The organism is Halobiforma nitratireducens JCM 10879 (assembly GCF_000337895.1).
Classification (GTDB): Archaea; Halobacteriota; Halobacteria; order Halobacteriales; family Natrialbaceae; genus Natronobacterium; species Natronobacterium nitratireducens.
The window spans coordinates 1-46,453 of the sequence record NZ_AOMA01000012.1 but is presented as its reverse complement, the minus strand read 5'-3'; the positions used below and the strand labels follow the sequence as shown (position 1 = coordinate 46,453).

30 protein-coding genes, 1 tRNA gene and 1 pseudogene are annotated in these 46,453 nt (G+C 63.2%); 15 read left to right on the top strand and 17 right to left on the bottom strand.

What is annotated here, in order from left to right:
- Positions 1-266 (top strand): annotated as a pseudogene (locus tag C446_RS01840) (tRNA(Ile2) 2-agmatinylcytidine synthetase); the annotation flags it as partial.
- A 73-nt stretch (positions 267-339) separates the two neighbouring features.
- On the opposite strand, the gene C446_RS01835 reads toward C446_RS01840, so the two are convergent.
- Positions 340-2,313 (bottom strand): hypothetical protein, encoded by a 1,974-nt coding sequence (locus C446_RS01835; RefSeq protein WP_006671346.1) that lies wholly within the window; start codon positions 2,311-2,313, stop codon positions 340-342.
- A gap of 189 nt (positions 2,314-2,502) precedes the next feature.
- On the bottom strand, positions 2,503-2,712 hold the full coding sequence (locus tag C446_RS01830; RefSeq protein WP_006671345.1) for a VNG_1110C family protein: 210 nt from the start codon (positions 2,710-2,712) through the stop codon (positions 2,503-2,505).
- Positions 2,713-2,964: 252 nt separating this feature from the next.
- Here C446_RS01830 and C446_RS01825 point away from each other — a divergent pair, with 252 nt between their 5' ends.
- The 4 genes from C446_RS01825 (at position 2,965) to C446_RS01810 (ending at position 9,895) form a co-directional block, all read left to right on the top strand.
- Positions 2,965-5,877, top strand: coding sequence for a M14 family zinc carboxypeptidase (locus C446_RS01825; protein ID WP_006671344.1), 2,913 nt, complete (start codon positions 2,965-2,967; stop codon positions 5,875-5,877).
- A gap of 209 nt (positions 5,878-6,086) precedes the next feature.
- Positions 6,087-7,199: an OBG GTPase family GTP-binding protein gene (locus tag C446_RS01820; protein ID WP_006671343.1), complete on the top strand. Its 1,113-nt coding sequence runs from the start codon at positions 6,087-6,089 to the stop codon at positions 7,197-7,199.
- A 114-nt stretch (positions 7,200-7,313) separates the two neighbouring features.
- Positions 7,314-9,029 carry a Na+/H+ antiporter NhaC family protein gene (locus tag C446_RS01815; protein ID WP_006671342.1) on the top strand — a complete coding sequence of 572 codons (1,716 nt, stop codon included), beginning with the start codon at positions 7,314-7,316 and terminating at the stop codon, positions 9,027-9,029.
- Positions 9,030-9,097: 68 nt separating this feature from the next.
- Positions 9,098-9,895: a VOC family protein gene (locus C446_RS01810; RefSeq protein WP_006671341.1), complete on the top strand. Its 798-nt coding sequence runs from the start codon at positions 9,098-9,100 to the stop codon at positions 9,893-9,895.
- 122 nt (positions 9,896-10,017) lie between these two features.
- Here C446_RS01810 and C446_RS01805 read toward each other — a convergent pair whose 3' ends face one another.
- From C446_RS01805 to C446_RS01775, 7 genes are all read right to left on the bottom strand, one after another.
- A complete protein-coding gene (locus tag C446_RS01805) occupies positions 10,018-13,299 on the bottom strand; it encodes a YegP family protein (protein WP_160162949.1) in 3,282 nt (1,093 codons plus the stop codon).
- Positions 13,300-13,954: 655 nt separating this feature from the next.
- The gene (locus C446_RS01800; protein ID WP_006671339.1) at positions 13,955-15,151 is read right to left on the bottom strand and encodes an orc1/cdc6 family replication initiation protein; all 1,197 of its coding nucleotides are present in this window, start codon (positions 15,149-15,151) and stop codon (positions 13,955-13,957) included.
- Between the two features lie 498 nt (positions 15,152-15,649).
- The gene (locus C446_RS01795) at positions 15,650-16,498 is read right to left on the bottom strand and encodes a hypothetical protein (protein WP_006671338.1); all 849 of its coding nucleotides are present in this window, start codon (positions 16,496-16,498) and stop codon (positions 15,650-15,652) included.
- A gap of 447 nt (positions 16,499-16,945) precedes the next feature.
- On the bottom strand, positions 16,946-18,748 hold the full coding sequence (glmS, locus tag C446_RS01790; RefSeq protein ID WP_006671337.1) for a glutamine--fructose-6-phosphate transaminase (isomerizing): 1,803 nt from the start codon (positions 18,746-18,748) through the stop codon (positions 16,946-16,948).
- A gap of 3 nt (positions 18,749-18,751) precedes the next feature.
- Complete coding sequence (locus C446_RS01785) at positions 18,752-19,930, bottom strand: sugar phosphate nucleotidyltransferase (protein ID WP_006671336.1); 1,179 nt, start codon at positions 19,928-19,930, stop codon at positions 18,752-18,754.
- 140 nt (positions 19,931-20,070) lie between these two features.
- Positions 20,071-22,710: an efflux RND transporter permease subunit gene (locus tag C446_RS01780; protein WP_006671335.1), complete on the bottom strand. Its 2,640-nt coding sequence runs from the start codon at positions 22,708-22,710 to the stop codon at positions 20,071-20,073.
- 10 nt (positions 22,711-22,720) lie between these two features.
- Positions 22,721-24,325 (bottom strand): COG1361 S-layer family protein, encoded by a 1,605-nt coding sequence (locus tag C446_RS01775; RefSeq protein ID WP_006671334.1) that lies wholly within the window; start codon positions 24,323-24,325, stop codon positions 22,721-22,723.
- A gap of 585 nt (positions 24,326-24,910) precedes the next feature.
- Between C446_RS01775 and C446_RS01770 the strand changes: the two genes are divergently transcribed.
- A complete protein-coding gene (locus C446_RS01770; RefSeq protein ID WP_083861038.1) occupies positions 24,911-27,358 on the top strand; it encodes a PGF-CTERM sorting domain-containing protein in 2,448 nt (815 codons plus the stop codon).
- A 492-nt stretch (positions 27,359-27,850) separates the two neighbouring features.
- Positions 27,851-30,076, top strand: coding sequence for a BGTF surface domain-containing protein (locus C446_RS01765; protein WP_152419338.1), 2,226 nt, complete (start codon positions 27,851-27,853; stop codon positions 30,074-30,076).
- A 257-nt stretch (positions 30,077-30,333) separates the two neighbouring features.
- On the opposite strand, the gene grxC is transcribed toward C446_RS01765, so the two are convergent.
- The gene (gene grxC, locus C446_RS01760; protein WP_006671331.1) at positions 30,334-31,674 is read right to left on the bottom strand and encodes a glutaredoxin 3; all 1,341 of its coding nucleotides are present in this window, start codon (positions 31,672-31,674) and stop codon (positions 30,334-30,336) included.
- A gap of 196 nt (positions 31,675-31,870) precedes the next feature.
- Here grxC and C446_RS01755 point away from each other — a divergent pair, with 196 nt between their 5' ends.
- Positions 31,871-32,158, top strand: coding sequence for a DUF357 domain-containing protein (locus C446_RS01755; protein ID WP_006671330.1), 288 nt, complete (start codon positions 31,871-31,873; stop codon positions 32,156-32,158).
- Between the two features lie 140 nt (positions 32,159-32,298).
- On the opposite strand, the gene C446_RS01750 is transcribed toward C446_RS01755, so the two are convergent.
- Positions 32,299-32,961, bottom strand: coding sequence for a helix-turn-helix domain-containing protein (locus C446_RS01750; RefSeq protein WP_006671329.1), 663 nt, complete (start codon positions 32,959-32,961; stop codon positions 32,299-32,301).
- Positions 32,962-33,273: 312 nt separating this feature from the next.
- Between C446_RS01750 and C446_RS01745 the strand changes: the two genes are divergently transcribed.
- The 4 genes from C446_RS01745 to C446_RS01730 all read left to right on the top strand — a co-directional run bounded on the left by C446_RS01745 (position 33,274) and on the right by C446_RS01730 (position 40,535).
- The gene (locus C446_RS01745; RefSeq protein WP_006671328.1) at positions 33,274-34,527 is read left to right on the top strand and encodes a P-loop NTPase; all 1,254 of its coding nucleotides are present in this window, start codon (positions 33,274-33,276) and stop codon (positions 34,525-34,527) included.
- Between the two features lie 367 nt (positions 34,528-34,894).
- A complete protein-coding gene (locus C446_RS01740; RefSeq protein WP_006671327.1) occupies positions 34,895-38,425 on the top strand; it encodes a molybdopterin-dependent oxidoreductase in 3,531 nt (1,176 codons plus the stop codon).
- Positions 38,426-38,427: 2 nt separating this feature from the next.
- Complete coding sequence (locus tag C446_RS01735) at positions 38,428-39,606, top strand: 4Fe-4S dicluster domain-containing protein (protein ID WP_006671326.1); 1,179 nt, start codon at positions 38,428-38,430, stop codon at positions 39,604-39,606.
- 2 nt (positions 39,607-39,608) lie between these two features.
- Entirely contained in the window at positions 39,609-40,535 is a 927-nt protein-coding gene (locus C446_RS01730) for a TorD/DmsD family molecular chaperone (RefSeq protein ID WP_006671325.1), read from the top strand.
- A 138-nt stretch (positions 40,536-40,673) separates the two neighbouring features.
- Here the strand turns inward: C446_RS01730 and C446_RS01725 are convergent, their stop codons facing one another.
- On the bottom strand, positions 40,674-41,450 hold the full coding sequence (locus C446_RS01725; protein WP_006671324.1) for a fumarylacetoacetate hydrolase family protein: 777 nt from the start codon (positions 41,448-41,450) through the stop codon (positions 40,674-40,676).
- A gap of 250 nt (positions 41,451-41,700) precedes the next feature.
- Between C446_RS01725 and C446_RS01720 the strand changes: the two genes are divergently transcribed.
- Positions 41,701-41,775 (top strand) — tRNA-Glu (locus C446_RS01720).
- A 220-nt stretch (positions 41,776-41,995) separates the two neighbouring features.
- Here C446_RS01720 and C446_RS01715 read toward each other — a convergent pair.
- From C446_RS01715 to C446_RS01705, 3 genes are all read right to left on the bottom strand, one after another.
- The gene (locus C446_RS01715; RefSeq protein ID WP_006671323.1) at positions 41,996-42,430 is read right to left on the bottom strand and encodes a universal stress protein; all 435 of its coding nucleotides are present in this window, start codon (positions 42,428-42,430) and stop codon (positions 41,996-41,998) included.
- A 361-nt stretch (positions 42,431-42,791) separates the two neighbouring features.
- A complete protein-coding gene (locus C446_RS01710) occupies positions 42,792-43,181 on the bottom strand; it encodes an SPW repeat domain-containing protein (RefSeq protein WP_006671322.1) in 390 nt (129 codons plus the stop codon).
- 186 nt (positions 43,182-43,367) lie between these two features.
- Positions 43,368-43,577, bottom strand: a complete 210-nt coding sequence (locus C446_RS01705) for a hypothetical protein (protein WP_006671321.1) — start codon at positions 43,575-43,577, stop codon at positions 43,368-43,370.
- A gap of 220 nt (positions 43,578-43,797) precedes the next feature.
- On the opposite strand from C446_RS01705, the gene C446_RS01700 reads away from it, so the two are divergent.
- Positions 43,798-44,046 (top strand): HalOD1 output domain-containing protein, encoded by a 249-nt coding sequence (locus C446_RS01700; RefSeq protein ID WP_006671320.1) that lies wholly within the window; start codon positions 43,798-43,800, stop codon positions 44,044-44,046.
- A gap of 239 nt (positions 44,047-44,285) precedes the next feature.
- Here C446_RS01700 and C446_RS01695 read toward each other — a convergent pair whose 3' ends face one another.
- On the bottom strand, positions 44,286-44,630 hold the full coding sequence (locus C446_RS01695) for a hypothetical protein (protein ID WP_006671319.1): 345 nt from the start codon (positions 44,628-44,630) through the stop codon (positions 44,286-44,288).
- A gap of 177 nt (positions 44,631-44,807) precedes the next feature.
- Here C446_RS01695 and C446_RS01690 point away from each other — a divergent pair, with 177 nt between their 5' ends.
- Positions 44,808-45,035, top strand: coding sequence for a DUF5795 family protein (locus C446_RS01690; RefSeq protein WP_006671318.1), 228 nt, complete (start codon positions 44,808-44,810; stop codon positions 45,033-45,035).
- An 84-nt stretch (positions 45,036-45,119) separates the two neighbouring features.
- Here C446_RS01690 and C446_RS01685 read toward each other — a convergent pair whose 3' ends face one another.
- Entirely contained in the window at positions 45,120-45,992 is an 873-nt protein-coding gene (locus tag C446_RS01685) for a UbiA family prenyltransferase (RefSeq protein WP_049919968.1), read from the bottom strand.
- Positions 45,993-46,453 lie beyond the last annotated feature (461 nt).

Below are 46,453 nucleotides of genomic sequence, written 5' to 3'. Positions count from 1 at the left end.
TCGAGAAATTCGCGGCTCGGGACCTCGTCGACACCGAACTCGCGACGCCGATCTGTCCGGACTGCGAGCGAACCATGGAAAGCGCCGGCCGTGATCAGGGGTACCGCTGCCGGGACTGTGACACGTCGGCCGCGACCAAACGCGAAGTCTCGATCGACCGCGACCTCGAGAGTGGCTGGTACGAGGTCCCCCCGTGTGCACGACGCCACGTCGCGAAACCGCTGGTTCGAGGAGGGTTCGACGCACCGACGCACCCGGAGCGGTGAGCTGACCGGGCCGGCGTTTCGGGTTACGAGCGACGGCGAACGAGGAGTCGAAAAAAGGTAGGTAGTTACTTAGTTACGCGCGTCGCGCGAGCAGTGCCGCGACGACCGCACCCAGAGCGACGATCGCACCCGCCATGCCGAAGCCGGGGATGCCGTCGCCGTCGAGGTCGACGTCGAGGAAGTTCGCCGCTCCCTCGGTGTCCATCTCAGGGAACTCGCGGTCGCCTTCGCCGGGTTCGTAGACCTCGGTGTCGTCGTCGACGAGGCCAGCCTCGGCAAGTTCGTCTTCGTCCAGTTCGTCGTCCGTCTCGATGTCTTCGAGGTAGACGTAGGTGGCGAGATCGCCGTTCTCGTCGTCGCCAACGATCTGGGTGACGACGACGTTGTCGCCGAGCATACCGTCTTCCAGCAGCGACTCGGTGTCCTCGAACTTGGCACCGGCCTCGATCTCGACGGTTTCGCTGTCGAAGTCGACATCGATCTTCGCGATCTCGAGTTCGGTGTCCTCGAGCGTCGAGGCGAAGCTACCCAGTTCGTCGGACTCCTCTTGCATGACGCTCGTCACGGAGGTCACCATCTCCTCGGCGAGGTCGTCCATCCCGACCTCGAACTCGCCGTCGAGGTGGACGTCACCGTCCTCGGTGTAGGCGTTGAACTCGAAGGTGACCTCTTCTTCGCCGACATCGATACCGCGGTCGGCGAGTTCGTCGGTGTAGTCGTCGTAGTTTTCGCTGTCGCCCGTGGCCGTTGCCTCGAGTTCGAGACGCTGATCGTCGGTGAACCCGACGGTCGCGTCCCACTCGAACGTCGACCGGAGGTCCGCGGCCTGCTGGGCTTCGAACATGTCGTCGAAGTCCTCGAACTCGTCTTCGAACAGGTCTGCCTGTTCGTCCTCGAGCGAGGCTTCGCTAACGTCCATCATCGCTTCCATCACCGGAGCGTAGTCGTTGATAACGACCTCCCAACTCGCGTCGATCTCGTCGCCCGAGTTCATCTCGAACTCGACGGTTTCGATCTCGATCTCGGTGATCTGGGCGGCGATCTCTTCGGCTTCTTCCTCGGAGATGTCGGTGGCCGAATCGTCGACGAGTTCTTCGACGACGGCGTCTTCGAGGCCGTCCTGGATACCCTCGTAGGTGATCGTATAGTCGAGTTCCTTCCAGTAGGAAGTCTCGTCTTGCTGTTCGAACTCGTGGTGGTGGATCTCGATCGTGACTTCACCGCCGAGTTCGTCGGCCATCTCGGCGTACTCCTCTTCGAGGCTCGCTTCGGCTTTCGCTTCGGTCTCCCAGTCCTCGACCGGGTCAGCGAACATCGAGTCCATGGTCATCTCGCGTTCGCTGACCTCGAGTTCGTAGCCGCCGTCGGTCTCGGAGAGGTCGAACGAGAACGCTTCGTCGGGCGAGTCGGCCATGGCTCCGTCACCGAAGTCGACGTGGAACTCGCCGGACGTACTGAACGTGTCGGGGCCGACCTCGACGTCACCGGAGGTACCCGCAGAGTCGAACAGTTGTTGCTGCTGGGCCTGGGCCTGCGTCGCACCAGCCGTCGACACCTGCTGGATACCGCCGTCCTCGCCGCCGATCAACGCGTAGATGTCGGCTTCGAACTCGCTGTTCTCGGCGGTCTGCTCGCCGACGATTTCGACGTCGAGCTCCTCGAGTTCGGGCGGCTGGTCCATCGTGAGGAAGCCGTCAGCGGCGAAGGCGTCCTCCTCGAGGGCGGCGCTCATTCCGCCTTCGATGTCCTCGTCGCCGTCGTTTTCGCCGGCGATGAGAACGTGGGCGATTCCTTCGCCGAGGTCAGCACCGAGGGTAAATTCGTCGATATCGTCGTCACCGTCCTCGGTGTAAACGAGCACGCCGCTGCCGTCGTCCTCGAGGTAGAGTTCGTCGGCCGGGTCAAGGACGTGTTCGACGTCGTCAATGTCGGCGTACGACTCGACGTCGTGTGCCGGGTCGTCGTTGGTATCCGTCGCCGATACTGCATGGACCCCACCTACCGCGAGCATCGAGAGACAGACGAGCACGGCGAGTGCCACTGCCATCGATCTCGTCCCGCGGATGGTTGCGGTCGTAGTTTGTCCCGTTAAAGAGAGCATACGGAGCCCTGTTCTCACCGCATACATATAAATATACGAACTCCATTATCCAAAGTAGAATACACGCTAGCGATTGGAAAATACTATAGCTATTGGGCGACTCGGGGGAGTGGGCCGAGAGAACGAACGATATACTCAGGGAACTGCGACGCCGTGGCGTGTGAGGTACTCGCTCGCTTCCTTGATCTCGATGGGGCTACCGATGATACGGTAATGGGCCTCTCCTTCCTCGAATACTGTCACGGTAAACTGGTCATGGTCGTCCAGCGATTGCTCGAGGCCCTCGAGTGCCTCCCGCTGGAGAACGATCTGTGTACTGTCGCGCAGCCGCGCCGGGTCTGGCATTCGTCTATTCGGGTTTTTATCGCCCGAGGTTTAGTCGTATCGAAGTCGGTCGCCATCGGAGGATTCCACGGACCGCGGCGATGGGCTGTCGGAGAGCAAAGCCGGCTCGTGAAGTGCTACGTACTCCATTGATTTCTCAACAGAAGTCCGTGATAAATATTTCGTCAGACAATCATCTGTGAAAAAGACAGTCACAGGTATTTGCTATCTCGTGTCATGGACGAGCGTGGGTCACGACCACGCCCGCTAACCATGAGCAGCAACCGAAATCACCGACCGGGAGCGGAATCGCACGGCGATGACACTGACGACGGGACAGAACGGTACAGGTACGAAGACGCGAGACCACTGGACGAGCAGACGTTCGAGGGCGAATCGATCGACCGGCGGACGTTCCTCGGGGTCGCTGCTGCGACCGGCGCAGCGCTTACACTCCCCGGTGCCGCCGCTGCCGAGGTAACCGGCGAACCGGTAACCGACGAGTACGAATTCGTCGTCAACCACACCCCCGACGACTACGAGGCGGCGACCGTCATCGAGTTCACGGACGTGGCTGCACTCGAGGCTTTCGCCGAGGAGTACGAGGAAGAGCCGGACCCCGGCCTCGAGCGGCCGCCGAAAGCCGTGACGCGGGAGACGCCGACGCTGGCGGCACACGCACACCTCACTGCCGAGGAAGTCGACGAGGTCCTCGAGATGGGCGGTATCGAGTATATGGACTTCTCTCCGGGAGCGAACCCCTGGTGGAAACTCGACGGGTCGTACGAGGACGGCGTCTTCCCGCCGGTCGAGGAAGCCAGGAACTACCTCTCCTACCAAGAGACGGTCCAGGCGCTCGATCACCTCGAATCACACGAACCCGACCGTGTCCGTGTGACATCGATCGGCCACTCCCCAGGATGGAACAACCAGCTCACGGGTGACGATCCGGACCCGCGGGACATCTACGTTGCCGAGGTCACGAAAGACGTCCGCGACGAGGACTCGTTTGCGCAGAAGAACAAGGTCGTCTTCTCGCTCAACATCCACGGCGACGAACGAGCAGGGACGGAGATCGGCTGTCGACTCATCGAAGAAATCGCGAAAGGTGAGGCCGACGACTTCGAGCATCTCCTCGAGGACGTGGCCGTTATCTTTCTGTTTACCAACCCGGACGGCTGGGTTTCGCGAAAGCCACAGACGGAGATTCCGTGGGTCGAGGACCACGACACCAACTTCCAGCGAGGGAACGCGAGTTACGTCCCCGACCTCGACGTCGGGGGAGAGGTGCCGTCACCGGTCGACACCAACCGCCAGTATCCGACGATGGGCTGGACGAATCCGGCGTTCTGGCCGGCCGAACCGAAGGACGCGCCCGACGTTCGACCCGGCTACGAGGAGTTGGGACTTGGCTACGAAGACGTCGTTCCGGACTCGCTTGCGATCGTCGATCACTTCCGCGAGTACGACAACGTCGAATTCCTCTGTGACTACCACGGGATGTACACCGCGGATCACATGGTGTTCAATCTCGAGACGAACGCGCCCTTCGACCACCAGGGGACCCACGATTTAGACGAGGTCAACGTCAGAATCGGGGAGGGGATGCAAGACGAGTGGGGGAACGTCGACGACATCGCCGACGACATCTCAAAAGCCGGCGAGGAGATGTACGGGGCACCGTTCGTTCCCGGCGGGGAGACGTACGGAGGCCTGTTCGATTGGGGAACGATCTACGACTCGCTCTCCTATCAGATCAGCGGTGGGTTCCTCGGCTGGGCTGGCCAGCCCGAGGCGTTCGGCGGACTGGGCGCGGTCACCGTCGCGCCGGAGGTCGTCCTCTCGAATCACGTCACCGACGCACAAAAGGAGTGGAAGCCGTACTGGTCGCGCCACTACGTCACTGCTTACCGAATCTCGATGCGGGAGTACGCCGAGATGACCGCAGCGGAGACGAACTCCACGGTCGCGACTGACGGCCAGGACACGGCCTACGTCACGTCGAACGACCTCACTCGCAGGTCGGCGGACCTACCCCACACCGACGAGGGCCCGGGCCGTGTCGACGGACCAGGACAGGACCGAGCGACCGAAGTCCGACGCCGTCACGACGTCGTACAGCCCGGTCCCGACGGCCCCTCGAGCGTGAGCACGGCGGCGACCGACGCCTCGCACTCGCTTTTCGTCCACCTCCACGGTGTCCGCGAGGGGACGAGCGGGGTGATCCGACTGAAAAATCCTGCCGGTAACGTCGTCGAAGAGATCGACCTCGCTGCGAAGGCGGACCCAGCCGACCACACGGCTCGAAAACACGACTTCGAGGAGTTCTTCGTTCGCAGGCCACAGCCAGGTGAGTGGGAGATCGAAGTCAGCGACGCCGATACCGACGTGCTGGTCGACGTGACGACGCTCGAGACGGAAGGCGAGATTCCCGATCCCGAAGCCGTGCTCGGGTACGAACAGCGGGAGTACGTCGTCAACCCGCTGCGGTTCTTCGCCGATCTCGAGCCGTACGTCGAGGACGGCGCGATGGACAGGATGGGCGTCCACCACGTCAGTCGGGGCCGCCTGTTGCGGGGGAACTCCGGACAGCGCCACTACGACAAACTCGTCGTCTCGCACGACGACGGGATCGACGACCACCGGTACGTCGCGGCAATCGAGGAGTTCGTCGAAGCCGGCGGCGATCTCGTCTTGACAGACACGGGTGTGAACCTGCTCGGTGAACTCGAAGTCGGCGAGGCGGCGGCGATCGACGCGGGCGATATCGAGACGACCGACGTCATGTTCGCGACTCTCGAGGACAGGAGCTTCGACAACCCGCTGTTGGCGGCGATTCGACCCCGGCAACAGGAGCTCTGGAAGGGGTCACAGCTCGGCTACACGTCCGGCGTCGACCAGCCGGCGACGGTCGTCGACCGGGAGGCGTTCGAGGCGGCCGGTGGCGAGACAGCGGGGACGATCGCCGGCGGCGTCGGTGCCGGGATGCTCGCGGCCAGCGGTTCCGAGATCAACGTCCTCGGCTCGGTGCTACCGCCCGCTCGGCAGACCGAGCTCCACCCGTTCGGGATGGCCGACTACGCGGTGTCGTTTATGGGGCACACGCTCATCTGTAACGCGCTCGGCTTCGAGCAGCGACGGTACGTCGACGGGGAACTCGTCGGGACGTGGGGGGAGATTCGATAGTCCCGGATCGCGGTTCTTCGCAGCACTTCGCGGCCCTTCGCGGCCCTTCGCGGCTCCTCGCAGTTACTCCCGAAATCAGCGTTTGTCGCCGCAACCGGGCGTTCGCGACACCGGTGACGATCGGTCAGGCGGGCGGATGGGCTCGAGCGACGAGACCGACGTGTGATTCTCGAAAGTGTTTTTCGGCGCGGGCGGTTGGATACTGACAAATGGGGCTCGAGGAGGAGATCAAGGAGATCGAAGAAGAAATCGCCAACACGCCCTACAACAAGTCCACGGAGGCCCACATCGGTCGGCTCAAATCGAAGCTCGCGGACAAGAAAGAGCAACTCGAGAAACAGCAATCGGGGTCGGGCGGTGGTGGTGGGTATTCAGTCGAGAAACACGGCGACGCGACGGTCGCGCTGGTCGGCTTCCCGAGCGTCGGCAAGTCGTCGCTGCTGAACTCGCTAACCAACGCCGAGAGCGAGACGGGCTCTTACGAGTTCACGACGCTCGATGTCAACCCCGGCATGTTGAACCACCGCGGGGCGAACATCCAGATGCTCGATGTCCCTGGGCTGATCGAGGGCGCGGCCTCGGGGAAAGGCGACGGACAGCAGGTACTCGCAGTCGTCCGTAACGCCGACCTGATCGTGTTCGTCCTCTCGGTGTTCGAGATCGAACAGTACGATCGCCTCCAGGAGGAGTTGTACGACATCAACATCCGCGTCGATCAGGAGCCCCCGCGGGTCACCGTCCGCCCCAAACACAAGGACGGCATCAAGATCACCTCGAGCACCGAACAGGGGTTAGACGAGGGGACGATCAAGGACGTGCTGCGCGACCAGGGGTACGTCAACGCCGACCTCAACCTCCAGGAGAGGGTTACCATCGACCGGCTGATCGACGGCCTGATGGAGAACCGCGAGTACATCCCTTCGATCACCTGCGTCAACAAGGTCGACCTCATCGAACCCGACTACAAGGAGACCGTCGACGAGCAGTTGCGCGAACGTGATCTCGATCCCGAGGAAGTGACGTTCATCAGTGCCGAAGCCGAGAAGGGGCTCGAGGCGCTGAAAGACCGGATATGGGAGAACCTCGGTCTCATCCGCGTCTACATGGACAAACCCGGCCGCGGGATCGACTGGGAGGAGCCGCTGGTCATCGAGGAAGGGACGACCGTCGGCGAGGCCGTCGAGAAACTCGGTGGCGAGATGGAAGAGCGGTTCCGGTTCGCCCGCGTGACCGGCCCGAGCGCGGCACACGAACAACAGCAGGTCGGGACCGATCACGTTCTCGAGGACGAGGACGTCCTCAAGCTAATTTTGCGCCGGTAGCCGGTTTCTCTTTCGGTGACCTGGTTCGGAGCTATCGTTCGTCATGTAGCCCTGTATGAAATTCTTCGGAAGAAATACTGCCAACTTACTTGATTGGAACAGGTGGTGCAACGTATGTCCGAATTCGGAGCGTTATCGCTTGTTCCGCCGTTGCTTGCGATCGTGCTGGCGATTATCACTCGGAAAGCAGTGTTGTCGCTGTTTCTCGGTATCTGGTCCGGCGGAATTTTGTACGCCGGTGGCCCGAATCCCCTCGCAGACCCCAGCGGGTGGGCCACCGACGTCGCTGCGTCGTGGTTCGGGCTTGCTCCGACGTTCGACTGGATCGTTGCCGCGATTATCGCCGACGAGGGGTTCCACGCACAGATCCTGATTTTCACGCTCCTGCTTGGCTCCGGCGTCGCCATGATCTGGAATCTCGGCGGGTCCTACGCCGTTCGCGATTGGGCGCTCTCGCGGCTCGAGACACAGCGAGAAGCAGGAACAACTGCCTGGCTACTGGGACTACTGCTGTTCTTCGACGACTACGCGAACACGGCAATCGTTGGGAGCACGATGAAAGACGTCTCCGATCAATTACGGGTTTCGCGGGAGAAACTCGCTTATATCGTCGACTCCACCGCAGCGCCGGTAGCGACGCTCGGTATTTCGTCGTGGGTCGCGTTTCAGCTTGGTCTCATCGCTGATGCCTACGACGATCTCGGACTGGAAGACCACCCCTCGGCGTTCGAGGTGTTTCTGAACTCGATCCCGTTTAATATGTACTCCATTCTCGCAATCGTCATGGTCGGGATCATCGTCGCAACGCGACGCGATTACGGCGAGATGCTCGACGCCGAGCACCGTTCGTGGCGGACCGGGAAAGTCTACCGTGAGGGCGCGCGGCCGATGCAAGACGTCGAGGCCGACCTCGGGGAACCCGCGGCCGACGAGCCCCGACTACTGAGTTTCTTCGGCCCGGTCGCCGTGCTCATCGCCGTCACGATCACCGCCGCGCTGTGGACGGGCTACGAACCAGGAGCAGGCCTGTTCGACATGGTCGTCGACGCCGACTACGCCACGGCACTGATCTACGGTTCGTTCGCGATGGTCGTCTCCGGATTCGTCCTGGGGAAAGTGTACAATATCATCGGCGTCCGCGAAGCGACGGATACGACGATCGACGGCTTCGGGCTCATGCTCACCGCCGTCTCGATCCTCGTGCTCGCGTGGGGAATCGGCGAGGTCGTCGGTGAGGAGGCCCTCGGCACGGGCGAGTTCGTCGCCGGTTTCGTCGGCGAGTTCCTTCCCCCAGAAGTGCTGCCGGTTGTCGTCTTGCTGACGGCGGCGTTTATCGCGTTCTCGACGGGGACCTCCTGGGGAACGATGGCGATTGTGACGCCGATTGCGATCCCCATCGCTTGGTCCCTGACGAACGACCACACAATGGTTGCCGCGACCGTCGGCACGATCTTCTCCGGCGCTATCTTCGGCGATCACACTTCCCCCATCTCGGATACATCGGTACTGTCGTCGACGTTCACCGGTGCCGATCTCATCGACCACGTCAGGACCCAATTCTACTACGCTATCACGGTCGCGGTCGTGGTCATCGCGTTACTCCTCGTCTGGGGAACGACCCGTTGGTCCCCACTGCTTCTTCTGCCCGTCGGCGCACTGTTGCTCGTCGGTCTCGTCTATGCTCTCTCCGAACTCGACGCACACCGTAAAGGCGTCGAGCCAGTTCCCACCGCGGCGGAACAAGAACACACTGGCGGACCCGTGAAACCAGCTGCCGAGGAGAACACGGACACCGACGTGGACGACACCTCGACGGATACACTCCGCTAATCCCCTCGATTAACGACGGATCAGCCGAGTTCCACAGCCTTTTGCGACGTGATTTCCTTTGCGTAGACATGGACGGAACGCTCGACCACACGATGCTCCGCGTCTCCGACCTCGAGGAGTCGCTCGACTGGTACCAGACCCACCTCGAGTACGAGGAGAAGGATCGCTACGAGGGCGACGGGTTCACCATCGTCTACCTCGGACCCGAGGAGATGCACGAAGAAAGCGCGATGCTCGAGCTCACCCACAACGAGGGCGAGGACGTCGAACTCGGCGACGCCTGGGGACACGTTGCGGTCCGCGTTCCCGAAGGCGAACTCGAGGAACACTACGAGCAACTGATGGACGAAGGCGTCGAGGACTACCGCGACCCCGAATCCTGTGGCGGCCGCTACGCGTTCGTGAAAGACCCCGACGGCCACGAGGTCGAGATCGTCCAGCGGGACCATGGCGAGACCTGGTCGCTCGACCACACCATGATCCGCGTCGAGGACGCCGACGAGGCACTTGGCTTCTGGACCCGTAAGTTCGAGTACGACGAGGTCGGCCGTTGGGAGGCCGACACCTTCGCGAACTACTTCGTCGAACCCCGCGAGGCGGCCGACGAGGCAATGTCCGTCGAACTCACCTACAACTACGACGGCCGCACGTACGAGCAGGGCGACGCCTGGGGCCACCTCTGTGTTCGCGTCGACGACCTCGCGGACGACTGGGAGCAGCTCCTTGAACGGGAGGCTCCGGACTACCGCGACCCGGAGAGCAACGACGACATGTACGCGTTCACCACGGATCAGGACGGCCACGAGATCGAACTGCTCGAGCGTGATCCCGAAGCCGTCGAGGCCGAGTCGCTGTTCCCCTTCTAATACTGCCGGACGAACCATTGCACACCGATCGCACTCGAGACGCCGTCGCCTTCCGCGACGGGCGTCGAGACGGATCGGGTGTGTCCCGACTGTTGTCCAGAAGGATAACAGGGGGCGCTCTCCTAATCGAGGGTCGTCACCGTTCCGTCAGGACCGTACGACCGGACGGCCGTCAGTGCCTCGTGAGCGTCGGCACGGCTCTCGTAGCGTTTTGTGCTCTCGAGTAAGGTCGTTCCACGTTCGTCGACGAGACGCCACCCCCACGTCACACCCCGATTGTTGGCACTCCGTTCGACCGTTCCACCGCTCCCGTCTCCGTCCCCGTTCCCGTCAGTTACGTCCCCGCTTTCTTCGTCGGCGTCGACACAGCTAGCGTTATCCCCGGCGGCATCCATCGCGTACAGCTCGAACGTCGGCTCCTCGAGTTCGACGATCCTGGCGGCCTCGAGGAGCGCTCGAGCGTCCTCGAACGCGGCGCGGGCGTCGGTCTTCGAGTCGTTCCCCCGGGCCTCGATTGCGATCGGACGACACTCGCCGTCGAGGAGTCGCCAGCGCCATCCCTCGTCGGAGTCGTCTCCGCGCTCGGTCCCGGGTCCGGTGTCGACGGCAGCGTCGTCCGCGACGAAATCGAACGACGGGCCAGTGACCTGGATCGTTCCGGCCTGTGACGCGAGCCGACGAACGTCGTCGACAGCGTCCGCAATCTCGGTTCTGTCTCTGCGATCCGCCGCGACTGCGAGTCGGTTCCGATCGCGGTCGAGGAACACCCACCGCCAGCCGTCGGCCGGAGCGTGGCTCCCCTCTCCCTCCCGACCCCTCTCAGCACCGTTTCCGTCGGCGTCAACCCCCCCGTCACCGGAGTCGTCGGCACGCTCGGGGCGGATCAGCGGTTCGTCGGCCGCGAAAATCGTGGCGTCCGCGGCGGTGCGCTCGAGTTCTCCGACGGCCCGGCGGGCCGATCCGCGGTCGTCGTAGGCCCTCACGGAGTCGACGATCGGATCGCGGTCACGATCGAGCAGCCGCCAGCGCCACGCGTCACCACACCGGAGTTGTGCGGTCACTGCGCCGGTCGCGTACCCGTGTGCGTCGGCGGCGGTCTCGCGGAGATCGGCCAGATCCGCGCGGAGTTCGTCGCGAGTCGTCCAGTCCTCGCCCGACACAGCGAGCACGTCTCCGGAAGGGCGGACGAACCACCACGACCAATCGCCGTGGGAACGTGGCTGGAAGATCGGCTCGTCCATCGTCACGTGCTCCGCTCCGAGACGCTCTCGAGCGCGTTCCATGGCCGCTCGAGCGTCCTCGCGAGCGGGATACGTCGCCGGTGCTGTGGCGACCCGGCGGCCGGCGCTGTCTATCAGCCGCCATGACCACGCTTCGCCGTTTCGTTCGGTATCGTCCGCGGCGTACAGTTCGAACGCCGCGGTTTCGATCTCGCGTACGTCCGCGTCGGGGGCCTGTTCTTTGAGCGTCACCATCGCCTCGGCGGCGTCGCTCCGGGAGTCGTGGTCCGCGCCGCTGTCGGCGAGAACACGACCTCGCTCGTCGAGGAGTCGCCAGCGCCACTCTCCCGCGTCGCTCTCGTAGACGCGGAAGGCTGCGTTCTCGAACTCGATCACCGCCGCCTTGCCGGCCTGTGTCCGGATTCGCTCGATCACTCGCTGGGCTATCTCGGCGTCCGCGTAGGCTCGAGGACTGGCGGCGATCACCTCGCGCTCGTCGGTGACGAGTCGCCAGCGCCACCCGTCGGACGTCCCCTCGCGGACACTGCTCGATGTATTTCGACTGCGTTCCGACGGCGCTCCGTACTCAGCCGGTTCGTCACCCTCGAGTCCAGCGCCGTCCGTCATCGTCCCCTCCGTTTCGGCTTCGAGATCGGCTCGAGTCTGACCGTCGGCTCCGGCCTTCGCCCCGTCTCCACCACCAGCGTCGAAGCCGCCAGCCGCGTCGCTGTCGACGGTCGGTCCCGTCGCGCCGACTCCCGCTCGGTCGAGCGGGCCGCTCGTCCCCGTCGGAACGTCGCAGTCGGTCGCCGGATACACTTCGTAGGCGGCACCTTCGACCTCCCGTACGTCGGCCGCCGGTGCGCCCTCCGCGAACTGCTCGACCGCCCGTTCGGCGGCCGCCTCGGAGCTCTCGGCGGGCGCTCGAGCGACGACGCGACCGGTCGCGTCGACGAGCCGCCAGCGCCACCCGTCCTCGGTCCGATACCGCTCGTAGGCGGGCCGACCGGCGACCGTCACGGCCGCTTCCTCGAGTTCCGACAGGACCGTCGTGGCGGCACGCTCGGCTCGATCTCGTGTCTCGAAGTCGGTCCTCGCGTCGGCGATCACGTCGGTGCCGTCGACGAGCCGCCAGGACCAGCAGCCGGTCTCGCTTTCCAAATCATCCTCGTTGTCCTCGCCGTTCGAGTCCTCCCCACCGTTCGAGCCCTCCTCACCACCCGAGCCGTCTCGAGTCGCGGTCCCGTCTCCCGTCGTCGCTCCCTCTGTCGGCTCCTGGCCTCGGTCACGTCGTTTCTGCCGTCCCCGTTCGTAGAGTTCGACAGCGAGCCGCTCGGCCTCGAGAAGACGTGCAGAGACGACCTCGTCGGCGAATCGTTCGGCCGCGTCCGCGGCGTCGGTCCGGGTCTCGTAGCCGTCCGTGCTCGTGACGATCGGCTCCCGACCCTCGTCGACGAGTTGCCAGTGCCAGCCGTCGGGGTGTTGCGCGATCGAGAACGCGGCCCGCTCGACGTCGATACAGTCGGCGTCGGGGCCACGGTCCTGTAACACGCTCGCCGCTTCGATCGCGTCGCCACGCTGGTCGTGATCGACGGCGTTCGTCCCGACACACCGTCCGTCCGCCCGCACGAAGTCCCACTGCCAGTTGCCGTCTCGATCCTCGTAGACCCGGACGACTGATTCGTCCGCTGGCACTTCCCTGATCCGGGCGGTTGCGATCGCTTCCCGGATTCGTTCGACGCGCTCGCTCGCTGTCGCCCGCGTCGACGGGTGGGACGCTCCTTCGCCGACCGCCTCGAGGTGGAACAGCCGCCAGCCCCAGTCGTCGCCGTCCCGGAAGAGAGCGATTTCGACGCCTTCTCCGGCAGTTCCGTCGGTGAGCAGGGACGGTCTCGCGACCGCACCGTCGGAAGCGTCGTCTCTTCGAGCCGGGTCGGCAGTGTTTCCGACTCCATCGCCGTCGAATCGTCCGTTTCGCTTCGCGAGGGCGAACACCGCAGCCCCGACGCTCGCGAACAGCACGACGCCGATCAGCACTGCGACCCCGACTGAGACCTCCAGTCCTTGCTCGCCCCACTGGATGCCGGCGACAGTCCCGCTCGATGTGATCGCGACCGTCGAACTGGCCGGACCCGGTGGGAACAACGAGAACGACTCTCGGCGGCCGGACCGCGGAACTGACATGCGTATCAGTCCCGAAGCCCCGGCGAACCCATAAGAATGCGCGACGTATCCGGACGACTCGAGCGCCGGTCCGGAGACGGCGTCGGCTCGCGTTTTCGGTCGTTCCGTCGACGCTCCGCCCCGCAGTGTGTGACGGGGGATACGCGCCGCGTACGGTTCGAGCAAAGAACGTGCGGTGGTCGCGGACGGTTCCGGAACGCGGACGTCCATCCAGTAGTCCGCCACTGCTCCCGTTACGGGAGGAATACAGCCGGTCACATGCTGACGGGAGCCGGATAATTACACGACAACGAGAATCCAGGCACACACGAAACGGGCTCCCGTGTCTTCTTCCGACGAGAGAGAAAGAAACACGACGATACCCGAGGTGTTCCGACAAGAGAGAAAGAAACACGATGATACCCGAGGTGTGGGGGAGTGGATTTCGTGTGCTTTCAGGTAACGGGAGCCTTGGACATCGAGGGTGGGGGAGTAGATTTCGTGTGCTTTCGCCACTGGTTTCCGCACCGGTACCCCGACTGGCCGACAATACCAGGAATCGCCGAGCAGTATCGTGGGATCAGCGTCCTCTCGACCGGAATACTGAGCGAACTGCCCCGCCGGTGTATCGCGCTCAAAACACACCACAGGTCCCAGAGTGGAACAGTACTCCGCGTCAGTCCGCCGTCTGAACGATATCCTCCCGCGTCTCGAGAACGATCGACGGGTCGAGGTCGAGTTCGTACTCGTAGTACTGACCGCCGCTGAGTCCCTTGTTCCGTTCGTGGCGGACCAGAAAGCCCAGCATGTGCAGGTCCGACAGGTGATCCTGAATGCTCTTGAGCGTCGTCAGCGGCGTCGCACCGTAGGCGTCCGCGACGCGTTCGTACCCCTCCTGAATCTCCTTCGAACGGGCCGGCACGTCCCCTCGCTCCTCGAGTTTGGCGATCGTCTCGAGGATGTACTGTGCGTGTTCGGTCTGGTCACGAATCTTGTTCCGGAGGCGACCGCGCTGGACGAGCGTGCGAGCGTCTTCGATGTGGGCGTCGTCGACGACCTCGTCGCCTTCGCGTTCGGCGACTTCGGCACCGACCCGCAGGAGGTCGATCGCCTGCCGTGCGTTCCCCATGTCCTGAGCGGACAGCGCCGCGGCTTTCGCGATGGCGGAGTCGTCACAGGCACCGTCGACGAAGGCTCGATCGGCCCGGTCCCGAAGGATCGTCCGGAGCTCGCCGGCGTCGTACGGGCTGAACGAAATCTCGGTTTCCATGAGGGTGTCTTTGACCTTCGCGGACAGCGACTGCCGGAACGTGTAGTTGTTGCTGATACCGATGATTCCCACCAGCGAGTCCGTGATGTGGCCGTTCGAACGCGCTCGCGGGAGTTCGTACAGCAGCGTGTCGACGTCGTCTAGGTGATCGATTTCGTCGAAGACGATCAGATGCGTTCCACCGAGTCGATCGAGTTGTGCGTAGAGTTCGTCGAACGCGTCACCGGTCCCGAGCCCCCGTTTCGGGAACGGGCTCGCATCCGGCGACAAGAGGTCGTTGACGAGTCGGCGGACGACCATAAACAGCGTCTTCCCGTTGCAGTTGATCTCGTGAACGTGGAGGTCGTCGGCCGCCTCGCGAACCTCGACTTCCGACTCCAACTCCTCCATCATGTACTTCGTCACTGCGGTTTTCCCGAGACCGGCTTTGCCGTAGAGGAAGATGTTCTCGGGTTCGCGGCCGAACAGCACGTCCTGAAGCGCGTGACTGAACGCCTCGATCTCCTCGTCACGCTCGAGAATCTCTTCGGGCTGATAGCTCTCGCTGAGTACCGATTTGTCGGCGAAGATCGTATCCGTAAGATCGCTAAACGGACCAGACATTCGGTACGTCCGACCAGTTACTACTATAACTTAAAACCTCTTTTCGTCTGTTTTGTTTGTTTCAATTCGCTATAGTTATATTCAGCTTTCAGGTTACCCAGTTGGGACTCTTAGCCACGTTCGTGCCTGGTAGCACACGAAATCTACTCTCGTTTGACCGGCGAGATGTCCGTCCTCGGGAAAGCACACGAAATCCACTCTCACACTCGAACCTCGTTTCCCATACTCGAATCTCCGGCCGCCTATTCGGCTCTCCCGAACTCACTCGTTCGGTCACTGACTCCACTCGAGGGAAGGAGAAAAACGGGTCCCGTCTTCTCCCAGAGCTCAGGAACTCCGGTGACCACCACGGGCCGGGACGGCTGACACTCGGAAAGCACACGAAATCCACTCTCCCACTCGTGCTCTGGTCGGACCGTCGTGAGTCCCATCCCAACCCGGACGCGGTGAAGAAGTCGTGAAACACTATTCGACAGGCCTTTCGAACCGTTCTGTCCCTCACTTCTCCTCGTCAACGGATTCTCGTGGCGGATCGTCGGCCGACGCGCTCGAGACATCCTCGAGCGACTCGTCGGCAACTCGTCCCGCCGAGTCCGGTGTCGGCGGTTCCGGCGGCTCGAACGCTGCAACGAGTACCCGGCCGGGCCGCGTCTCCTGCAGTTCTTCGAGAGTTCGACGTGAGCGAGTGCCCAGTGCGATCAGGGTTGCGGCGACGAGATGCACCGCGAACGTAGCCGTCGTCAGCGACGATGCGAAGCCACTGTACACCACAGAAACCGCGACGACCGGCAGCAGCACCCACGACACGGCTGCAATCGGCCGAGACCGGACTCCTTTTGCGAGGCTGCCCACGGCAGCGGCCACCACGGATCTCGGACCCCCTCGCTCGAGGGCGGCAATGATCCGGTCGAGAACGGCGATTATCGGGCCGACGGTCCAGGTCTCCCGGAGATCGATCACGATGGCGTCCGACTCGGGCTCGGTCGTGAGCCACTGGGACAGAAACGATGCGAGCACGTACCGGCGCAGCGTTCGCCCGGCGGAAACGACGCGTGACCGGGACGCGGCGATTCGTCCCGTTTCGCTTACCGACCGGCCGCACCTCACGGCTCGGGACTCCGAAACGCTGGTATCGAATTTCCCTCGCGGCACGTCCCCTGACTCCCTGGCAGCCGCTCGATCGGTCGGCGCTTGCTCTGTCCTCGTCGACTCGTCGGGCTCCACCGCCCTCGACGCGGCCGCCGCGAGCGATATCGCCCGTGACCGCTGGAACGCAGTCCGGCCTCGAGCGAGCAGCTCACCGACCGTTCGAACCGCCGTCGATCGTTCCCGTGCGTGCTCGAGCATGCTGGTGTATTGTGCGGCGTCAGCCGACGTGTAAGGCTGCAACGGTGCCTTTCCCTCGACGACATCGATCCGAACTCGAGGGCAATTCGGTCGCCGTTTCGCATCGAATCTCCGCGAAACTGGAGTCCAATTGCTGTCTTGCGCGTCAGTAGTTCGACCACCACTGTAATGATACCGTCAACGGCGCGAGCGACCGCTCGATGGTTGCGAGTTGACGAGCGCATTGCAGGAAACCCTGCCGACAGGGCCACACGAGCTGAAAATACGACGCCAATAACGATCGAGTGGAGACGGGTGGCGAATCACGCGAAGCGTACTCGGACCCGAAGAAACGCCAATCTGAATACCCTCTCCCCCTCTCGAGAGGTCTCATTCCCAAGCCCTGTCGCGTGTTCGGGTGCAACGAGACCCAAAGCGTCCCGTCGTATCCCCTTCGGCACGGAGACATCAATCGACCGTAACGCTCTTGGCCAGGTTCCGCGGCTTGTCGATCGACCGTCCCATGCGGTTGGCGACCCAGTACGACACTAGCTGTAGCTGGACGTTCGCGACGACGGCTGCTCCGATATCGTCCGTCTCGGGAATCTCGAGGACGTAATCGGCGTACCGCTCGGCCTCGGAGCAGCCGTCAGTGACGACGACGACCGGGGCGTTGCGCGCCTCGACTTCCTTGATGTTCGAGATCGTCTTCCGGGCGGTCTCCCCGTCGCCGGTCACTACCGCGAACACGGGCGTCTCGTCGGTCACCAGCGCGAGCGGCCCGTGTTTCAGCTCGCCGGCGGCGAACCCCTCTGCGTGCTCGTAGGTAATCTCTTTGAACTTCAGTGCGCCCTCGAGAGCGACCGGGTAGGCCAGCCCGCGGCCGATAAACAGGAAGGCGTCGGAGCCGACCAGCTCCTCGGCGACGGTCTTCGCACGCGAGGTGTCGAGTACCGTCTGGACTTGATCGGGGACCGACCGCAGTGCCTCGATCGCGTCGTAAGAGAGACCACCGTTCAGTTGTCCGGCCAGCAGGGTAAGCGCGATCTGCTGGCTTGCGAACGTCTTCGTGGCGGCGACACCGATCTCCGGGCCGGCTCGGATATAGAGGACATCGTCACAGACGCGCGTGGCCGAGCTTCCGACCGTGTTGGTAACCCCGATGGTACGGGCACCCGCGCGGTTTGCCTCCCGAAGCGCCCGCAAGGTATCCGCAGTTTCGCCGCTTTGGGTAACCCCGATGACGAGGGTTTCCGGTCCAACTGGGATTCGATCGGCCGCGTACTCGCTCGCGACGTACGCGTTCGCGTGGAGTCCGCGTTCTCGACAGACCGTCGCCGCGTGCAACGCCGCGTGATACGACGTGCCACAAGCGACGAACTGGATCGGACCGTCGTGATCGAGTTCCGAGAGCTCTGTGAGCGTGATCTCGCCAGCGAGTTCGTCGACGCGGCCCCGAAGACACTGCCGCAGGGCAGTCGGCTGCTCGTGTATCTCCTTGAGCATGTAGTGGTCGTAGCCGCTCTTGCCGGTGTCCTCGGCGTCCCAGTCGACCGTTTCGACCGGCTTCTCGAGAACGGTGCCGTCGGCGTCGGTGATCCGATAGTCGGTCGCCGAGAGGCGGACGAACTCGCCGTCGTCGACGTAGACGACGCGGTCGGTGTGGTCGATGAAGGCGGGCACGTCGCTGGCGAGGTAGTGCCCGTCGTCGCCGACCCCGACCACCAGCGGCGACTCGTTTCGCGCCGCGAAGAGGTCGTCTACCCCGTCGACGACGGCGGCGATCGCGTAGCTGCCTTCGATGCGGTCGATCGCCCGGCGGAACGCACACTCGGGGTCGTCGCCGGCCTCGAGGGAATCGGCGATCAGGTGTGGGATGACTTCGGTGTCGGTCTCGCTCTCGAAGGAGACGCCGGCGTCTACGAGCTCGTCACGCAACGCCTGGTAGTTCTCGACGATCCCGTTGTGGACGACCGCGACGCGATCGTCTTCGTCCGTGTGTGGATGGGCGTTGGCGTTCGACGGCGGGCCGTGTGTGCTCCAGCGGGTGTGCCCGATTCCGGTGTGTCCCCCACGAAGGGACTCCGTCGGGAGCACCGACCGGAGCTTTGAGAGCTCGCCTTCGGCCTTGTGGACCGACAGCGACGCGTTCGCGAGACCGACACCGGCGGAGTCGTAGCCGCGATACTCGAGCTGCGAGAGGCCGTTCAGCAACACGTCGATGGCATCTGGACCGTCCTCGCCGCCGACGTAGCCGATGATTCCACACATCCGTTAGCGAACCTCCGTCTCCGAGTCGATCGATCCCCGGACCGTCGTCCCGGCACGGATCGTCGCCGCAGCACCGACGATCGTCCCGGGCGCGTAGGTGACGCCGCCCTCGTCGGTCGTTCGGTCGGCGATCAGCGCGCCGAGTCGCTCGTCTCGGTGAACGGACGCCTCGACGCGGACGTCTCCCGGGCCGCCGACGATCGTCGATGCGGGGCCGATCCGGACGCCACGGCCAGTGACACAGTCGAGCGCAGTCGCGTTCGCCCCGAGTCGTGAATCCGCGTCGACGACGCTGCGTCCGACCGTCGCGTTCGCGCCGACGGTGACGTTCTGTCCCAGACAGACGTTCGGCCCGACGACCGCACCAGCGTTGATCACGCAGTCGGGAGCCACGATCGCCGGTTCGACGATGGTCGCGGTCTCGTGGACGCGGGCCGAAGAAGCGATCTCGCTCTCGACGGTACCGGTCTCGAACAGCGCCTCGGCGACCTCGAGCAGGTCCCAGGGGTAGGTCGCATCGATCCACATTCCGTCGCTTGCGGCCGCCCGAACCGTCCCCGATCCCGCTACCAGGGCAGCCAGGCCATCGGTCAGGGAGAACTCGCCGGCGGTCGGCTCGACGCTGGTCATCGTCTCGATCGCATCGCTCTCGAGCGCGTAGACGCCGGCGTTGAGTCGGTATACCCTATCGTCAGTCGGGTTCTCGACGATCTCCGAGACCGTGTCGTCGGCGTCGACGATGACGCCACCGTACTCGGATAGTTCGTCGTGATTGATAACGCCGATCGTCGCGACGGCGTCCGGAGCGTCCTCGTGGGCCGTAATGACATCGCCGACGATCTGCCTGTCGACGAGCTGGTCGCCGTTGACGACTAGGGTTCGCTCGTCGACGGTCGCGGCTGCGACGGCGAGGGCGTGACCGCTCCCGAGCTGGTTTTCCTGTACGACGTACTCGATCGGCACGTTACGGTACGACGAGCCGAAGTGTGACTGCACTGCCGAACGACCGTAGCCGACGACGACCGTGACCTCCTCGATCCCGGCGTCGATGAGTTCGTCGAAGACGTGCTCGAGGATCGGTTTCGTGCCGGCGGGAAGCATGGGCTTGGGCCGGTGTCGCGTCAGCGGCCGAAGCCGTTTCCCTTCGCCGGCGGCGAGAACGATGGCGGATCGGACGGGCATAAACGCGTGTCCGATGGCGGTCGGTGTACCTCTTGTGGTCTGTTTCTTGTGGTCTGTTTCCCACCAGTCGGGGATGTCGGTTCCTGAGAGTGACCGAAACGGAACGTGGATGGGAAAGACCTCTCACCTCGAGATACGGTTCAGCTCGACTTTGGCCATGGGACCGACACGTCGGCGAGTGTCCCGTATCGGCTCTCGAGGCGGTCCCAGACGACGATCACCGACGGGAGCACGACGATCGAGGTCAGCCAGGCGTAGAACACCCCGAGCGCGAGCAGGAGACCGAACTCCATGATCAACGGGATCAGCGCCACGTACAACACGCCGAGCCCGGTGACGGTCGTCAGCATGCTGCCGGTGAGCGCGCCGCCGGTTCCGCGGACGGTCACGAGCAGCGACTCGTGAACCCCGTTGCCGTTCTCGTACTCGTCGACGAACCGGTGCATGAAGTGAACGGTGTAGTCTACCCCGAGCCCGATCGATACCGAGAGGATCGGGGCGTTGATTGGCGTCAGCGGGATGTCGAAGTACCGCATCGACCCCGCGAGCAGGGCGACGGCGAGCAACACCGGAATCAGGTTCAACACACCGTAGATGGCTCGTCCCTCGAGCCACCAGTACGAGAGCACGAGAAAGACCATCGTCAGGAGGAACGCGACGATCAGGCTCGTGACCGAGGAGTCGATCGTCTGCTCGATGACCGCCTCGAAGATAACGAGTTGACCCGTGGCCGTCGCGTCGAGGTTCATGCGGTCGGCGACCAGCTCCGCAGCAGCGACGGCTTCGTCTTGCTCGGCGTCGACGTCGACCTGCGCGTCGATCCGGGTCGCGGTTCGGTCCGTCGTGAGTTGGGACGACGCCTCGTCGCCGGCGGCGTCGAACAGCGCGTCGTAGAACGCATCGACGTTCCGGTCGGGGACGCCGTTGCCCGTCGAATCGTACCGGTCGACGGTCCTCGCGAACTCGGGATCGGCGGCCGCCTGGGAATCGACGACGGTCAGGATCGTGTCGGCGTCCATCTGTCGCCCGTCGGTCTGGAACGCGTCCGGCGGATTCTTCACCGCGCGATCGATCTCCCTGAGGCCGCTATCCGACCTGAGATCCCTGTCCTCGACGTATATCGTGACACTGCCGTCGAGACTCTGGTCGAAGTCCTCCTCGAGGTGGTCGAGGACGGTCATAAACGTGTACTCGCTCGGCTGGAGCGGCCCGGGAAGCGATTCGTACTGTTCGATGCGGTCCTCGTCGGGGAAGAACGCCTCCTGGTCGAACTCGGTGTCGACACCGGTACCGTAGGCCGCAGCACCCCCGCCGACGACGAGCATCGCGACGAGGAAGAGCACAGGAACGACACGGGCGACGTGGACGCCGGCAGGCAGTATCCGCCCCATGATCGAGTTCTCCTGACCGAGCGGGCTGGAACCGAACTCCGGGAACCGCGTTCCCTCCCGTAGCCGGTCGAGCCCGACCTTCGCCGCGGGGAGGAAGACGCTGAAGATCAGGAACGTGAAGACGATCCCCGACGCCGCGACGATCCCGAACTCACGCGTGATATCGCTGACGAGGTTCGCCATGAAGCTAAAGACCGTCGTCAGGGTGACGATCAACAGGGCAGTCGTCAACTGGTCGGTCGTGACCCCCATCGCGTCGCCGATCGCCGCCCCCGCGGCCCGCTCCTCGCGGTAGCGGTTGATGATGTGGATTCCGAAGTCGATCCCGACCGCGAGCAACAGCGGGAAGACGGTGATGATCTGATCGGAGAACGGGATGTTCACGAAGCCCATAAAGCCGAACGTCCAGATCATCGTCATCACGAGCGCAGTCAACCCGAGCGCGAGGTCGACCGGATCACGGTAGGCCACCAGCAGGAAAAACAGGATCAGAATGATCGCTGCTGGAAAGACGACGATCGACGTGTCCCCGAGCAACTGGAGCGTCTCCTCCTCGAGGATCGCATCGCCCCAGATGACGACGTTGTCGGCGGTGTCGAAGCCGTCGATCTCGTCGGCGATCCCCTGGGTCCGGAACTGCAACTCGGCGTGGTCGCTCGTGTCGGCGTTCGGCGGCGTATTGTAGGTGACCGCAACCTGCGCGACGTTCGCGCTCGCGGACTCGCGCGTGAAGTCGGTACTCACCGGGATACCGGCGACCTCGTCCGCCTCTACGATTGCGGCCTCGAGCTTTCGTGGCGGCGCTCGGTCGATCGCCCGATGCTGGTCTTCGGCCGTGGTCGCGGTCGGATCTAGCTGGCTCGCGATCAGGGACGCAGGGCTGGTCGTCGACGTGACGCGCAGCCCATCCTCGTTCTCGACCCGGTCCTGGAACTCGAGCATCCGCAACAAGTTCGGCTCCGAGAGGACGTTGCCACCGTTGCGATCGGTGACGAACAGTTGCGCGCTGGTGCCGCCGCTATCGCCGCTCGCGCCCGCACGGTCGAAGTTCTCTTGCATGTCTTCGAAGGCCTGCTGGGCCTCCGAGTCCTCGGTGAACTGGTCGGTGCCGGCCTCCTGCTCGCCGCCGCCGATCATGGCCCCACCGAGGAACACGCCCGTCAGAACCAGGAAGACGAGCACGATCGTCCACGGTCGGTCGGTTATCAGCGGGTTGATTCGGCGCGTAAACGGGTCCCGGCTCTCCTCGCTCGAGGAGGGGGACGGAGACGGGGACGAAGAGGAAGAGGAAGCTGCAGCCGAAGACAGACCCCCCTCATCGCCCTCCGAGGCGGACCCTGTACTGCTGCCCTCCGTCTCCTCGTCGTCGAATGGGTCGAAGCCACTCATCCGTCGACCGTCACGATCGTCGCCACCACATTCCGACGCCCAGTCCAGCCGCGGTGAGCATCACCATCGCCGTCACGATCGTGCCGACGTTCCCGTCGCCGTCGTCGTCCTCAGCGGCTCCGACGTCGACCGGGTGCTGGTAGACGTCCGAAATCACGGTATCGCCCCGTTCGGTGTCGTACTCGAAGTCGAGTTCGACCGGGTGCGTCTCGAGTGCCGCGTCCGGTGTGGCTCCGATCTCGAACCGCAGTTGAGCCGACTCGCCGGGCGCGAGCTCACCCACGAACGCGTCGTCGTTCGGCGAGCTCAGGGGGCTGTCGGTGTAGAGGTTCGCGTCGATGTTCGACAGCGTTTCCGGTCGTTCGTTGGTGATCTCGAGGACCACCTCGCTGGTCTCGCCCTGGCGGATGTCGGCCTCGAGGGTCTCGACCGTGAACTCGTCGCGTTTCTCGTCGACGACGACGCGCTCGGAGATCGGCCCGTCGGTCGCGGTCGTCCGATCCCCGCTGCCGTACTCGACCGTAAACTGGAGCTGGCGCGGGCCGGCGTCGGCCTGTCCGCTAACGTCCGTGGGGTAGCGGAACTCGGTGGACTCGCCGGGCTCGAGTTCCGGCAGCGCGTACCGAGTATCCTCGATGAACAGCGACTCGCTCTGGGGCGTCACGTCGAGGACAGCGTCGTCGACCGCCCGCGGCCCTTCGTTGGTGATCGTGCCCGTGACCCGGCCGTCGTAGCCGACCGCAAGCGTGCTCTCGAGGTCGTCGATCGCGAACGTCTGCTCGGGGGCCGGCAAGAGCGTGGTCGTCACGCCGTTTGCCTGCCGTTCGATGCCGTTTTCGTCCTCGTAGAAGAAGTCGATCTCGAGGGGACGGTCGCCGGCGCTTATGCCGTCGTCGACCGCGACATCGACGGTCATTTTCGTGGATTCGTTGGGCTCGAGGTCGCCGATGATCTCCTCTGCAGGTGCTTCCGGCGTCGCGCCGTCGACGCTGATGCCGCTTCCGCCGACGATGCTCGTCCGAGTCTGGTTCGAGGCAATGGGGCCGGTGTTTTCGATCTCGACGACGGCGTCGCCGGTGCCGCCGGGTTCGACATCGGTCGCAACGTCGGTGACTGCGAAGCGCGGCTCCTCCCGAACGACTAGCGTGACGGTCTCTCGTTCGGTCGCCCGGTGACGATCGACGCTGCCGTCGCTCCTGACGGGATTGACGTACGTGTAGCTCACCTCGACCGTAATGTCGTGTTCGCCCGGTTCGATATCGTCGGGCACCTCGAGTCGCTGTGTCGTCGGGATCACTTCGCCGTCGGGGATCGTCCCCAGCGCCGAAGAGCCGGATGTCACCTCGAACGGTCCGGAGTCGGACACCTCGAGCGTCCCGCTGCGGACCGTCAGTACCTGCTCTCCGGACCCAGTTATGAGGCTGCCGTCGTTGCCGACCTGGAGTTCGATTACCTCCTCGGAGCCGGGCTCGACTTCGGGGTCCTCGAGGAAGACGTCCACGTCGGGGTCCCCACGGTCGACCGCACCAGCGAGCGCGGCCGAGAGGACGACACCGGCGACGGCGAGAGCCAGCGCGAGGACGACGACTCGAGTGCGAGTACGGGTCTGTTTCATCGGCACCTCCGTCCGCGCGGTCGCTGGCGCTCGACCGGTTCGACGTCGACTCCGTTTTGCCGCCGGAGAGCGTCGAAGCGAGGTAAGGAATGGGTACGTCCGACGTAATAACTCATTGCTTGATGCAATGCGAGAACGGCTATAATCCTTTTGATTGAACGTTCAGTCAGTCCGATCTCGAGACACATAACATGCCTTTCCGGGAACGCGCGCCCGAGAGAGTCGCGACCTGGCTCGTTTCGAACCTGCACCCGAAGGGGCCCGTAATACTGTCTTACAGGGTCGACCGGCCGCTCCCTGGCCGACAATTATATTTTATCACGAATTTCGTCGCTGGCGGATGGCTCCGTCTGAAAACTCTGAAAAGCGCTTTTCGCCGGGGAAGAGCCCCATCTGAACGTGTATCTCTATCTTAACACGAGATCGTCCATCCAGAAAACTTATTACAGCATGACCTATACGTCCGGATACCCCTACCCGGAAGGCTGAGTCGGTCTGTGACGATACCGTCGAACGAATGTCGGCCAATCGCCTCCGGTGAATCGATCACTAACCAACCGAAATCGACCAATACAACAATACAACATGTCAGACGAAATCTCATATCGTGAAAAGGGACGTGCGGCGTTCCTGGCAGCGATTATGGTCCTCTCTGTTGTTGCCATGTCCGCGTCGTTTGCGGGCGCAGCGGCAGCAATGAACGAGGAAGGAGTCGAAGAAGTAGCGGATACTGAAATAGACGCATTCTTTGAATTAGGCGAAGACGACCTGGACGATATCTGGATCGGTCAGACAATCGCCATCGAGATTAGTGACGAGCTGTCCGAGGATGACCCAGCCGGAGCGGAACTCCGTGACGGATTCGCAGGTGACGACGGCGATTCTGTAGACAACTCGCGGATCTACTCCGTTGAAGACCACGACACCGGTGAAACCGGACTCTACGCCGTCTTCGACGAGACCGACGGTCTCGAAGACGACTCGCCACACCACCTCCACGTCGTCCTCGACGACGGTGGTGAAGATGACTACTACCAGACTACCTTCTGGCCCAACGTGATGGACTTCGAGGCTGCCTTCGACAGCAGTACCGTCCGAGAGGACGGTGAGGACGAAATTGAATTCTCGTCCGACCGCGAGGAACGTTACGATCTGAACGTCACGTCTGACGACCTCGACGCCGAAGACCTCGGAGACATCTTCGAAGATATCGGTGCCGACGAGTCTGACGACGATGATACCCTCTCCCTCGAAGGTGTAGAAAACACCGAGTACGAGGCCGACTTCGACGGTATTGATGTGGGCGAATACGACATCGACTTCGACGTGACTGACACCGTCGACGAGGACAACGCGTCCATCGAAGTCAGTGACGAAGAGACCGACTTCGCGTTCACCGACATCGAAAACCCCGAGCAGGGTGACTACGGTAACGTCACGATCGACGTGGCGCAGGCCGACGACCTTGCCGTGATGCTTGGCAGCTACGATGACGGATACGTCTCGTGGGCTGAGTTCGACGATGTCGAACACGGTGAAGTCGTTCTCGAATTCAACACGCACAGTGCCGAAGACGATCCGTGGAGCGTCCACGACGATTATGACGACAACGCATCCCTCGACGCCCAGGATGTTGACGCACCAGACTTCGATGCTGATGACCCGTTCCCAGCCCACAACTGGGATATTAAGGTCGGTGAAAGTCTAGAGAACACTGAGAGCGGGGACGACGTCGAATTCGAGGACCGCGAACACGACCGTGACCGTCTGGATGTCGACGACCGTCTGCCTGTGGGCGATGTGACTGCCGAAACTGCGCCTGAAGCGGACAGCGTCGTGGACTTCAGCTCGTACGAGGACGCGACTATCACGGAAACTGACACGATCGCAGAAGAAGACGCAGCCATTCTGACTGTCAACGACTTCAACGCAGAAGGGCTGGCCATTGACCTCGATGATGACGACCTCTACGCCGACGGTCTCATCATCAACGTCACCGAGCAGGATACTGGCCCGATCGGCGAGCCAGATGTCTGGAGCACCGCTTACGAAGAGGAAGACATCGACGCTGACGACGAGCTTGAGGTCTCCCTGATCAACTCGGACCGAGATGATTACGAGGGCGACCTGATCTTCGTGATCGACAACGCTGACGACCTCGGCGTCGACGAAGACTACGACGTTACGGTCTCGATCACCGAAGATAATCGCTACGTCGTAGACGAAGACGAGGAAATCGAACAGGAGTTCGAACTGAGCGTCGAGGAACGTGAAGTCGACTGGGACGCTATCTCCTCGCTCCCCGCCGCAGATGACGCAACTGCAACCGGTACGACGAACATCGCACCGGGTACGGAACTCGACGCTGAAGCTAACTCCGATGACGACGACGGCAGCTTCGTCGAGTTCACGGATGCCGAAGTCACCGAAGGCGACAACGGTGAGCACGAGTTCGCCGCCGAGTTCGAACTCGGTGACGAGGAAGTCGGTGTCCTCTTCGACCTAATCGTCGATGACCCACTGCCGGGCAGTGATGTCTCGGACGATGTCGAGGATGTCGAACTCATCGACGCTGACGCCGACGAACCCGCAACGTTCGACGTTGACGCCACCGCACCTGCAGAGGTTGAGGTTGGCGAAGACGCCACCCTCGAGGTCACCGTGACGAACACCGGTGACGTCGAAGGGGTGTCCAACTACTCCGTCGTCGTTGACGGCGACCAGCTCAGCGACGAGGAAATCGAGCTCGAGAGCGGTGACTCCGCAGAGAACACCTACGACCTCCCGACTGACGCCGAAGCGACCGTCGAGTGGGAGGCCGCTACGGACCACGACTCCGAGTCCGGTACCCTCGAAGTGACTGAAGAAGATGCGGCACCCGGTGACGACGATGACGACGATGACGACACCGGTGTCGACGACGATGACGACGACGACGATGACGACGAAGACGAGACGCCCGGCTTCGGCGTTGCCGTCGCCGTCGTCGCGCTGCTCGCCGCCGCAATGCTGGCGCTCCGTCGTCAGGACTAACTAACTGAATTCCGTTCCGGGATTCAGTCTTCGCCGCATTTCGCTTTTCTTTCGAACGCTACTCCGGTAGCGACGGCATTGGCGTTCGACGCCACCGAATAACGGGTCCAGCTGTCGACTGTCGCGATCGAATCGACGAAAACAGCGACACTCTCGTGGTCACTTGCGTACTGAGCAACCAAAACAGTTCAACGATCCAGTCTTACTCCAACAGAAGACTTATTATACGATAACAGATACAGCCGGATACTCTATCAGAGTGGCGAATAGCGCGTGAATCCGATATCCGATGGGGTGAGACTGATCGTCTATTCGTTGTATAACCGCTGAACCAATCGACGATGCACATACGAACACATGCCAACCAGTGACCGAACGTATCGCGGGCCGGGGCGTGGAAGCGCCCTCGCCGTGATAGTTGTCCTTTCCGCCATCGTGCTGTCTATGGGGGGCGCGGGAATGGCAGTCGCCGAGAGTGGAAATGGACACGACGTGGACCGAACGTACGATTCTCCCGACGAACTCTCCGACGAAGATGTCTGGATCGGTCAGGAGATCGCGATCACCGGATTAAATGCCGATAGCGTCGGCGCTGCAATCCGCGGGGGATTCCCGTCCGAGAACGGCTCGAGTATTGAGACAGCACCCGTCAGTGGCGAAACGGCAGTTTTCGAGACCGACGCGCTCGAGGACGACGAACCATATCACCTCTATGTCCACATAGACGGCGACGATAGTGAGCAGTACTCGTTCTGGGCCTACGAAATGGACTTCTCTGCAACGCCCACAGACGACCGTGTCGTCCGGGATGGGTCGACGACCCTCGAGTTCGAATCAGATCGAACCGACGAGTACGACGTAAACGTTACTGCAGACGGACTCACCGAGAATGCCCTCGAGGAGATATTCGACGCACATCCCAACATGGAGTCACACGACGACGGGACTGTGACGCTCGTCGATGTCGGCAACGCCGCGGCTCTCTCTGCTGACTTTACTGACGTTGCATTCGGCGAGTACGAGTTCACCTTCGACGTTGCCGATACAGTCGACGAGGATACCGCTACGATCGAGGTAACCGAGGACAACGAGGACTACGCCGTCGTCGACATCGAAGAAACGACCCAGGGCGGCATCGCCAACGTCTCTCTCGAGGTGACGGATTCCGACAGCGCCGCCGTCGTTCTCGGGGACGCCGAAGATCACTTCGAGTCAGCCGTCGAACTCGAGGACATCGAGGACGAGGAGGTCGTCCTCCAGTTCAATACCCACCTCGCGACCGGGGGAGACGCCTGGACCGTCCACGACGACTCCAACGCCAGCGTCGCCGACGGTAGCGTCACCGTCGATACTCTCCTCGACGAGGACGAACCGTTCCCGGCCCACGACTGGGGCCTCTCGGTCGGCGACGAACTCGCCGGCGATGTCGAACTCGCCCAGGAATACGACCGGGACGTCTTGCTCGTCCAGGAGTGGGCCACCATCGGTGATGCGTCGATCCATACCGCACCCGCAGCCGACGACGTGAGCGACGCCGACGCCCTCGCAGAGACGACGCTTACCAGTACCGGTACGGTCGCCGATGCGGACGAACTCCTCCTGACCGTCGACGAGTTCGGTGCCGAAGGTGCACTGATGACTCTCGACGATGGGGTCGAACTCGCCGACGAGGGGTACGTCCTCGAGATCGAAGAGCGCGACGCCGGTCCGATCGGTGACGCTCACGTCTGGGACTCGTCGGCCGACGCGGGCGACGACGCCGATGAACTCGAACTCGATCTGCTCACCGCGGGCGACGCGTACGACGACGAACTCGTGTTTGCCGTCGACTACGAGAGCGACGCATACGAGACGGACCTCTCGACCGGTGACTCGTACGACGTCACGTTCACCGTCACGGAGGACAACGTCTACGTCGAGGACGAAGACGACGAACTCGAGCGGACAGCTGCGTTCGAACTGGTCGATCGCGAACTGGAGTTAGACGCCATCGAGTCGGTCCCTGCCCACGAGAACGTGACGACGACGGGAACGACGACGGTCGCTCCGGGGACAGAGCTCGACGCCACGGTCGATTCCCCGGTCGAAGAGGGGCGATTCATACAGGTGACCGATGCTACGGTGAGTGAAGGTGCCGGCGATCGCAACGAGTTCGCTGCCGAGTTCGACTTTAGTGTCGCGGACCCCGGAGTGACGTTTGACCTGATCGTCGAGGACTTGGTTGCACCCGACGACGTGTACGATGTCCGCGAGGATATCACGATCGCGCCCGAAGAAGACGAGCACGCTTCGTATCGCGTCGATGTCGACGCCCCGACCACAGTCATGATGGGCGATACCGCGACGCTCGAGGTCACCGTGACGAACGCCGGCGAGGACAAAGCACCGTCGAGCTATTCGGTCTCCATCGATGGCGAGCCGATCACTGAAGACGGTACGGAACTCGAACTCGAGCCGGGCGAATCGGTTACGGACAGTCACGAACTCGACACTGCAGTCGAAGGCGATATCGAGTGGGAAGTGCTGACCGATCACGACGACGAATCCGGGACGGTAACCGTTACCGGGGCTGACGAAGACGACATGAATGCTGCCGACGATGCCGCTGGCGATGACGAGGCTGACGATGGCGAAGACGAAGCGCCTGGGTTCGGAGTCACGGCGACCGTCGTTGCGCTTCTCGTGATCGCTTTCGCTGCGGGACGATACTGGAACTGAGTGTCCAGCTGTGGGCTGGCCGGATGCCCGAAACGCCGCTATCGTTCGACTCTTTTCTTGTGATCGATATCTATCGATCGAGATCGTAGACCGTCATCCCTGTATCGGTCGTGGAAGAAGAGCCGGCGACTTTACTCGGTTCTCCAGCCAAACCCACTCAATCGCGCCTGAAACGGCAGTCTCGAGGTCACAGGTCGGAAAGCAAACTAGAAGTGTAAACCGCCGTTTACCGATACTGCTTCACTGTCACTCTCAGTTCAGTCGTCCGCTGTGGCAGCCTCGATTTCGCCAGCCGACTCCGCACGCTCGAGGTCGTCCAGATACTCGTCGGCGTCTAGCGCTGCTTTCGATCCCATTCCCGCGGCCGTCACCGCCTGCTGGTAGTGGTAGTCGACGACATCGCCAGCGCCGAAGAGGCCGGGGACGTCCGTCTCCGTCTGGCCGCCGCCCTCGCCGCCCTGGGTCTCGAGGTAGCCATCGGCGTCCATTTCGACGCCGGTGTCTTCGAGGTACCCGGTGTTGGGTGTGTGGCCGATCGCGAGGAAGACCGCACCGACGTCGAACTCGAACTCGTCGGTTTCGGGGTCGTCGAGCCGGTCAGTGGGGTGTCCCTCGTCGTTCTCGACCAGCGTCACGTAGTCGACGCCTTCCTCCTGGGAGCCATGGACCTCGGTCAGTTCGGTGTTTTTCATGATCTCGATCTCGCCGTCCTCGACCTTCTCGTGGACGCGGTCGATCCAGTGGTCCTCGGCGCGGAACTCCTCGCGGCGGTGGGCGATGTAGACGGTGTCGGCGAACTTCGTGAGGAAGGTGGCTTCCTCCATTGCGGCGTCGCCACCGCCGACGACGAGCATGTCCTCGCCGCGGAAGAACGCGCCGTCGCAAGTGGCACACGTCGAGAGGCCATAGCCCATAAGTTCGTCCTCACCGGGGATACCGAGGGTACGGGCGCTGGCTCCGGAAGCGGCGATTACGGCGTCTGCAGTGTAGACATCGCCGTTTTTCAGTTCGACGCGGAACGGGTCCGTCGAATCGTCGACGGACTCGATGACGCCGTTTTTCAGGTTCGCACCGAACTTCCGGGCCTGCTCTTTCATGTTGTTGACCAGCTCGGGACCGCCGATCCCTTCGGGGAAGCCGGGGTAGTTCGCGACGTCAGTCGTCAGCGTGAGCTGGCCGCCGGGTTCGTCGCCTTCGATGACCAGCGGGTCGTTGTTCGCACGGCCGGCGTAGATGGCGGCGGTGAGACCCGCGATCCCCGTCCCCGCGATGATCAGGGGTCGGTGTTCGACGATCTCGTCGTCGTCGCTACTTTCGTCTGCGAGCCCGAGCTTTGCGTCGAGTTCGCCCGTCTCCTCGAGTGCGCTCGTGTCGTCCCAGCCGCCGATCAGTTCGTCGTCGATGAACACTTCGGGTGCGGTCTTGCGACCGTCGGCACGTTCGACCATCTCTTCGAACAGCTCCTCGTCGTCGGTGACGTTGTACTCCTCGTACTCGACGTCCTTGCTGTCGAAGAGGTCCTTTGCCTTCTCGCAGTAGGGACAGTCGTCTTTGGTGTAAATCTCGACTCGAGGCTGAGCCTGAGACTGCTCGGTCATTTCGTCTTCGTGTAGGGAAACGTGGCGTATACGAGTTGCGTTCCCTGCAGCGTGCCCCGCTGTCGGAGGGGGGCAGTGGCCGTGGCTGTCGAGAAACTGTGTCTGTGACTGTGGCTGTGACTGTAGCCGTGGCCGTGGCTGTGGTCTGTGCGTACCGGGTCGACGCGTTTACGGCCATCACCGCCGATCGTCCGGTATGACCGCGGATCTCGAGGAGAAGACCGACCGCTACGGAGAGCTACTCGCGGAGGCGCTGTCGGAGGCGACGATCGCACCCCCGGCAGGGACGCCGATGGCCGACGCGGCCGCGGAGTGTTACGAGATGGCCGAGTCCTATCTCGAGGACGGACGCCACTTCCGGGAGAACGACGATCCGGTCAACGCGTTGGCGTCGTTCTCGTACGGACACGCGTGGCTCGATGCGGGCGCACGCGTTGGGTTGTTCGACGTGCCGACGGAGGGGCACCTGTTCACCGTCGAGTGACGGGGTGATCTCGACGGTCGGCGACCGACTGGCGAACTCTGCCCAGTGATCCGAGAAGTGGACGGCTAACTCGCCTGGTCTGACCTCGACCTTGACCCCGACCTCGACCCCGAACCCACCGCCGGACAGAGGACAGAGCCCTACCAGGAGCCGACGATAGTCGGCAAGACCTTTCGCTGGGCAGCCGCGAGGTGTTCGGCGAACGTTGCGCGGTTGACATCGAGCGCCTCGGCGACCTCACCCGCGTTGGCCTGTTTCGGGTGTTCGAAATATCCCATTTCGATGGCCTGCTCGAGAACTTCTTTCTGGCGCTCGGTGAGGACGTCGCGATCCACGTGTACGAGCGACGTGTCGTCGTGTTCCGTTTCCGACCAGATGATTCGTTCGACCGACAGACCGGAATAGCGGGCACGAAGCTCCCGCAGGACGGATCGTACCTGTTCTATCTCGGAAACGTAGAAGGTGACGAACAGGGCTCCGTCCTGGGCTTCGACGGTCGAAACGGGGTGGCCGAGCCGTTCGATCGACCCACAGGGACACTCGTCGTCCCGGGACCGATCGAACCGGTAGATTTCCTGTGAGCCGTCGGCGAGGACTCGCTCGAGCGACTGGACGTGGTCGTGGGGGTCGGCGTCCGAATCGCCGTCGGCCTCGAGGGCGAACTCCTCGACCACGTGGTCGGCGTCCGGTCCGACCGACCAGGAGATCGATCGAGCGGTCGCTCCCGTAGCTGCCGAGACGGCCGCCACCGAACACGCTTCCGGGGAGTCGATCCGGAGCTCGATTCGTACACCGCCCTGCATATGCGGATGCTTGCCGTTTGCAATCAAAACGGGGCCGTCGTTTCCCAGCCGATGGGAGTTGTTTGCCACCGTGCAAGGGAGCGGTTGCTGTCACTTCACAGTTTCAATCGGATGGACGTGCACCGAGTGTAGAATATAAATGTCCATCGTGTTGTGGGAGTGGGGGTTTGCGACGGCACGACGTTCGTTCGAACGAAACGCACGCCGAGGGGGCTGGGGCTGGGTGTGGGCGGCGAAGACGGCCCTCCCGTTCGCGGAAAGCAAGGGCTCCCCTCTGCCCCCTCGGTGACGCCACCACCGAAAACACGACCAATGACCTCACACAGATCGAACGACACCACGGACGTCTTTCGTTCCGTCGAACTGCCCGACGGGAGCGACCCGGTTTCGAAAGGAATCGTCACGAACGTCACCACGAGGAGTGGAACGACGACCGTCGAGGTCGCTATCGACGGTCTCGGGGAGTCCCTCGCCGAGCGAATCGTCCAGCAGATCCGCGGTGCTGCCCTGGCACAGCCGGGCACTGACCACGTCCGCGTGATCCCGACACAGCAGGCCGAGAACGACGTCGAGCTACCAACCGTCGACCACGTCGTCGCCGTCGCGAGCGCAAAGGGTGGGGTCGGCAAGACGACGATCGCGGTCGCGCTCGCTCGGACCCTGTCTGTGCGCGGCTACGATGTCGGCTTGTTCGATGCGGACATCTACGGCCCGAACGTGCCGCACCTGCTCGAGGACGTCGAAGGACCGGTGTTGACGAACGAACACGGCCAGCCGGTACCACTCGAGGGGACTGACGGGCTCGAGGTGCTGAGTCCCGGGGCCGTGGCCGGCGATCCACCGACAGCTCGTCGGGGAGCGATCGCCTACGGGGCCGTCGAGAACTTGCTCGGTCAGGGTGCCTGGACCGACCGGGACGTGCTGATAATCGACATGCCCGCAGGGTCCGACGATGTCGTCGGTGCAGTTCTCGAGCACGTGCCAGTCGACGGCGCAGTGTACGTGACGACGCCGTTCGATGCCAGCGTCGACGACACGAGACGTACCAGAGAGCTGTTCGAAGAACGGGGCGTCACGTCCATTGCAGCAGTGGTCAACATGAACAGCGTCGTCTGTGAGTGCTGTGGCGAGCCCAACCGGTTGTTCGAGGCCGACATCGACCTCGACGTGCCGGCGATCCACGAACTGCCGTTCGACCGGGAGCTACAGCGGAATCCGGGCGGCCACGAGCGACGGACGACCGACGCCGTCGACGAGTTCGTGACGACCGTCGCGGAGTTCGTCGAAGCGGTGCACGGAACCGTTCCGGACGATGCCCTCGACCTTCGTGGACTCCCCAAAAACAGTCAGGTCAGACAGTTGAGCGACGAACTCGCGACAGCGACGCCGGGTTCCCGCGTACGGGCCGTCGTCGAGGACCCACCGGCGGTCCGGGAGCGACTCGAGTCGGATGCGGGTGAGCTCTTCGACGAGCTGGAACGGTCTCAGATCGGGACGACCGGCGCGTTACTCGAGATCGAGATCGAGGCTGAGGCCGAGACCGAGGTCGATCGAGCCCGGAGTTGATCGATCGGCCCGGCGTCGCTTACGGTTCGATGGCGGCGAGATACCGTTTTCCGGTCGGTACCGATCGGTCGACGAACCCCGTATAAAAATCGCCATAGTTCTTTGGCGATACAGTGGTCTTGCTGGTTCTTTGATGAGCACATGTATGGTTCGGACCGCCACAGTCACGGCACCGTCGAGCCCCTCGAGTTCGGTGGAAGATCGGTTCCGATCGACGGCAGGGACGGCCGCTCGAGGTGAGAGACGAGTGGTAGAGGGGTCCGTGAACCCGGTCCGAAACGTCCGCCTGACAACGAGAACGCGCAACTGACAATGACAACAGAACGCGCAGTACGGGACCCGCCGTTCGACGGAACGGGTGGTAGCGATGACTGACCGAGAGCGGACGACCGTCGACGGCCCAGCCGAGGGTGACGCCGATCTCGAGGACGGACTCCTCTCCCGACGGTTCGTCCTGAAGACTGGTGCAGCGGCGTCGACCGCAGCTCTCGCCGGGTGTGGCGACCTCTTGACGGAGGAGGACGAAGCCGCGGAACTGAATCCGTTCGAGGAGTATCCCGACCGCGATTGGGAGGGGCACTACCGGGATGTCTGGGACGTCGACGACAGCTACATGTTGATGTGCCGTCCCAACGACACCCATCACTGCTATCTCGAGGCGTCGGTCAAGAACGGGACGGTCACTCGGCTCGGTCCGTCGATGAACTACGGCGGGGCCGAGGACCTGTACGGGAACGAAGCCTCGGATCGATGGGACCCACGGGTCTGTCAGAAGGGACTGGCGATGATCGAGCGGTTCTACGGCGACCGTCGGGTCCAGGCCCCGATGATTCGCGAGGGGTTCCGCGAGTGGGTCGACGACGGCTTCCCGCGGGACGACGACGGGTCGATGCCCGAGGAGTACGCCCAGCGCGGCGAGGACAGTTGGTACGAGGCCGACTGGGACGAAGCTTACGAGTACGCCGCCGAGGCGATACTCGAGATCGCCGAACACTACTCCGGTGACGACGGCCAGGAGATGCTGCTCGAGCAGGGCTACGACGAGCGTGTCGTCGAGGAGGCCCAGGGTGCGGGTACCCGCTGTATGAAGTTTCGCGGCGGGATGCCCCTGTTGGGTCCGATCGCCCTGTTCGGTCAGTACCGCTTTGCGAACTCGATGGCACTGACCGACCACCACGTCCGCGGAGTCGACGAGGACGACGCGCTGGGTAGCGTCGGCGGGGACAACTACTCGTTCCACACCGACCTCCCGCCGGGACACCCACTGGTCACGGGACAGCAGACCGTCGACTTCGACCTGGCCAACGTCGAGTACGCCGACAACATCGTCCTCTGTGGGATGAACTGGATCGCGACGAAGATGGCGGACTCCCACTGGCTGAGTGAGGCCCGGATGAAGGGAGCGAACGTCACCGGCATCTTCACCGACTACAACTCGACATCGTACATGTGCGACGAGCTGGTCGTCGTCAGGCCCGGCTCCGACCCCGCACTCTTCCTCGGGGTCGCTCGAGAGATCATGGACAACGAGTGGTACGACGAAGAGTTCGTCCGCTCGAATACGGACCTGCCGCTGCTGATCCGGATGGACGACGGCGAGCACCTCCGGGCCAGCGATCTCTTCGACGACTACGAACTCGCGGACCTCGAGCGGACCAACGTCGCTTCCGAGGCGGACCACCCAGCACCACCCAGGGGAGATGTCGCCGACCAGTACATCACGCCCGAGCAACGCGAAGCGTGGGACGACTTCGTCGTCCACGACGAGGACGCCGGGGAGTTCCGGGCCGTCCACCGCGAGGAAGTCGGCGACGAGTTCGACGTGTCTGCCACACTGGAAGGGAGCTGGGAGGTCGATATCGACGGCGAGACCGTCGAGGTCCGACCGCTGTTCGACCTGATCTACGAGCACCTCGAGGAGACCTGGGACGCCGAATCCGTCGCCGAGGTCACGGGCACCGAGCCGTCGGCAGTCGAGAGTCTCGCCGAAGGCTTCGCCGACAACCAGGAGCAGACGCTGCTGATCACGGGGATGGGTCCGAACCAGTATTTCAACGGCGACCAGAAGGACCGAACGGCGTTCCTGGTCGCCTCGCTGACCAGCAACATCGGACTCCACAGCGGCAACATCGGGAGCTACGCGGGCAACTACCGCGCCGCGATGCTCAACGGCATTCCACGGTTCCACCTCGAGGACCCGTTCGATCCCGAACTCGATCCCGACGCGACCCCCGATGTCGACGGGCGACTCACGATGGAGTCGATGCACTTCTACTCGCATCTCGACCAGCCACTCGAGATCGAGGGCGAGTATCACATGGGCGACACCCACATGAACACGCCGACGAAGTTCTTCTGGGTCGCCGGTTCGAACTCCATCCTCGGCAACGCGAAGGGATCGTACAAGATCATCGAGGGAATGCTCCGCAACGGGAACATCGAGGCGTTTTTCACCAACGAGTGGTGGTGGACCCAGACCTGCGAGTACTCCGACATCGTGTTCCCGATCGATTCGTGGGCCGAACAGCACGTCTACGACATGACCGCCTCGGTGACGAACCCCTTCCTGACGGTCTATCCCGAGGGCGGGATCGATCGAATCTACGATACGCGCCACGACGCACAGGTCTACAAGGGCGTCGCCGAGGAACTCGCCGACCGGCTCGACGAACCCCGGTTCGCGGAGCTCTGGGAATTCATCGACGAAGACGAGTATCAGGCCAAACCGTACCTCCAGCGCATCCTCGACGACTCGAACATGACGAAGGGGTACGACGTCGAGGAACTGATCGACCGGGCCGAGGAGGGACAACCCGTCCCGATGATGGGTGGGTCCTATCCCAACCGACGAGGCGGCCGTCAGATCGATGAGGACGAGCCCTGGTACACCCGGACGGGGCGACTCGAGTTCTTCCGCGAGGAAGAGCCGTTCCACGAGACCGGTGAGAACATTCCGGTCTTCAGAGAGCCGGTCGACGGCACCCGCTACCGGCCGAACGTCCTCGTCGACGACAGCGATCACCCGCTGATCGATCCCGACACGCCGGACGATCTGGGGTGGGACGACGACAGAGTCGACGACGCCGAGGCGCGGCAGGTCCGCAACGAGGTGTTGTCCGTCGACGAACTGCTCGACACCCAACACCCACTGCAGGACATCGATTCGGACTTCCAGTACTCCTATATGACGCCGAAGTATCGCCACGGTGCCCACACGTTCGCGAACGCCCTGCCGAATATTGCCGTCTGGTGGGGTCCGTTCGGCGACAGGGACCGTGAGGACGACCGCAAGCCGTACTTCGGCGAGGGGTACGTCGAGATGAATCCCGAAGACGCCCAGGAAGAGGGCTTCGAGGACGGCGACTACGTCTGGGTCGACGCGGACCCAGCCGACCGTCCGTACCCGGGCCACGAGGACGACCCCGACGACTACACGGAGTACGCCCGCGCGCTGATGCGTGTGCGATACCAGCCGGCGATGCCGCGTGGCGTCACCCGGAGCTGGTTCAACCTCAACCAGGCCAGCCACGGGACAGTCGAGGCGACGCCGGACCGCGAGGGACTGGCGAAAAACGAAGAGACCGACTACGTGTCGCTGTATCGCCGAGGAGGTCACCAGAGTATGACTCGGACCTGGCTTCGCCCGACCCTGTTGACCGACGAGATGAATCGCAAGGACCTGATGGGACAGTCCATCGGGCAAGGGTTCGCGCCCGATATCCACTGTGCGAACGGTGCACCTCGGGAGTCGTTCGTGAAGTTCGAGAAGGAAGGCGATGCGGGCGAGGACGGCGACGGTCTCTGGCGACCCGCGGAACTGGGGCTGCGGCCCGGCTACGAGGACGACAGTATGGAACGATACCTGAGCGGCGACTACCTCTCGACGGGGGATGATTGACCATGCCAACGGTTGAAAACTGGCAGATCGGCCGCGAGATGGACTTCCCCTACGAGGAAGCCCGTCCGGAACGGCAGTGGGCGGCCGTGTTCGACCTCAACAAGTGTATCGAGTGTCAGACGTGTACCCTGGCCTGTAAGACCACCTGGACTCACGAGGAAGGCCAGGAGCACATGTTCTGGAACAACGTCGAGACCAAACCCTACGGCTCGCACCCGGTCGGCTGGGACCAGCGGATGCTCGAGGAGATGGGGACGATGGAGTGGGACGGTGAGACCTACGAAGGCGATACGATGTTCGAGACGGAAGACGTGGACTGGGACGATCCCGACAACCACCCGACGGAAGGGGGCGTCGACGAGGACACCGCCGGATTCATGCCGAGTACCGACGACTGGCGGTATCCCAATCTCGGCGAAGACGAGACCCACGGGGAGGAGATTTCGACGACTACCCACTTCGACGACGACACCCACCCGGTCTGGTTCCACTACCTGCCCCGGATCTGTAACCACTGTACGTACGCCGGCTGTGCCGGCGGCTGTCCGGTGCAGGCGATCTACAAACGGGAGGAAGACGGCGTCGTCCTCATCGACGAGGACGCCTGCGAAGCACGGCTGGTCTGCAACGAGAGCTGTCCGTACAAGAAGGCCCAGTTCAATCCGTCCGAGAACATCTCACAGAAGTGTATCGGCTGTTATCCGAAGACCGAGGACGGGAGAGCACCACAGTGCTTCGAGAACTGTCTGGGCAAGATCCGCCTCCACGGCTACATCAACGAACCCGACGAGGCCGACTCGTCGAACCCGATCGACTTCCTCGTCCACGAGAAAGAGCTGGCGTTGCCGCTGTACCCACAGTTCGGTCTCGAGCCCAACGTCTACTACATTCCGCCGATCAACGCGCCGACAGATTACCTCACCCAGCTGTTCGGGCCTGGCGTCGAGGACGCGGTCGAGACCTACGAGGCGATGCGAAACGGGGAGGAGCCGGAAATACAGGGACTGCTCCATCTGATCGGGAGCACCGAGTGGTCGCTTACCGAGTTCGAGATCGACGGGGACGAGGCGGTCGGCTACTACGAAGGAGACGAGGTCGGCCGCGTCCCCATCACGGAACCGACGGCCGAACGGGATCGCTACGACGAAGACGAGGACGTCTACCGACTGGATATCACCTGACCATGAGCGACAACACGATCCTCGGCGGCCCGCCCAGTGGCACCGAGCGGCCACCGGACGAGTCGTCCGACGGCGACCAGGCGGCCGATTCCGTCGTGATCGACGCGCCGGGGACGGCAGCGACCGCCGTTCACCGGAACCGGCTGTACACCCTGCTCGGACTGGCCTTCGACCGACCCGACGACGATCTCGAGACGGCCCTCGCTGACGGGGCCGTCGGCGAACACCTCCTCGCGTCCGCGACGGCCATCGACGACGACGTAGCTGAGGCCGCACGGGCCGTCGTCGACACGCTCCCGGAAAGTGATGCGGACGCGAACGCAGCGGCGGAATCGCTCACCGATCTCCGGCACCGGTGGGCGTCGCTGTTCGGGGTCGAAGAAGGCGTCACGGTCTCCCCCTACGAGCTCACCTATCTGCCGGGACCGTTGATGACGAACGTGCGGCGACTCGCCGACATCAACGGGTTCTACGAGGCCTTCGACCTCGAGATCGCCGACGACCACAACGACCGTGGCGATCACATCTGTTTCCTGCTGGAGTTTCTCGGGCACCTCTCGCTTCGCGAAGCGTCGCTCCGTGAGCGTGGCGACCGGGACGGCGTCCGGATCGTCGTCGACGCCCGAGCCGCGTTGCTCGAGGACCACCTCGGTCGCTGGTACTGGCGGTTCGCGGACGAGGTGAGCCAACACGACGACGGCTTCTACGCCTCGGCGGCCGATCTGCTGGCCGCGCTCGTCGAAACGGAACTCGAGACCCTCGATCTCGACCCCGAGTGGGTGCCGGACGCACCTGAAGTCACCGAGTGGAACGAGGACGTGTTCGGCGATTCCGGTCGCGGGTGTGGCGGCTGCGGCGTCGACACGGCCGTGCCCGGTGAGGACGGCAGTCGGCCCCTCGAGAGCTCGGACTGGGACGGCCGGTCATAGCCTCTGGGCCCCCTCGCCTTTTTCGTGCAGACCCGCGTCCAACCGCGTGTTAAAACGAGTCACTGCCGTCAGTACACCGACGTGGACTCCGAGCCGGCCGTTTCGTCGTCGACACGCAGTGGGGTAGAGAGGCGTCGTTCAGGGAACCCGAACCGTATGCTCGAGCGTGCCGACGCCCTCGACTTCGATCGCGACCTCGTCGCCGTCCTCGAGCGGACCGACGCCGTCCGGCGTCCCGGTCGCGACGACATCGCCGGGCTCGAGGGTGAGGTACGTGGTGATCTCCGCGAGTAACTCCGGGATCGAGAAGATGAGTTGGTCCCGGGAGCCGTTCTGGCGAAGCTCGCCGTTGACACGGGTTCGGACGGCGGCGTCGTCGGGGACCTCGTCGGGCGTCGCGAGGACTGGACCGAGCGGCGCGGCACCGTCGAAGGCTTTTCCACGGACCCAGTTTTGCTCCTGGCGCTGGTCGTCGCGGTTCGAGACGTCGTTCATACAGGTGAACCCCTCGACGACGTCCATCGCGTCGGCTTCGGAGACGTGGCGACACTGCTCGCCGACGACGACGGCGAGTTCGGCCTCGTGATCGATGCGGTCCTTGCCGGCCGGCACGGTGACCGTATCTCCCTGGCCCGCGATGGCGTTCGGGGGTTTCAGGAACAGCAGCGGGCGGTCGGGAACGTCGTTACCCATCTCGTCTGCGTGCTCCGCGTAGTTGCGCCCGATACAGACGATCTTCGACGGTTCGCAGGGCGGCAACACCTCGATGGCGGAGACAGAGCCGGCGTCGGCACCCTCGCCGGCTTCGCTCTCGAGGTCGATGCTGTAGCTCTCGTTTGCGAAGTGGACGTGACCGCTCTCGTACTCGCCACGCCGGACGGCACCGCCGGGATCGCGGAAGCGAACGTATTTCATCGTACGCCCGTTCGGTCGTTTCGGCGGTTCAAAAGCGTTGAGAAGACGGCGGTTCTGGTCGTTTCCTGCCGTGTGGCCGGCCGTGGGTCGCTCCGGCCCGATCGAATCTGAGCGATACGTCAGCCTGTATCACGACGCCTCCGGAACGGAACTCTTTTTACTAGCCCCCAGCAATGAACGAGTGCGTTCGAGGTACGCTCCGTTGGTGAGGCGGTGCCGCCGCCGATGCACGGCGCGTGAAGACGTGAACGCTCCGTTGGTGTAGTCCGGCCAATCATTTCGGCCTTTCGAGCCGATGACCTGGGTTCAAATCCCAGACGGAGCATTTTTCTGAGGAACGTCGTGACGAAGAAAAAGCGTACGCTCCGGGATTTGAAGCACGGAAATCCGAGCGAAGCGAGGATTTGCATCGGGTTCAAATCCCAGACGGAGCATTTCTCTCTCACTCACACTCGAGAGCGGTGACTGGGCTCACTACTGTCCGTCAGTCCGATGCAACCGCGTCAGTCGCCCTTGTCCCGACACATCGGCGCAATCCGTCCCAGTCACTCCGTCGGACGAACGACGGTCACTGGCACGACCGACCGCCGGACGACCGTCTCGGCGACGCTCCCCAGCAGATACCGGGCGACCGAATCGCGACCGTGACTTCCGATCACTACGTGAGAGGGGGCGTTCTCGTCGGCGTACCGGACGATCGCGTCCCCTGGTTCCCCCGCCGCCAACGCCGTCGTCGCCGACACGTCGTCGGGGACCGTCTCGAGCGCCGACTCGAGGACGTGTTCTCCCTTGTCGCGCTCGTTCGAGTGCTGGTCTTCCGTACGGTATCCCGGGAACGAACGGTGGCGGCTGTAGTCGGCCATCGGTTCCATGACGTACAGCAACGTCAACTCGTCGTCCGAAAATCGATCACAGGCGTACTCGAGCGCCGCTCGGGCGGCGCTGGACCCGTCGTACGGGACGAGGACGTGCGTGGTCATATCGCTCCTACGACGCCCGGGTGATTAATTCCCGGGTGGCGACGACACTCGAGAACGGCAGTGAGGTCGCTGGCGGCTGGATCGCCCGTCGTACTCTTTGCAGTCGCTGCTTGCAGTCCTCGAGCAGTTCGGGCTGGTTTTCTTGGGGTTACTCGACGTCGTCGGTCAGCTTCTCGTTGATCTCGTGTCGGGTTCGAGAGACGGCTTGATCATACCGATCTGACTGTCCTCTCGATCTCGATCTCAATCTCTATCCAACGACTCACCCTCAGTCTCCGTACGCATCGCTCTCTATCGTGCCAGCTCTCGATCAGGTGGTAGACAGCACGAGAAATCGAACATGCGGTTCTATCACTGTCGATCATTTCCGGCCCGTGACGACAGTTCCGACCCCCAGCACCACGACGACTGCGCCGACGATCACGTTATTCCAGAACAGAATGCCGGCCGGATCGAAGACGAACGCGGACGCGAGCAGCCACAGTCCCAACAGCGCGGTCACGGCCGTCGCGACGACCCCCGGGACCGGCCCACCCCCGGGGAACGCGGCCGCGTAAGAACCGACGGCCGCGATCGCGGCTCCAACGATCACGTTGTGCGGCACGATCCATCCGGCCCCAGTGAAGAAGATCCCCGAAAAGAGGACCCACGCACCGATCCCGGCCGCGAGTCCGATCGCTCGCTGTGGCGTCGGTGACCCCGCTCGGACCGGGTCGGTTTCGGCTTCGGCCTGGGTTTCACTCGTCGTCATAGAACGCCGTTCGACCTCGAGATAACTAAAGCTATGAGCCTGTAAGAGCCGGTGAGAGTCCCGACACCGTAGCATCTACAGACCAGCCGCTCTCTCGAAGCGTGCTGCAGGACACGAGTCGCGGCGAGCGGTGGCTACCGAGCGGTTACGGCGAATCGGAAGCGTCGCTCGAGTAGAAGGCGGTCGTCACTGCACCGTGACTTCGTAGTAATCGGTGAACTTTACGTGGTCACAGCCGCGGAACCCGTCGACGACGGACCCGTCGACGTCGGCACCGTGACTGTCGGTCAATGCCGGGAACCGTTCTTTCGCCGACTCTCCCAACTCGTCGTAGTGACAGACGCGCGATTCGGCGGGGACCTCGTCGACTCGCTCGAGTGAGATATCTACACCCATGGTACTTCATTGCACACAATGGGGTGGAGTGACTTCAATATTTCTCCCACGAACAGTAATGAACGTACACAATGTGGACACTAAACCAGAGTAAAGTGGACAACCGTTTCTGGTGGTGCCGGTGTCTACTGTGCAATCGATCGGCTACCACTGATAGATATTGGTTAGAGTTATCCAGAATTCGAAATATATTAACGATAGTCCGTCGCCATCGGTAGCAATGCGAGGGACGCTGGAGAACGATACCGAGGGGGTATGTGAACGGATCGTAACGGCGGTTGCGGCACTCGAAGACGTGGACCCAGCCGAGTTACCGCCGCTGTACGAGGCGGTCGACCCGGATGCACTGACGGCGGCGTTTGCCGAGACCGAAGGGGGTACCGCACGATCCGGACGGATCGAGTTTCCGTACGCGGGGTACGAGGTGTCCGTCGAGTTCGGCGAGGAAGTAGTGGTCACCGTCGAGTAACGTGTACGGCCCCTACAGTCGTCACTGCACGTCAGTGCGCGCCTGATCGCCAGACGGATCGGCGATCAGTGTGCAAATCGTTGCAGTTGATACGATAGAAGCCAGCTTCCCGACGACCACGACCTGTCGGCAGTTTCGCTGGGACGATCGTAGCAGCGATCCCTCTCAGTCTCGAGGACCGCCCTCTCGGCAGCGTTCGAAACCGGACGGTCGACGACGGATGGCTGGCCACGGACCCCTCAGGGGTTGACGTCGGGTCGCTCGAAGGTCGTTTCGGCCTCGCCGGCATCCGTGTTTGCCGGTCCGGTCGCCGCAACCTCTGACAGCTCAGAACTTCCCGAGAGTTCCGGAACGCCGGGCCGCTCGAGGTCGCCATCACGCCGGAAGTAATAGGTGTCGGCACAGCCGGCGATCAGTTCCGAGAGGGATCGTTCTTCCTCGTGGACGACGGTCACCAGATCGCCGGTGACGCCGATCAACACTGCGTCCTCGGGTTTGTAGAGCGCGTCGCGCAACTGCTTTGCGGTGGCGTCGTCTGGAATCCGGAGCCGGACGCCGTCGACGGTCGCCCATCGCGTGTCCATGACCGTCCATTGGCTGACTGGACGGGAGACGATTGTGCGCGCAGCTACAGGCCGCCGTCGTCTCCCGGGTGATCGAGCCGCCCCGTCGTCGCGGCTCGTCCCCGTGTCCAGAGAGCCGTCCGGCTCGAGCCCAGCCGACCCGGAAACGCTTAGGGTGATCGCGCACCGAGCGCGAACGTGAGCGAAAATCGCGTCGTTCAGGGGCGTATGGTTACAGCCAAGAAACTCGCGGAACTCGTCGAAGGCGAGTCGGTCATGGAGGCCGAATCGATCGCGGAAGCCGACCGGGACTGTCCCGACTGTGACGGCGACGTCCTGACGGTCGGCTACATGCCGTCGGTCACCGAGTTCGTCACCGGCTGGAAGTGCCAGGACTGCGACTGGAGCGAGACCGACCGGGACTGAGACGGATTGCTGTACCGATGTACCGGTGCACCTGCGACCAGAAGCGGTCGTACCGGAACTGACGGACGGTAACCCGTGAAACGGTCACCAGACCAGCCACTCGAGCGCGGCGATCACCACGACCAGGAACACGTGCTCGCCGTCGACGACGAACCCGTAGTACAGCGGCCCGCGATCCGGCCGGGCGAACGGAATGTAGCCGGCGACGTAACCGTTCATCGCGAGCAACGCCAGAAACGCGGGTGACAGCGACGTGGCGACCACGAGGACGCCGACGGCCGCCGCGATCGCAGCGTTGGCGGCCTGCGAGTAGCGTCTAGTCGCGGCCGGTCCGAGCCGGTTTGGTACCGTCGCGATCCCTTCCTCCCGGTCGCCTTCGATATCCTTGACGTCGAAGATCACGGCAGCGACGGTGATCATCGCGGTCACGTACCCCGCGATGGCGAGTATCTCGAGCGTCCAGAGCTGACCGTAGTAGTAGCCCACCCCCAGCGGGATCACCCCCCAGGCGACGCCGACGAAGAGGTTCTTCACGAGGAAGACCTGTTTGACCCCGCCGACGGAGTAGAGGAGAGCAACGGCAAGGGGAAGCAGCAGGTAGCCGGCTCCAGGCAGTCCCAGGGCCACTGCAACGGCGATCGCGGCGAGGTACAGACCGACGCCGAGCGCGAGCCAGACGCGGCCGTATCGTCTCGTAAACGCCGCCCGCTTGGGGACGTTTCGCTGGTCTTCCTCGAGATCGGTGAAGCGATTGACGGTGTAGACGAACAGCGTCGCGGCGAAGACGATAAACAGTGGGAGCGCCTCGAGGGGCAGGCCGGCCAGGAGAACGGTCGTTACCGCCACGCTCGTGGTCGACAACGAGATGAAGAGGTTGCTGTGGACCAATCCGCGGAGACCGCGCTCGAGGGAGGCAAGCAACCGTCGCGCGGGGCACGTGGCAGTCGGGTTCGTCACCGGTGTGGTCGATTGGTTCGTGTGTCGCGTCTCGCTGCCGATCACTCGAGTCGGCTTGTCCGCCGGTCGATTTCCTCGAGACGGTCGTCCGACCTCACTTCGTCGTGTTCCGAGTCACGGCCGTCTACAGCGTCAACACGTTCGATCGAGAGGCCGTGTTCGGACTAGGGACTCCCGCGAGTCAAGCGCTTCGGTCGGAGCGACGAACCCGTGTTGTCGGTCTCACGTCTCGAGACTCGAGTGTCGACGGCGGTGTTTGCGAGAATCGTGCGGGAGGAGTGCGATCGTCTCTCGGCGTCTTCGTGCTCGTGGTCCGGTTCAGCTACACCCGTCCTCGATCGTCGACTCGGTAGACGCCCGACAGTAGGGGCCGAGTTGCTCTGTTGAACGCAAGAAGGCGACAGTATTGAATTTATGATATTCGTCTTAATGCCGCTATATGGCCTGAGAGTCCTGTTTTG

Excerpts from the sequence above, each read along its gene's own strand:
- C446_RS01835 (WP_006671346.1), bottom strand. The coding sequence starts at position 2,313 with ATGGCAGTGGCACTCGCCGTGCTCGTCTGTCTCTCGATGCTCGCGGTA.
- C446_RS01830 (WP_006671345.1), bottom strand. The coding sequence starts at position 2,712 with ATGCCAGACCCGGCGCGGCTGCGCGACAGTACACAGATCGTTCTCCAG.
- C446_RS01825 (WP_006671344.1), top strand. The coding sequence starts at position 2,965 with ATGAGCAGCAACCGAAATCACCGACCGGGAGCGGAATCGCACGGCGAT.
- C446_RS01820 (WP_006671343.1), top strand. The coding sequence starts at position 6,087 with ATGGGGCTCGAGGAGGAGATCAAGGAGATCGAAGAAGAAATCGCCAAC.
- C446_RS01815 (WP_006671342.1), top strand. The coding sequence starts at position 7,314 with ATGTCCGAATTCGGAGCGTTATCGCTTGTTCCGCCGTTGCTTGCGATC.
- C446_RS01810 (WP_006671341.1), top strand. The coding sequence starts at position 9,098 with ATGGACGGAACGCTCGACCACACGATGCTCCGCGTCTCCGACCTCGAG.
- C446_RS01805 (WP_160162949.1), bottom strand. The coding sequence starts at position 13,299 with ATGTCAGTTCCGCGGTCCGGCCGCCGAGAGTCGTTCTCGTTGTTCCCA.
- C446_RS01800 (WP_006671339.1), bottom strand. The coding sequence starts at position 15,151 with ATGTCTGGTCCGTTTAGCGATCTTACGGATACGATCTTCGCCGACAAA.
- C446_RS01795 (WP_006671338.1), bottom strand. The coding sequence starts at position 16,498 with ATGCTCGAGCACGCACGGGAACGATCGACGGCGGTTCGAACGGTCGGT.
- glmS (WP_006671337.1), bottom strand. The coding sequence starts at position 18,748 with ATGTGTGGAATCATCGGCTACGTCGGCGGCGAGGACGGTCCAGATGCC.
- C446_RS01785 (WP_006671336.1), bottom strand. The coding sequence starts at position 19,930 with ATGCCCGTCCGATCCGCCATCGTTCTCGCCGCCGGCGAAGGGAAACGG.
- C446_RS01780 (WP_006671335.1), bottom strand. The coding sequence starts at position 22,710 with ATGAGTGGCTTCGACCCATTCGACGACGAGGAGACGGAGGGCAGCAGT.
- C446_RS01775 (WP_006671334.1), bottom strand. The coding sequence starts at position 24,325 with ATGAAACAGACCCGTACTCGCACTCGAGTCGTCGTCCTCGCGCTGGCT.
- C446_RS01770 (WP_083861038.1), top strand. The coding sequence starts at position 24,911 with ATGTCAGACGAAATCTCATATCGTGAAAAGGGACGTGCGGCGTTCCTG.
- grxC (WP_006671331.1), bottom strand. The coding sequence starts at position 31,674 with ATGACCGAGCAGTCTCAGGCTCAGCCTCGAGTCGAGATTTACACCAAA.
- C446_RS01755 (WP_006671330.1), top strand. The coding sequence starts at position 31,871 with ATGACCGCGGATCTCGAGGAGAAGACCGACCGCTACGGAGAGCTACTC.
- C446_RS01750 (WP_006671329.1), bottom strand. The coding sequence starts at position 32,961 with ATGCAGGGCGGTGTACGAATCGAGCTCCGGATCGACTCCCCGGAAGCG.
- C446_RS01745 (WP_006671328.1), top strand. The coding sequence starts at position 33,274 with ATGACCTCACACAGATCGAACGACACCACGGACGTCTTTCGTTCCGTC.
- C446_RS01740 (WP_006671327.1), top strand. The coding sequence starts at position 34,895 with ATGACTGACCGAGAGCGGACGACCGTCGACGGCCCAGCCGAGGGTGAC.
- C446_RS01735 (WP_006671326.1), top strand. The coding sequence starts at position 38,428 with ATGCCAACGGTTGAAAACTGGCAGATCGGCCGCGAGATGGACTTCCCC.
- C446_RS01730 (WP_006671325.1), top strand. The coding sequence starts at position 39,609 with ATGAGCGACAACACGATCCTCGGCGGCCCGCCCAGTGGCACCGAGCGG.
- C446_RS01725 (WP_006671324.1), bottom strand. The coding sequence starts at position 41,450 with ATGAAATACGTTCGCTTCCGCGATCCCGGCGGTGCCGTCCGGCGTGGC.
- C446_RS01715 (WP_006671323.1), bottom strand. The coding sequence starts at position 42,430 with ATGACCACGCACGTCCTCGTCCCGTACGACGGGTCCAGCGCCGCCCGA.
- C446_RS01710 (WP_006671322.1), bottom strand. The coding sequence starts at position 43,181 with ATGACGACGAGTGAAACCCAGGCCGAAGCCGAAACCGACCCGGTCCGA.
- C446_RS01705 (WP_006671321.1), bottom strand. The coding sequence starts at position 43,577 with ATGGGTGTAGATATCTCACTCGAGCGAGTCGACGAGGTCCCCGCCGAA.
- C446_RS01700 (WP_006671320.1), top strand. The coding sequence starts at position 43,798 with ATGCGAGGGACGCTGGAGAACGATACCGAGGGGGTATGTGAACGGATC.
- C446_RS01695 (WP_006671319.1), bottom strand. The coding sequence starts at position 44,630 with ATGGACACGCGATGGGCGACCGTCGACGGCGTCCGGCTCCGGATTCCA.